The sequence below is a fragment of the Mesorhizobium dulcispinae genome (assembly GCF_033977345.1).
Classification (GTDB): domain Bacteria; phylum Pseudomonadota; class Alphaproteobacteria; order Rhizobiales; family Rhizobiaceae; genus Mesorhizobium; species Mesorhizobium dulcispinae.
Genome location: NZ_JAVIIY010000001.1, coordinates 683,332 through 737,209, shown reverse-complemented (window position 1 = coordinate 737,209; position 53,878 = coordinate 683,332). Strand labels below are relative to the sequence as shown.

The following is a 53,878-nucleotide window of genomic DNA, read 5'->3' as shown; positions in this document are numbered from 1 at the left end:
CCGGCCCGACCATCGTGCAGGTGCTGGAGGGCGACAACGCCATCGCCAAGAACCGCGAAGTGATGGGCGCCACCAACCCGGCCAATGCCGACGAGGGCACCATCCGCAAGGTGCATGCGCTGTCGATCGGCGAGAATTCGGTGCACGGCTCGGACGCGCCGGAAACCGCCGCGCAGGAGATCCACTACTGGTTCTCCGACACCGAGATCGTCGGCTGAACCGACGGTTGCGACCAAGCAATGAAGGCGGCCTCGGCCGCCTTTTTTGTCGCAGTGAGGTGGGCGGGCCGGCCAAACGCCCTAGATCGACGTCATCGGCGACAAGTGACAAGGGCGTCGCCGGCTGTGAGCGACCATCGCGCTTCCGCCCGAAATCAGGGAGGGAAGCATGATTAACCCCCATGTTTCCACAAGCGGCGTTGCCTATCCGGACGATCTCGTCCTGTTGAAACGCATCTACGACCAAGTCTGCGAGGAACGGGGCATTGCCCGCGGCAGCCCCGAGGCCTCCGAGCTGGCGATCGAAGCCATGAAGCTGTTTTCCGCCGGCATTTTCGACGAAGACTCAGTAAGCCGTCGTCTTCGCCATCGCTGAGCGATCCAGGTTCAATCCCTGTCGCCGTAGCGTATCACCTCGACCTTCTCCCTGGTGATTAGGCAACTGTTGGTCAGCGCCTTGATCTGAGGGATCAGCGCGTCGATCTTCTCCGGTGCGTCGACGATCTCGACGACGATTGGCAGGTCCTGCGACAGCCGCAGGATCTTGGCGGTGTGGAGCACGCTCGAGCGGCCGAAGCCGAGCGGCCCCCTGAGCACGGTTGCGCCCGCCATGCCTGCCTCACGAGCCTTGATGACGATCGCCTCATGCAGCGGCTTGCCGTCGGCCGCCCTGTCGTCCTCGCCGAAGAAGATCCTGAGCAGCGCGCATTGGCTGGGAAGTTCCATGTTCTCCTCCCTGGTCATTTGGTAGTCGGCAAGCGGTTGAACCTGGCCGCCATGAGATAGCCAAGCCAGGCCGAAGCAAGCGACAGCACCACGACACTGGCAAGATAGGTCGCGGCGAGGCCGAGGTCGCCCTCGAAAAGCAGGATAAAGGTGTCGAGGCTCATGGCCGAGAAGGTGGTGAGGCCGCCGCAGAAGCCGCCGGTGACGAACTGGCGGCCGGTCGGACCGATCATGATACGCCCATCCGGCCGGGTCAGCGTGGCGAAGAACATGATGACCCAGGAGCCGACGATGTTGACGAAAGCCGTTGCAAGAAGGGCGCTCCAGCCCAGCAGCGAGACGATGACGTAGCCGGACAGGAAGCGCGCCAGCGAGCCGATGGCCGCGCCGCAGCCGACCGCCAGATAAAGCCGCAAGGCCGTCTGTCTGTCGTTTCCGACCATGGTGCCTACCCCGCCATCCGCACGACCGCCCAAAAGCCGAGTGCAACCGCGAGCATGCAGAGCGCCGCCGAGGCGGCTACGTTGAAGACGGCGAGCCGCCGCTCGCCGTCGAGCGCCAAGTTCAGCGTCTGCAGGCAGAAGGACGAGACCGTGGTGTAGCCGCCGAACAGGCCGACCACGATCAGGTCACGCACCAGTTCGGCGGAAAAGACGCCGCCGACGGCGCGCGCCGCGCCGGCGAAGGCGCCGATGGCGAGCGCGCCGGAGACGTTGACCACCAGCGTGCCCCAGGGAAAGGTCTCGCCGACGCTGCGGCCGACAAGGCCCGACAGGAAGAAGCGGGAAATACCGCCGAGGAAGCCGCCGGTCAGGACCAGGGCGCAGGCCGCAAGGGTCATCGCTTCATGCCTTCTCCAAGGCGACCCCAAACGGGAATCGCCTACCCAAAAGAGGCATGATGCGAGCAGAAAAACAAATCCCGCCGCGCGAGAGCACGCCTGGCAGGAGTCATCAGCCCGATACTCGGAAGAGCTGGGCGGTTTCGGGGGAACCCCATCCCCATTTTTCGAGGGAAACTAGGTGGTCGCGGCGGCGCGGTCAATCGGTGTCGCTAGGTGAAAGACGGTTACGTCGCATTCCTTCGCGCCCCCCTCTGGCCTGCCGGCCATCTCCCCCACTTGGGGGGAGATTGGCAGCTTCGTCGGCAGCGCAAATCCTGCCACGTTAGCGATTGGCGGAAGCGGCGGCGACTTCCGATCTCCCACCTTGTGGGGGAGATGGCCGGCAGGCCAGAGGGGGGCGCTGTCCCGCCGGCGTCAGAAGTTACTTCGGCTGGCGCTCTTTCACATTCGCATGATTGTTCGCCGCTTCGGTGTCGGTGGCCGGCGTCTTGGTCTCCTCGCCGGTGAACGGACTGCCCTGCCCAGGCGCAAGATCGCCGCTGTGGCCGGCCTTGTTGGTCTGGTAGGGCTGGCTGTCAAGACTGAGGCCATGCAGTGTGGCATTGAACAGGTGATCGTCCGCCTTCGCAATGCCGGCGAAGGCAAGGAGCGACGCACCTGCGGCAGTGAGAATGAGCGCGTGCTTTTTCATATCTGGTCTCCTTTGAGTGGCCAGATCGATCCGCGCATTCGGTCCGGCGGCTTCGGTGCAGGGACATGTCCCTTTTGCCTGCCCGCCATATGACCACGTTAACGTCTCAGCCGTCCGGATTCTTCCCGGCTGGCCGAAAGGTTGCGATCCTTCGCGCCTCGCTGTCCTGCAGACGTATCTTGGTCTGTCGCGGCCTCAACTCGCGGCGCTGAAGCGGAGGATCTCGTGGTTGTCCTTGTCGGCGCGGGTGAGCTTGCCGGCATCGATCCGGTAGGAGGCCGCCTTGGTCAGCGCGTCGAACAGTGCCTTCTCTTCAGCCATCACATCCGGCGCGCAAGCCATGCGGGTCGAGCCGATGTCGCCGATGGCAATCCTGTTTCCTTCCACCGTGGCGGTGGCGAAGTAGGTGTTGCACGGGCCCTTGCCGCCCGCCTTGCCGGCTTCGCTGATGCGGAACGTCGCCTGCGGTTCGGCGATCGGGCCGATGCCGTCGATATATTCGACGAGCCAGCTCTGGCCGTACAAGGCCGCGGCGTCCGGCTCGGTGGCGGGCGCAGCCATTTTCAGCACGAGCGTCTGCGGCTTTCCGTCCAGCGGATCGACCTGGTGGCGGGTGTCGGTGATGAACAGCAGCTGGTCGTCGACGGTGATGCGGGCCTGCAGGGCATAGGTCCTGCCGGGCAGAACCGCCTTGGAATCGAAGGCGATCTCGAATTTGATCGGCACCTGGCCGGCCGGCACGATCTTGCGCTGACCGATGATCGTTGCCGGCGCATCGGCCAGCGAAACGTCGGCGAGCTCGACCGAAAGCACCGCATTGGGCGGCAGCGCGATGCGCTCGCGGTAGGTCACCTCGCCGGCAATCGTCTTTTCGGTGGCGCTGGTCAGCTCCGGCACGACAAGCACGCCGACCACCAGCGGCACCAGGCCGAAGATGAAGAATTCCGCAATCCTGTCCAGCATGAGATTGCTCCGCCAAGCAAATCAAACCGGTTTGCAAGGTCGGGAAGGATTGCGGTCGTTCAATGGCCCAGACCGGATTTATCCACCCGACTTCTTCCAGCGGTGCGCCGCCTCGTCGTCGGCTTCCTTGGCCTCGACCCAGCCGCCTTCGGATCCGTCGGCACGGTGCTCCTTCTTCCAGAAAGGGGCGCGCGACTTCAGGTAATCCATCAGGAAATTCGCCGCTTCGAAGGCCGCTTGGCGGTGCGCCGAAGCTGCCACGACCAGCACGATGTTCTCGCCCGGCGCGATTTTCCCGTGGCGGTGGATGACGCTGAGTCCCTGCAGCGGCCAGCGCTCAACCGCCTCGGCGGCGATGCGGCCGATCTCGGCCTCGGCCATGCCCGGATAATGCTCGAGCTCGAGGGCCGCTAGCGCGCCCTCTTCGTCGCGGCAGAGACCGGAAAAGGTGACCACGGCGCCGATGTCGGCGCGGCCCTTCGTCAGGGCGGCGATCTCGGCGGCAATGTCGAAATCCTCGCGCTGAACGCGGATGGCCGGCACTATCGTGCTTGCCATTCTCAGCCCCCGGTCATCGGCGGAAACAGCGCGATCTCGCGCGCGCCCGCGATTTTCTCGCGGTGGCCGACATGTTCCTGGTTGATGGCGACGCGGATGACGTCTGGATATTGCAGCGCGTTTTCGTATTCCGCGCCGCGCGACTTCAGCCAGCGCAACAGGTCAGCAACGGTCTCGATGCCGGCCGGCAGCTCGACATCCTCTTCCGGCTTGCCGATCCGCTCGCGTACCCAGGCGAAATAGATGAGTTTCGTCGACATCTCACTCGTCCATTATGTGCTTCAGGCCAGCACGGAAATAATCGTAGCCGGTGTAGAGGGTGACGAGCGCCGCGATCCACAGCAGCACCAGGCCGATCTGGGTGGTCAGCGGGAAGATCTTGTCGCCGGCCGGGCCGACGAGCAGGAAGGCGATGGCAACCATCTGGATAGTCGTCTTCCATTTCGCGAGCTGCGTCACCGGCACCGACACTTTCAGCGCCGCCAGATATTCGCGCAGGCCCGAAACCAGGATCTCGCGGCACAGGATGATGATCGCCGCCCAGAGCGACCAGCCGGCGATGCCGGCATGCCGGTCGGTGTCGGCGGCGAGCAATAGCAGGCAGGTGGCGACCAGGAGCTTGTCGGCGATCGGGTCCAGCATCTTGCCGATGTTGGAGGTCTGCTGCCAGGCGCGCGCAAAATAGCCGTCGAAATAGTCGGTGATGGAGGCGAGCAGGAAGATGACCAGCGCCGACCAGCGGGCGAAGTCGGAGGACTTCAGATGGCCTTCGAGAAAAAAGCACAGCACCACCAGCGGCACCGCGATGATGCGGGCGTAGGTGAGGATGTTCGGCAGGTTGAAAGCGCGCTGGGCCATATCTGATCGGGATCTCTCTCCTCCTGCCTACTCAAATCAGAAGCCGATGTAGGGGGTCAACAGGCGAGATTCGATTGGTCAGCCCAAAATAGGCGCAAGAATGGTCAGCTGTCATGAAAATGGTTGTAAACCAGCTTCGCCACGTGCTCGGAAATGCCGTCGACCTTGACAAGGTCCTCGACCGCGGCGCGGCTGACAGCCTTGGCGGTGCCGAAAGCAAGCAGCAGCGCCCGCTTGCGGCCGGGGCCGATGCCGGCGATCTCGTCGAGCGGGCTTTTCACCATCTCCTTCTTGCGGCGGGCGCGGTGCGAGCCGATGGCGAAGCGGTGCACCTCGTCGCGCAGGCGCTGCACGAAATAGAGCACCGGATCGCGCACCGGCAGCATGAAAGAGTCCCTGCCCTTGACGAAGAAGCGCTCGCGTCCGGCGTCGCGGTCCGGCCCCTTGGCGATACCGATGGCCACGACGCGGTCCTCGATCCTGAGATCGGACAGGATCTTGCGCACCGCCGTCATCTGGCTCTGGCCGCCGTCGATCAGGATGACGTCGGGCCAGGCCGGGAAGCTGCCGTTCCCGCCGACAAGATCCTCGGCCGCGTCATCCTCAGCTTCGGCGCCCGCTCCGCCGGAAGGCTGGACGTCGCCATGCTCCCTGAGCAGTCGCGAGAAACGCCGCTCCATCACCTCGCGCATCATGCCGAAATCGTCACCGGGGGTGATCTCGGTCGAGCGGATGTTGAATTTCCGGTACTGGTTCTTCACGAAACCTTCCGGCCCGGCGACGACCATGGCTCCGACCGCGTTTGTGCCCATGATGTGCGAGTTGTCGTAGACTTCGATGCGCACCGGCGGCTTTTGCAGGCCGAAGGTCTCGGCAAAGCCGGTGAGCAGCCGCGCCTGCGTCGAGGTTTCGGCCAGCCTGCGGCCGAGCGCCTCGCGCGCGTTCTGCAGCGCATGGTCGATCAGATCCTTCTTCTCACCGCGCTGCGGCACCGAGATCGCTACCCTGCGCCCGGCGCGGGTGGAGAGCGCTTCGGCGAGCAGTTCCTGCTCCTGCACCGGCTGCGAGAGAAGCAGCGTGCGCGCCGGCAGCTTGTCGTCGTAGAACTGCGCCAGGAACGAGCCCAGCACCTCGGCCGGCTCCAGCGCCGGATCGGCCTTGGGGAAATAGGCGCGGTTGCCCCAGTTCTGGCCAGTGCGGAAGAAGAACACCTGGATGCAGGTCTGGCCGCCTTCCTGGTGGATGGCGAAGACGTCCGCCTCCTCGACCGTCTGCGGGTTGATGCCCTGATGCGCCTGCACATGCGAGAGCGCCGCAAGGCGGTCGCGATAAATCGCGGCGCGCTCGAAATCGAGCTCTTGCGAGGCCTGCTGCATGGCGGCCGAGATCTCGGTCTTCACCTTCTGGCTGCGGCCGGAGAGAAAGTCCTTCGCCTCGGCAACCAGCTCGGCATAGCCCTGGTGCGAGATCTCGCCGGTGCAGGGGCCGGCGCAGCGCTTGATCTGGTAGAGCAGGCAGGGCCGTGTGCGGTTCTCGTAGAAGGAATCCGTGCAGCTTCGAAGCAGGAAGGCGCGTTGCAGCGAATTGATGGTGCGCCCGACGGCGCCGGCCGACGCGAACGGCCCGAAATAGTCGCCCTTGCGCGAGCGCGCGCCGCGATGCTTGTAGATGCCGGGCGAGACGTGGTCGCCAGTGAGCAGGATGTAGGGGAACGACTTGTCGTCCCGCATCAGCACGTTGAAGCGTGGTCTCAGCCGCTTGATGAGGTTGGCCTCGAGCAGCAGCGCCTCGATCTCGGTGCGGGTGACGACGAACTCCATCGTCGCCGTCTCGCGCACCATGCGGCCGATGCGGGCGGTATGGAAACGCCCCTGCGCATAGTTGGTGACGCGCTTCTTCAGGCTGCGCGCCTTGCCGACATAGAGCACGTCGCCGGCGGCGTTCATCATGCGGTAGACGCCGGGCTGATTGGGCAGCCGCTTGACGAAGGTCTGGATCACCTCGGCGCCGACCATGCCGTCTGCGTCGCCGGCATGCGGCGTCCAGTCGATCGCGGTGAAGGCGACATCGGGTCCGGCGGAAACCGCCTCCGGCTCGACGATCTCCTCCGCCGCCTCATCCTCAATGTCGACATCGAGATCGACATCGGGCGGCAGATCGTCGGCGGCGCCGTTTCGCTTATGTTTTTGGGCGGGACTCATTCCACCATGCCTGTCACATCGGGCGTCTGCCATGCAAGATGCTGGCCGCCGTCGAGCGCGATCATCTGGCCGGTGACGGAGCGCGCTTCCCAGAGATAGCGGATGGTGGCGCCGAATTCCGGCAATTGCGGGCCGCGCTTCAGGATCAGCCCTTCGACCTGCTTGCCGAAATCATCGTCGTCCTGGCGCTTGTTCTTCAAGGTCGGGCCGGGACCGATGGCGTTGACGCGAATGCGCGGCCCGAGCGCCTGCGCCAGCATCTGCGTTTGCGTCCACAGCGCCGATTTCGACAGCGCATAGGAGAAATAGCGTGGCGTCGGCCGCCAGACACGCTGATCGATGATGTTGACGATCAGCCCCTCCGCGCCGCCCGGCAAGGCGCGGGCGAAGTTCTGCGCCAAGAGCGCCGGCGTCTTCACATGGATGGCAAAGTGGCGGTCCCAGGCCTGCCAGTCGAAATCCTCGACGCGGTCGTCGACGAACAAAGAGGCGTTGTTGACGAGCAGCGTGACCGGGCCAAGGGCGGCCTCGGAACGGCCGACGAGATCGCCGACGGCGTCCATGTCGGTGAGGTCGGCGACCAGCACGGCGGCACGGCCGCCCTGGTCCCTGATGCGGCGGGCCAGCGCCTCGGCCTCGGCTCCGGAACGATTGGCATGGATGGCGACGGCAAAACCATGCGCGGCAAGGTCCTCGACGATCGCCTTGCCGATCCTTTTCGCTCCCCCCGTCACCAGCGCCACGCCAGCGGCTTCTTTCATGGTGTCAATCCTCAATCGGCTTCACGATTCCGGGAAGCCGGCACAATATGACGGGCCAAGCGTTAAATGCCATTTCCACCTGGGGCAGGAATGTGGCGAAGCGGCCCGTACGCACGCTTGCCGGCCCGAATTCGGGGCTTCTCATAGCGCAATATATGTCGCTGGACCCCTTGAACCAAGCGGTGTGCGGCGCAACATGATTAGCCTGCTGACATTCGCTGTTGCGAAGATGCAACGTCACCTTTCGGCCTCATTCGCGCCGGGGAATGACCCAAGTTCAGGTTCGCTTCAGCCGTATTTCAGCACGACATTTGGAACCGTTGAACGCCAGGCCCGTTTATCCCCCCGGACGGGCCGGGGTATTCATGAACATAAAAAGCCTCGTGTCTTGTGGCTTAAGGAGTAAACAACAATGCAAGCCAATCTCAAGTTTGCGCGGCCGCTGGCGGTTGCGCTCGGGCTCTTCGCCCTCGGCGGTACCGCCTATGCCGCAGACGTGGTTCAGGAAGAGCCGCCGGCCCCCGCCCCGGTCGCCGAACTCCCCGTCGCTTCCTGGGCCGGCCCCTATGCCGGTATCAGCCTCGGCTACGGCTTCAGCGGCCATGCAGATGCCCGCGACGCCGGCGTCAACGTGAAGACCAAGGGCTTCATCGGCGGCGTCTTCGGCGGCTATCAGTGGCAGCAGGACAACTTCGTCTACGGCGCTGAAGCCGACCTCGGCTACAACGGCGTCAAGGGCGACAGCGCCGGCATCAATGCCAAGGGCGGCCTCGAAGGCTCGCTGCGCGCTCGCCTCGGCTATGCCGTGACTCCCGAAATCCTGCTCTATGGCACCGGCGGTCTCGCCGCCAAGAACCAGAAGATCACGGATAGCGTCACCTCGACCGACGAGAGCAAGGCGATGCTCGGCTGGACGGCCGGTGTCGGCACCGACATCAAGATCACGGACAACGTGTTCGGCCGCGTCGAGTACCGCTACACCGACTACGGCGACAAGGATTTTGGCGCTCTTGGCAACGTCAAGTCCAAGGACAACCGCGTCACCTTCGGCGTCGGTATGAAGTTCTAAGTCGTTCAAGCCACGACACGGAAAAAGCCGGGCCTTGCGCCCGGCTTTTTTTGTTGGACTGAGCAACCCTTCCTTTTCTTCGCTCGGCCATCTTCTCCTACGGGGAGAAGGAACGATCAGGGGCCACCCTCTCCACCCGCCCTCAAAATGGCCGCTGCTGCTCTACCGCCACCTCAGGCTGCCCCAGGCACCGTCGCCCCCAACCTCACCGTGTTTTGGCGGGCGAATTGCCTGACGGTTGTTCCTGGAAGCCCTCATGGGCAGGAAGCGACGGCAACTGGTCGAGCCATTTCGCGCGCGAGGGCATGAAGACCTGCGCGTCCGGCAGGTAATCCTCCGGATTCGCCATGGTGGCGGCGTGAACGTGAATCTCGTGAGGCCATCTATCGGAACGGAAATAGAGCCTCGTGCCACAGGACGGGCAGAACCCGCGAAAAGTGTCCGGGCTGCTTTCATAGTGCCTGATGTCACCGGTCCAGCTCAGTTGCTCCGGCCTCATGCCAAGGAAGGCCGTCAACGGAGCGGACGTGGCGCGCCGGCAATCGGCGCAGTAACAGACCAGGTTACGCGTGATATTCCCGGAATATGTCCAGGTGACCGCCCCGCACATGCAATGCCCCGCCAGAAATGCCATCGCTCCCTCCCATTTGCCGAGCCGGTCCGACATCGGCCGATGCGGCACAGGGTAGGCTGCGCGATCTCCTCACGCGCGTTTCTTTGCGACCTTGGCCGGCTTGACCTTCGGCGGCAGTGTTTCGACAAAGGCGAGCGCACGGTCGAGCCAGCCGGCGAGATCGGCTTCGCTCGCAGTGCCCTCCGGCGCGACATGGACATAGCCTTCCATCGCGCGACCGCCCATTTCCATCGGCCGCGCGTGGGGCTGTGCGGCTGCGGCCGCGTGCCCTTCCTTGCCGACACGCACCAGCAAGCCGCGCTTCGAGGTGCCGATCAGCATGTTGCCGTTGATCATGAAGCAGGTGCCGCCGAACATCTTCTGTTCGGTGAAGGCACGCTGGCCTAGCGCGGCGCGCAGGCGCTCGACCATGGGATCGCCGGTGCTGGTTTTGATGACTGACTTGGCCATGCACAGCCCTCCGCGATTTGCCCCTCCCTTCTCCCCTTGTGGGAGAAGGTGGCCGAGCGAAGCTCGGTCGGATGAGGGGTGTTGGACGGATCTCTACCTTGACGACGTAGCGATCAAAACCTTTCCACTTTTAACACGCCTCATTCCCTCCAGCACCCCTCATCCGTCTCGGCGCTATCGCGCCGATCCACCTTCTCCCACAAGGGGAGAAGGAGAGGCGCCTTCACCCCGGCACGCATCCCTTCAGCTCCGGAAACTTCTCGTCGAAGCGCGCAGCCCAGCGGGTAAGCCGGCCGCGGCCCTTCTCCCACTGGCCGCCGAAGCGCAATGCGAGATAGCCGAGGGTGGCGCGCAGCGCCATCTGGCCGGCGGTGATCTTCTTGGGCAGCTTCGGCGGGTTGGCGTTGAGGAAATCGAGCGCTGCGGTGATCTTCGCCCACTGCCGGTCGAGCCAGGGTTGATAGACCATGGCATCCGGGCGCGTGCGCCGCTCATAGACCATCGACAGCGCGCAGTCGCAGATGCCGTCGGCCAGCGCCTCCAGCACTTCGGCCTCGAGCCGCTTGTCGGGATTGCGCGGGAACAGCGCGTTCTTCGACAGCCTGTTGAGATATTGGGTGATCGCCCGGCTGTCATGGACCGTGCGGCCGTCCTCCAGCACCAGCACCGGGATCTTGCCCAGCGGATTCGCCGATATCAGCTCCGCCGGCTTGTCCTCCGTCTTGACCGGCACGAGGTCGATGGCGATGCCGGCATAGGCGGCGGCCATGCGGACCTTCGAGCTGTAAGGAGACGTGGAGGCGTAGAGCAGCTTCGGCATGATCGTTTTCCCAGTTATTTGCGCCCACTGTTGACCGAATGCGCTTGCCAGAGCAACGGCCAGCGCCGTGAAACCGAATAGCCAATGTTGCGACAACAAAGGCGGCGGAAGCCGGACAACAAAAAAGCTCCCGGAAGTTTGCCGGGCGGCAAATTTCCAGGAGCTTTCAGGAAAGGCGTTTGCCGATCCACTTTGTCCGCTGTGACGCCGAACTGGCGAGAGGGACGCCGACGGCGCCCGCCCTCACCCTTTCCCCGTCGCCAGCAAAGCGACGCGATTACTTCTTGGCCGGCGCCTTCTTTGCAGGCGCAGCCTTCTTCACCGCTGCCGTCGACTTGGCGGCTGCTGCTTTCATTGGCGCCTTGGCGGCGGGCTTGGCCGCTGCCTTCGCTGCCGGCTTCTTGGCGGCGGCGGGCTTCGCTGCTGCCTTGGCGGCGGGCTTGGCTGCTGCCTTCGGTGCCGGCTTCTTGGCGGCGGCGGGCTTCGCCGCTGCCTTGGCGGCGGGCTTGGCTGCTGCCTTCGGTGCTGCCTTCTTCACTGCTGCAGGTTTCGCGGCAGCTTTCGGTGCCGCTTTCTTTGCCGGCGCTTTCGCCGCCGGCGCCTTGGTTGTCGTCTTTGCCATGCGATGCCCCTTGCGTTTTGCCGAAGGTCGTGAGTGACCCGGCGTGCTCATGCATATCTGACTCGCGGCTATCTAGCCAGCGAAGCAACACAATGAATTTCAGTTATTGAATTTTGGTTACGCGAGACGCGCTGACAAGGGTATCGACGCAAAAATCGACAGCGAATCTTTGCCAGTCGAAGTGAAATTGCGCCACCGAGAATTCCCGATGCCCTCTATCGCCGGATCATCCGGACATATTGGCGCCGCGTAGAGCGCAGAATGTGAGCGGATTGCTCATAATGGACAACGTAGTCCAAATCGCGCGTTACATCTTGTCCAGAAGAAAGTTCTACAGGTCGAAGCGAAGCAAAGCCAACCCAGCGCGACGGCAAACCTTGCGCGCTAAAAAGTGAGCTTATCGCTCGTATTTAACAGCCGCCGCTCGGAGCGTCGAGCAGCTCAGGCTCCCGCTGCAGACGGCGCAAAGGCTCCGTCTGGCGCGCTTTCTTTGCTCGTCGCAATTCTGAACGGAAAGGCGCTGCGCACTTTTCCTGGAATTGCGCTTCCTTTGCTCATCGCAATTCCGGACGGAAACCACCATGCACTTTTCCTGGAATTGCTCTCGGACAAAATGCGAGTATCTTGTTTATATTTCTGGGAGGTCGGCCAGGATGGCTACTCGCATTGCAAAGCCAGGCCCGCGCATGCGCAAGGAGCCGCGCCAGGCGCGCTCGCTCGCCACCGTCGAGGCGATAATTGAAGCAGGAGCTCGCGTTCTGAGCGAGATCGGCTGGGCGGGCTTCAGCACCAACAAGGTGGCCGAGGCGGCAGGCGTGAGCATCGGCTCGCTCTATCAATATTTTCCCGACAAGCTCGCTTTGGTCGACGCAATCCGCCGCCGCCACTTCGATCATGTGCTGTCGGTCATCCGCGAAGCCGTGGCCGAGGAGAAGCCGCTCAGGCAATTCGCGCGCGAGCTGGTGCGCGGCATGATCGCCGCGCACAGCATCCACCCGACGCTGCATCAGGTGCTGCTCGATGAGGCGCCGGGCGACCGCGGCTCGCGCGCCGCGCATGCCTCGTTCCAGGCCCGCTACCTCGAGCACTATGCGGCGGCCGTCGCGCAATACCGCCGACGCCTGAAGGACACCGAGACCGTGGCGCGCGTGCTCTCCTCCGCCGTTGAGGGCGTGATCCACAATGCGGCGCGCCGCAACATGCTCGATGCGCCGGAACTGCAGAAGCAGCTCGGCGAGTTGATCTGCGCCTATCTGTCCGGCCAGGGCACGCGGGCGTGACGGCGGCGAGATCCGGCGATCGGCGCAATCAACCCTGATAGCCAAGGCAGATTGCGCCGAGCGCAACGACAGCGCAGGCGCCGACACGGCCCGTTCGGCGGATTTAATTTTCGCGCCGCCGTCGATTCCGCCGATCCTCGTTCGTCATAGGATGGAACCAACACAACCGAGAGGAAGATACCTATGCGCTTCATGATGCTTATGATCCCCGGCGGCTACGCAACCGCGACTCCCGACGCAATGCCCAGCGCCAAGGCGGTGGAGGAGATGATGAAATACAATGAGGAGCTGAAGCGGGCCGGCGTGCTGCTCGCGCTCGACGGGCTGCATCCGCCGTCGACGGGCGCGCGGGTGTCCTTCAAGGGCGGCAAGCCGGCGGTCATCGACGGCCCCTTCGCGGAGGTGAAGGAAGTGCTCGGCGGCTACTGGATGATCGACGTGCGCTCGCGCGAGGAGGCCATCGAATGGGCGCGACGCTGCCCGGCCGGGGAAAATGACGTGATCGAGGTCCGCCGCGTCCAGGAGCTGAGCGATTTCCCCGAGGACGTGCAGAAGGCAGCCGAAGGCTTCAGCGGGCTGAAGGGTTGACTGCAACCGCAACCATCGAAGCGGTCTGGCGGATCGAGCAACCAAAACTCGCCGCCAGGCTCACCCGCGACCTGCGCGATGTCGGGCTGGCCGAGGAGGTCGTGCAGGATGCCTTCCTGGAGGCGCTGGAGCGTTGGCCCGCGGATGGCTTCCCGCGCAAGCCGGCCGCCTGGCTGGCGCGGGTCGCCACCAACCGGGCGCTCGACCGGCTGCGCCGCACCGTGATGCTCGACGGCAAGCATCGCGAGCTGGCGATCGACCTCGCCGAGCTCGAGCGCGCGATGCCCGACATCGAGGCGGCGCTCGACGAGGATATCGATGACGACCTTTTGCGGCTGATCTTCACCGCCTGCCACCCGGTGCTGCCGGCCGAGCAGCGCGCGGCTCTTGCCCTGCGGATGCTGGGCGGGCTCACGACACCCGAGATCGCCCGTGCCTTCCTGGTGCCCGAAACCACGATCGCCCAGCGCATCGTGCGCGCCAAGCGGGCGCTGCGCGATGCCGGCATTGCGTTCGAGACGCCGCGTGGGCAAGAGCGGCGCGAACGCCTCGGTGCCGTGCTGGAGGTGGTCTACCTCATCTTCAACGAAGGCTATGTAGCGTCGGCAGGGCCGCAATGGCTGCGCGCCGATCTCAGCGGCGAGGCGTTGCGCCTCGGTCGCCTGCTGGCAACGCTGGTGCCGGAAGAGCCCGAGGCGCTCGGGCTGGTCGCCCTGATGGAGTTCAACGCTTCGCGCTTTGCCGCCCGGACCGACAAAGCGGGCAATCCGATCCTTCTGCTCGACCAGGACCGCAGCCGCTGGGACTGGTCGCTGATCCGGCGCGGCCTCGACGGCCTCAATCGCGCGATGGCGCTCACGCCGACGCCCGGCCCTTACCTGCTGCAGGCGATGATCGCCGCCTGCCACGCTCGCGCGGTGAGCTCCGCCGACACCGACTGGATCGCCATCGCCGCCTATTACCAGGCGCTGGCGCTCGCGGCGCCCTCACCCATCGTCGAAGTCAACCGCGCGGTTGCGGTCGGCATGGCGTTCGGACCGGCGCAGGGGCTCGCCGTCGCCGACGCGCTGCGGGACGAGCCGCGGCTAAAGGATTTGCATCTGTTGCCTACGGTGCGCGGCGACCTGCTGGAGAAACTTGGGCGGACCGCCGAAGCCCGCGCCGAATTTCGCCGCGCCGCCGAACTGACCAGCAATGAGAGGGAGCGGGCTCTGATGCTCGCCCGCGCCGATGGTTGCGGCGTTCGGGAGAACATCGAGGTTCGATAAGAATGATAGGCTGGCGGGACAGCCCCCCTCTGCCCTGTCAGGCATCTCCCTCACTTGGGGGAAGGTCGGAAGTCGCGCTGGCTTTCGCCAATCTCGAACGTACAGGGGGGAGCAGGCCGGCGAAGCTGCCAATCTCCCCCCAAGTGGGGGAGATGGCCGGCAGGCCAGAGGAGGGCGTCGTAGAGCGACTACCTCACTGTCTACCGGTCATCATCAATTATCTGAGCACGCGGCAGCGGCCGTTATAGACCATCCAGCGGTCGAAGCCGGAGACGCAGAACTCGACATTGTCGCCGATCGAGGCAAAGCCCTGGCCTTCCTCGATCAGGTACCAGATGGTGCGGGCGCGGCCGTCCGACAGGCTGACGGTGGCGCCGCAATAACGGCGGCCGATCGGCCATTCGTCGCTCGCCGGCAGGTAGCGGTGCTGGTGGATGCGGTGGAAGTCGGTGATCGCGACATCGGGCAGATGCGGCACGTGCTTGACCTGATAGGCGAAGCGGTCGGTGATCTTGTTCAGCACCCAGCTTTCGCCGCAGACACCGCCGTCATCCTCGGTGTAGACGGCCAAATCGGCGGCGTGCGCAGCCTGGGTGAAGCCAAGCGAAGTGCCAAGCGGCGTCAAAAACGAAATCAGCGCGGCAAGGGCGGAATGAGCGAAGCGAGTCATGACAGCCTCTCAAGGTAGGTTGTACGCACTGTGCGGATTCGCTTGGCGGCGGTCAAGCGGTTGTGAAAACAATGGTTTCCCAAATGATCGTTGCGGATGCCGCCTGATTGTCAGACCGTTCCCGACACCAGCAATCCACCGACGACGGCCAGGTTGATCAGGAAGGCATTGCGCAGCACCTGCCGCTCCGGCTCCTCGCAGGCCCAGAAACGCAGCAGCATGACGTTCGTCGCCACCGTGAACACAACCAGCGCGCCGGCGGCGAAAGGCACGGCAAGGCCGAGCGCCAGCATCAGCCCTGCAACGATCTCCAGCGCCGAGCCGGCGGCCAGCATCAGGGCGGGAGTCGGGAATTCCCGGCTCGCCAGATAGTCGCGCATCGCCTTGAATTTCAGGAAGTGCTCGATGCCGGCGAAGACGAACACGCCGCCGATGAGAAGCGCGCCGATCGCCTGGACGGTTTCAATGGGCATGTCGGCCTCCCTGCGGGTTTCCCACGGCCTAGGGACCGTTTCGAAATTCGCTCTGGTGAGCCATATGGTGGTGGTTTCGAGAACCGGAGCGCAGCGGACTTTCTGGTCCGTGAGCACCGGAAGCGCAGAAAACGCCAGCAGATGGCCACCGGAGTAGAATTTCCAAACGGTCTCTCAGTCCTTGGGGATGAAAGCGGGGTTATAGACGACCTCCCAAAGATGATCGTCCGGGTCCTGGAAATAGCCGGCATAGCCGCCCCAGAAAGTCTTTTGCGCCGGCTTGACCACGCGCGCGCCGGCATTGATTGCCTCAGCCATCACCGCGTCGACCTCGGCCTCGCTCGCCACATTGTGGCCGATGGTGAGTTCGGTCGGGCTGCGGCCACTCTGCGGCACCGTGGCGTCGTGGGCGATGCTCGAGCGCTCGAAGATCGCGAACTTCAGGCCGCCCGCCAGCTCGAAGAAGGCGACGGCGCCGTGCTCGAACTCGCGGCCGATGATGCCTTCGGTCGGCAGGCCGAGCCCATCGCGGTAGAATTTGAGCGATGCTTCGAGATCATCGACGCCAAGCGTGAGGACGGTGATGCGAGCTTTCATTTCTCTCACTCCTTTCTATATTCGGCATCACATTCGGAAACGGATGCGGTCTGATGTAAGCGCTCGAAGCGCTATAAAGCTGCATTCGTTTTGCCACGGACGACGCGGCCCGCATTGAAGATTTCGGCCAAAATGACCGCCGCGTCGATCCGCTGGGAAATGCCGGGGCAGATCGGAGACGACATGGAAGCGGTACTGGCCCAGTCCACCGGCTTCTTTCGGGAAAGGCCCGTAAGCCGAGGCCTGGCCGGCGCCTTTTCCGCGGTCTGGGTGCATCGCCTGGACGACCTGGCTGCTCCTCCGATCGTCATCACGCCGGACGCGACCATCGATCTGCAGTGGATCGACGGCCGGTTCCGCATTGCCGGGCCGGACAAGGAGCCGCAGATCGAGCGGCCGCCGGCCGGCTCTGTGATCGTCGGCTTCCGCTTCCGGCCGGGAGTTGCCGCCGGCTGGCTTGGCGTGCCGGCCAGCGAGATCGTCGGCGCGCGGCTCGATCTCGCCCAGCTTTGGGGCACGCGCGCACGAGAGCTGTCGGACCGCGTCGAAGCCGTGCCCGACCTCGCTGCCATAGTGCGGCAACTGGAAAATATTATCGGCGCGCATACAGAGAGGCGCGATGTGCTCGACCCGCTGATGGGCAGAGCCTTCGACGTCATCGGCGAAGGGCTGCCGCCGCAAACGCCGCTGGTTCCTTTTCTGCAGCGCCACCTGCATATGAGCGAGCGGACGCTGCGGCGCCGCTTCGAGGATGCCTTCGGCTACGGCCCGAAGACACTCGACCGCATCCTGCGCTTTCACCGCTTCCGACGCCTGCGCGACAAAGCTGGAAGCGCTTCGACCGCCGTGCTGGCGATCGAGGCCGGCTATGCCGACCAGGCGCATCTGATCCGCGAGAGCCGGCGGCTGACCGGCGTCACGCCGTCGGCGTTAGCGGGCGGTGTCGCGCCGACGTAGCTTCGCGCTTACGACCTGGCAGGGCGCTTTGAATGGCCGTCCAAAGTATTGGGGCAAACTGGTTATTGAATTAGTTTACGATACGCTAGACCCTGATGCTGCGAGATATCTTCGGGAGAACCGTCCTCTAGCAAATGTTAGGCGGCATCAGAATCTAAAAAAACCTCGGCGTGAGACAGCTAGCCTCAATATGCTATTAGATAGTTTGGCTTTCAAGATCATTCAGAACTATTGGATAGCTTGGTAGGAAAGTTTTTCATCACTAATTGGAACAAGAAATACTTTTTAACTTCGACGATTGACACCAGCGGACCGAGTCTAACCCTTGATTCCCGCGTTTGGCGGCGGCAAGGCTTTGAACGCGGCATAGGTCAGGTACAGTCCAAGGACCAACGTAATCGCGGCATAGACGTAGAAAAGGCTTTCGAAATGAAACATCTCGAAATACGTCGCCAGCGCTTCCGGTGAAAGGAAGAGCAGGAGCAAGCCACGGATCAGGATTGTCCATCCGATGAGGGTGACGACGACAGGCAGGATTCCGCCCGCCCAGACGTTGTGCCCGAGCACCATGCCGAGACCCGCAACCGTGGCAATCATGCCGATAAACAGGACCAGCGGTGGGTCCTGAATGAGCCTGGGCACGGTTGCGACAAACGACTGCTTGTGCATGAGCATGAACAGCGCGCTGAGAATAAAGAACAGGCCAATTAGTCTGCCGAGAAAAATCGTACGAGGTAGCATGGTTGCCTCCTCAACTCACCCAGAGCCGAGCGGCCGCTATCTTACACCTCGGCTGGGGCCCAGTGTCTGATTTTCACCACTACGGCTAACCTCTACTCGCCGGCCAGCCATTCGATCGTCCAGCGCGAGGGCTGCTCGACGGCGAGTGCCTTGTGCAAGGCCGGCAGCATCAGCCGCAATTCGCTCTCGAGCGTGTAGGACGGGTTGACCACCACAAGGCCGCTGCCGTCGAGGCTGGGCTCGCTCGAAGCCGGCCGGACCTCGAAGCCGATGTCGAGCAGTTTTGGAATGCCCGTCTCCTTCAACGCCGTGCGGAAAGCGGCCACGGCCTTGCGGTCCTTGATCGGGTACCAGAGCGCGTAGATGCCGCCCGGCCAGCGCCGATGCCCCTTCCGCAGGCCTTCGACGAGGCGGGAGAACTCACCCTCCTCCTCGAAAGGCGGATCGATGAGCACAAGGCCGCGCTTTTCCTTCGGCGGCAGTTGCGCGCCGAGCGCCAGCCAGCCGTCGAGCTCGATCACCCTCGTCTGGAAATCGCCGGCGAAAACCGATTTCAGCCGCGTGGCGTCCTCGGGGTGCAACTCGATCGCCGTCAGCCGGTCCTGGCTGCGCAGGAGGTGCCTGACAACCAACGGCGAGCCGGGATAGCGACGCAGGTCGCCATCGGGATTTTCGGCGCGCACCGCTTCCAGATAGGGCTGAAGAAGCGCTACCGCCCGAGGATCGAGCGTGGCCTCGAACAGCCGGCCGATGCCGCCCCGCCACTCACCCGTCTTGCCGGCCTCCAGCGAGGCGAGATCGTAGCGGCCGATGCCGGCATGGGTGTCGATGACGCGGAAGGCCTTGTCCTTCTGCTTGAGATATTCGACGAGGCGAGCGAGCACGGCGTGCTTGACGACATCGGCGAAATTGCCGGCGTGATAGGCGTGGCGGTAGTTCATGCGCGCTTACCTTTGCGAACCGCCGCGGCCCCAGTGCGGCGGTGGCGGCTGCGAGTTAGGGTTCTGCGGCGGCCTGTTGCCACGGCCAAAAACAAGCGACAGCACCAGCCCCGCCAGACCGACGCCCATCAGCGCGTAGCCTGCCGGCCGCGCCCTCTCGTCGATCGAGCCGGTACCGGCACGCAAGATCAGGTCGACGGCGCGCATGTCGATGCCGTCGGCATCGCCCGGACCGATGGTGAAGACATAAGCACCCGGCGTGACCGTCTCGATCACGCCGGCCTCGTCGCGAAAAATCTTGTCGGGCAGTTGCGGGCTCACCTGGCGCGGATTGTCGGTGTGGTTGAAGGAGAGCGTCGAGGCCAGCGCCGTGCGGCCGCCGCTTGCCGCGGTCAGCGTCAGCACAGTGCGCTGCTGCGAAGCGACGCGCTCGGCCCGCGCGATGAGGTCGACCAGCACGCGGACAGGCGCATCGCTTGCCGCGAACTGAACGGTGACCGGCCGGAAACGGCCGCCCTCGTAGACGCGGTATGTGCCGATCGCGTGGCCGGAGAAATTGCTCATCGCCCAGGGGTAAAAGACGCCGACGGCGGCACCGGCGATGAGAACAAGAACCGAGAGGAAGCGCATCGAAAGTCCTGGCTATTTCTTCGTATGAGCGCGATCGCCGCCGTCTTGCGCGGTTTCGCTTCGGGCAGCTTCGCGGACCCGCTCCATCTCGTCCAGAAACATCTCCAGGCCAAGCTCGAAAGTCTTGTCGAAGCCGGCGGCGCCGAAATAGGCGCCGGCGGCCACGATGCTGGGATAGTCGCGCGCCAGATCCTCATCGCTGACGGTGGTGACCGCCGAGGGCCCCTTGGCGTAGCCGGCGGTCTCGTCGAGGATCGCGCCCATCAGATAGTAGCCGGCGGCGCGGAACAGGCGTGCGCTGAGTTCGGGTCCGAAGCCGCCGTCCTCGAAGAGGCCGATGATGGCGTTCAGCTTGGCGAGGCAGGGCGGCGAGTTCATGCGGTACACGACGATGAAGGGCGCGAAGGCCGGATGCTCGGTCGCGACACGACGGAATTCCTGCATGCCGATGCGGGCCCGCTCACGCCAGGGCAGGCTGTCGTCGGGGATCACGAGCCCGCTCATCTGGCGGTCGACCAGCGCCTCGTAGAGATGCGCCTGCGAGGGGAAGTGATGGTAGATGCTCATCGCCTCGCAGCCGAGCCTGGCGGCGAGCTTGCGCATCGAAAAGCCTGAAAGCCCTTCGCGTTCGATCACCTCGAAGGCGGCGTCCTCGATCATCTCGCGGGACAGTTTTCCGCGGGTTCGGATTTTTTTGCTCGGTGAGTCCATGGCGTCGCTTGACAACTTACACTGTAAGGTTCATCTTCCGCACTACCTTACATCGTAAGGCTAACAAAGACCAGAGGAGAACACCGTGTCCGTCATTCGCATTGTCTCGACCGTGCATTCCCACCTTCGTTCCGCCTCGCTGCTGGCCGCCGCGGGCGTGTTTGCCACCATGCTGAGCGCGGCGCCGGCCAGCGCCGACGACTATGACGCCGCCATCAAGGACATCCAGTCGACCATGGGCGGCGTGCCCGGCTTCGTAAAACAGTTCCCGAAAGCCGGTCTGCCCGGCGCCTGGGCCGAGGTCAAGGCCATCGAGCTCAGCGACAAGACGGCATTGTCGCCGAAGGTGAAGTCGTTGATCTCGCTGGCGGTCGCGGCGCAAATCCCCTGCAATTACTGCGTCTGGTCGGACACCGAGAACGCCAAGCGCGCCGGCGCCACCGACGAGGAGATCCAGGAGGCCGTCGCCATGGCCGCCTTGACCCGCCGCTGGAGCACCGTCTTCAACGGCATGCAGGTCGACTTCGCTCAGTTCAAGAAGGACATGGGCGGAGAATAGGATCGAGGCGGGAACGAGCGCCGAAGCCAACGGCATGGCTCGCGGGTTGCGGGCCATGCCGTTGCTCGTGAGCACCTGGCCCGCGCCCCGACCGGCAACCAGCGGGTGTGGCAGCCCCCGCCTCCCTCTGGCGCGCCTTGCCGGGCAGCAAAAACTTCCAACCGATCGATCAGCTATCGCTAAAATTAACCAAGTTTGCCATAGTGTTTGCGGAGCGGGATTCCGGCTAGTGATTCGAAAATAGGGCGTCTCACACGCCCAAGAGGATTTTTGATGCTCATGGCTCACGAGAAGCAACCCAGGCCCTCCTCCAACAACAAAATTCTCCAATCCAGCAAATTTCTTTATACTTTGTTTGCCCTCGGCACGGTACTGGCAGTCTCCGGCTGCCAATACTTCAACTTTGGACAACCTTGGGCATTCAGCGCCTCCCAGAGCGGCAGCGCTGCCTTGATCAACTTGAAGCCAAATCGGGTTATCCAGACAAGAACCGCGCCCGTCGCAGTCACCAGCGTGAGTGCCAACCCCTATTTTGGCAATGCCGCGCATATCTGCAGCCCGAGCGGCTTCGGACAGCAATCGCATTGCTTCCTGAGAGGTTCCGGGCCGCTTTCAGTCCAGAACATCTAGCGTTCGGCTGCCCATCGAAACAAAACGGGAAAGCTTAGCGTCTCCCGCGAGATCTTTTGTTGGCGCGTTTCTCTCTTATGACACGAGATCGGCCGCGCATTTCATCTTCCGGCTCTGGCTGCTCCCCTTGTGAGAGGGCCGGCCCATAGGCTACGCGCTGTCGCCACCACAGCGTTACTTCGGACGACCGAAACCTGGCGTTCGCTGCGTTCTTGGTTAACCAATCACAAACAAGTGGGGTTAACAAAACGCTAATTTAGTTGACTGCGCTGTCCACAGGTATATCTTTGTATGCGTTGGGTGTGCAATTTGGGCGAGCAGTCCGCGGTGGTGGCAGCCATATTCGTGGATCGCGACTTAGGGGCGAAGGGACGCTAAGCGGCGAAAACAAGCCGTATAGCAAAAGCTCCGCGAACTCAGAAAAAAACACATCAGTGATGGCGATTCCGTGCGAGCGGAAATCGTCATTGGTGTTTTCCTGACGTGGCCAGGCGACCTGCCTTGCCGCGATGGGATGGTGTTAGCGGCGCGTAGGGGAAGCCATGAGTAGGATCGTCAAGGTTCTGAAGCTCGACACGGGGGGACGTCGCAGGGGGAACAATTTTGATCGGGGCCGCGCCCTGGTTGCCGGAGGAGCCGGATTTCTAGGTTCGCATCTTTGCGAAAGGCTTCTTTCCGACGGATATGAGGTCATCGCGCTGGACAATTTCCACACCGGCAAGGACTACAACCTGGCCGGAATCGCGCGGAACGGGTCCTTCACCTGCATCAGACATGACATCGTCGATGCACTGCCCACGGATTTTGCCGTCGACGAGATCTACAATCTCGCCTGCCCTGCTTCTCCGCCGCACTATCAGGCTGATCCGATCCACACCTTCAAGACCAGCGTGCTCGGCTCGATCAACCTTCTGGAACTCGCCAGGCGCCACAACGCCAAGATCTTCCAGGCCTCGACTTCGGAGGTCTATGGCGATCCGCTGGTGCATCCGCAGCCGGAAGGTTACTTCGGCAACGTCAACACGCACGGCCCGCGCTCCTGCTACGACGAGGGCAAGCGCTCGGCCGAGACGCTGTTTTTCGATTACTCGCGGACATACGGCATCGACGTCCGCGTCGCGCGCATCTTCAACACCTATGGCCCGCGCATGCGGCCCGACGACGGCCGAGTGGTGTCGAACTTCATCGTCCAGGCGCTGCGCGGTGACGACATCACCGTCTATGGCAGCGGCTCGCAGACGCGCTCCTTCTGCTTCGTCGACGACCTGATCGAAGGCTTCGTACGGCTGATGAACGCTGGAGTGGCCCCCCAGCACCCGGTCAATCTCGGCAACCCGGTCGAGTTCACCATCATGGAATTGGCCGAACTGGTCATCGACTATACGAATTCACGCTCGCGCATCGTGCACCGGCCGCTGCCGGTGGACGACCCCAGGCAGCGCAAGCCCGATATCTCCTTTGCCAAACAGCATCTCGGCTGGGAGCCGAAGGTTGCGCTGAGCGAGGGGCTTGCCCACACCACGTCTTATTTCGACGCACTCCTGGGCGGCCGCCGGTTTGCCGTCCCGCGCGGCGCCCAGGCGCCTTCCGCCAGGGAGGCAACGGCATGACGACCCGCCACCCCGTTCTGGTGACGGGTGGTGCCGGGTTCATCGGCAGCCATACCTGCAAGCTGCTCTCGGCGGCGGGCTACCTGCCGGTGGTTTACGACAATCTGGGCCGCGGCAACGAGAAGGCCGTCGCCTGGGGTCCGCTGATCGTCGGCGACATCCGCGACCCCGAGGTGCTGCAGCGGGCGATCGACGCGCACCAGCCGCGGGCGATCGTCCACTTCGCCGCTCTTGCCTATGTCGGCGAGTCGGTCAGCGAGCCGGCTGACTATTACTCGACCAATGTCGGCGGCACCATCGCGGTGCTGGACGCCGCGCGGGCAAACGGCATCGACAAAATCATCTTTTCCTCGAGCTGCGCGACCTACGGCGTGCCCGAGACGCTGCCGGTCAGCGAAGCTTCTTCGCAGAAGCCGATCAGCCCCTACGGCCGCAGCAAGCTGATGGGCGAAGAGATCATCAAGGACTATGCCGCGGCCTATGGCACGAAATACGCGATCCTTCGCTACTTCAACGCCTGCGGCGCCGATCCCGAAGGCGAGCTTGGCGAATGGCATACGCCCGAAACCCACCTCATTCCGAGGGTGCTGATGGCGGCGTCCGGCATGATCGAGGCGATCGAGGTGTTCGGGACCGACTACGAGACGGCGGACGGCACCTGCGTGCGCGACTACATCCATGTCGGCGACCTCGCCCGCGCGCATCTCATGGCATTGATGCATCTCGAGGCCGGCGGCGCCAGCCTGTCCGTCAATCTCGGCACCGGCCGGGGCATCTCGATCAAGGAGATCCTCGAGGCCGTCGGCCGCATCACGGCCCGGCCGGTCCCGGTCGCCTATAAACCGCGCCGGCCGGGCGACCCGGCCGGACTGTTCGCCGATCCCCGCCTCGCACGCGAGCAGCTGGGCTTCGTGGCGGAACTTTCCGATATCGACACCATCGTCAGGACAGCCGCGCCCTTCTTCGGGCTGCAGCCGGCCCTGAAGCCGAAGGCTTTCAACGCGTCCGCCGCCGTCTCGCGCGCAAAGCGCGCGCCGCGCGGCACGAATGCCGCTGAAAAACGCCAGCCCGCAAGGCTGGCTGTCGTCCCTGTGAGTAATGTGTCGGGGCGCGGGCTCGCTGAGCTGGGTTGAGGGCTTGTCTCAGCGAGCCTCTTCTATTCGGGCGCAAACCGGAATGCCGATCCGCTCCAGGTGTCGGCTTCTACCCCTTGCTGTCGACCAGCTTGCGGGTTTCGTCGAACTGTTCGCCCTTGGTGTTGCCGGCCTGGAATTTTTGATGCTCGTCGGCGGGATCGTCCTTGGCGTGTTTGAAATCGTACCACTCGCCATCCGGATCCTTGCGCTGCTCGATATTGCCGCTCTCTATGCGGTGGCTGTAGCAGGTGCGCTGCGGCTTGGTGGCGTAGGTCTTGGATCGCCAGGCAAGCTCCATGCACATCTTGCCGGTGTCGGTCACCAGCCAGCGGCCTTCGGCGACGGCGGCCTTGTCCTGGCCTGCCGTCCAGGCCTGCAGGCGCCGGTCGAGACCGAAATAGGCCGCACCGTTCTTCCAGTTCCAGGTGCGGTCGGCATAGAGAAGCTGCAATTCGAAGGCCGTCGGCGCGGCATCGGGCTTGGCGGCGGCCTCGACGGGCGGCGCGCCGTTCGCCGCGCCGGCGGCGCCAGAAAAAGCAAGCTGACCGCAAACGATCACGAGAGGCACGAACCAGCCGCGCTTGGCGGCCCGGCGCACTCCCCTGCCCGGCTCCGATGGAAATGTGGTTTTCACTGTCGTTTCGATACGCGATCGCATGTCAATAGCCCCCACTCGAACCCAAGCCGGCCGGGTCGAGTAACCATGATGTGGAAGATGTTTCTTCGGGCTTTCCGCGGTCCGTCACGATGCCCGGGCTGTCTGCCCGATGGCGGCGCGGTGAGCGCCCTTGAAGCCATTAACAGCCCGGCGAGGCGCGATGTCAACAGAGTCCAGAACCCAAGTGATCGATGCACGCCGTTATTTAACCATGGATATTACAATCTTGTGATATTTTCACAATTACTGGCGATCACGTGCGACAGTAGCTGCGGTGGGAGGGGGCGGCTAAGATGACCGGCAACACGGAAATGGCTGATGTCCAAGGCGTGGCGCTGCCTCGCCGGCGGGGCATGGCCGGCGTGCGCATCGAGGTCCATACGCTGATTTTGCTGGCCATCCTGGTGGTGGCTGCAATCGCCCGTTTCCACAACATCACCCAGCCGCTCGTCGACGCTTTCAGCTGGCGCGAGACGAGCACCGCGATGATGGCCGACAACTTCCAGCGAAACAGCTGGAACATCTTCTTTCCCGAAGTGAGCTGGACCGGCCCCGGGCCGAGCTATCAGGGGCGGGAATTCCAGATCGTCAGCTATCTCACCGCCCTGCTCTACCAGCTCTTCGGCTGGCACGACTGGTTCGGCCGGATGATCGCGGCGACGTTCGGCATGGTGACGGTGTTCTCGCTGCACAGGCTGACCGCGCTCTGCTGGGGCGAGGCACACGCGCACGCGGCCGCCCTTGCCTATGCGCTGATGCCCGGTCCGGCGATGATCGACAGCTCGTTCCTGCCCGATCCCTCGATGCTGGCGCTGGTCACGCTCGGCGTATGGCTGTTCGCGAAATACTGGGCCGGCGGCAAGGCATGGCTGCTGCCGCTTGCCACCGCGAGCTTCACGCTGGGCGCGCTCGCAAAGCCGCCCGGGTTGGCCGCGGGTGCTGTCATCTTCTACCTGATGGTGTGCTGGATCCTCGAACGGCGATACAAGAAGGCGGCCAGGGTGCTTGTCAGCGGGCTGATCAGCCTCGCCGTCATCGCCGCCTATTTCAGCTGGGCGATCTATCTCGGACGCTCCTACCCGCCATACCATGTGGCCGGCAGCGGCTATATCTGGGATTCCGGCTTCTGGACGTTCTTCAGGAACAGCTTCTACTTCAAATCGGTGTGGAACACGTCCGTCTGGTGGTTCTACGGCTACCCGTTCATGGCGCTGATCGCCGTCGGCTTCTGGATGCCGCCGAGGCCTGCTCAATCCAGCGAGCGTGTTCTCGCGGCCGTGCCCTATGTCTGGCTTGCCGCGGCGGCAATCGTCTACCTCGCGGCGGCGCGCGAGATCACCAGCAATCCATGGAACTATCACATCTTCCATGTGCCGTTCGCTATGTTCTGCGGCCGCGGCGCGCTGGTGCTGGCCACGCTCGGCACCGGCACCGTGCTCACCCCGGCGGTCGTGCTGCGCTCGATCTGCATCGCGGCGCTGGCGCTCGTGCTTTCGACCTTCCCGCTGCTCAAGACGATGAAGGCGCCGGTCGCCATGAACGGCAAGCTGCTTGGCGAGGAGCTGGCGCGCCTGGTCCGGCCGGGCGAGCTTGTCGTCGCCGTCGCGCCCGAGGTCGGCGATCCCGTGGCGGTCTATTACAGCCGCGCGCGCGGCTGGGTGTTCCCGCCCGGCGGTGGCGATGTCGAATGGTCGAAATTCGTCGAGGACGACGCTGTCGCGATCGCCCAGCTCGAAGAGCTGCGCGCCCAGGGCGCGGATTATTTCGGCACCGCCAAGGAGGCCGCCGACAATCAGGACCGGCTGTTCGTCGAACATCATGACGGAGTGATCGACTACCTCGACAAGACCGCAACCAAGCTTGTGGATTCGGACAAGCTGCTGGTCTATAGGATCACCCGCCCGTGAGAGAGCCTTTGCGGCCGGATCATGGACTGGACGCGGTTGGCCTGTCGGCGGCAACCGGCGGGCCAGGCGGCCGGCGAATGGCCGCGTGGCGATGAACGTTGCGGCGTAGCCGCTGACGCGGCGACGAAAGCCGGCGGAGAACTGGTTGAAAAGAGCATTCTCGATAATCGTCACCCTGGCGCTGCTGGCATGGCTTGCCGGCGACTCGCGCTGGAAGATGGTGGGCGACGCCTTCGCCAGCATCACGCCCGGCGCCTTCGCGGCGGTGACGCTTTCCCTGTTCGTCACCTACGTGCTGCGCGCGCTGCGCGTCTGCGACGAATTCCGCGACGAGGTGAACGGCCGCTTCGGCGCCTGCCTGCGCGTCATCCTGATCCACAACGCCATGATCAACGTGGTGCCGTTCCGCGGCGGCGAAACCGCCTTCCCGATCCTGCTGCGCCAGGTGTTCGGCATTTCGATCGTGCGCGCCAGCGCCTCGCTTTTGTGGTTCAGGCTGCAGGATGCCTTCGTCGTCGGCGTGCTCGCCTGCCTGGTGTGGCCAAGCCTACATCCGGCGCTCAGGGTCTCGGGCATCGCGGCGCTGGTTGCCGTCGCCTGGTATCTGCCACGCTGGGCGCGCGCGCCGCATGATTGGGCCGGCCGCGGCAGGATCGTGTCGAAGCTCGGCAAGCTGCGCGACATCTTCACCGAGGCCACGGGGCGCTCGCGCTACGGCTGGTGGTGGACGGTGGCCAACTGGGCGTTGAAGCTCGCCGTGCAGGGATGGCTGCTCGCCATGCTGCTCGGCACCTCCTTCCAGACCGCCTTTCCCGGTGCTGTCGGAGCCGAGGCCGCCGCCATCCTGCCGGTGCAGGGCGTCGCCGGTTTCGGCACCTACGAGGCGGGCGCCGCGGCGGCGCTGCTCTATTCCGGCATCGCCATGAAGGACGGCCTGCAGGCAGCTCTCGCGCTGCATCTCTTCATCCTCTGCTCGGCGGTCGCCACCGGCGCGATCGCCTGGCTGTTTCCCTCGAAATCGACGCTGCCGGACAGTCCGGCCACGGGGCCCGCAAGGAAATGACCGCCATGAACGTGCTTCCCATTCCTCTCTCGGGACTGCCCGAGGGCGCCGTCATGCCCGAGCACAGGCTGTCCATCGTCATTCCGATGTACAACGAAGCCGACAATGTCGAGCCGCTGCTCGCGCGCATTCACCAGGCGATGGAGAATTACAGCCAGCCCTGGGAAGTCGTGCTGGTGGACGACGGCAGCACCGACGCCACGCCGAACGAAATCCGCCGGCTCGTGGTCGAGTACGGCCCGCATGTGCATGGCGTGGAGCTGGTGCGCAACTACAAGCAGACAGCCGCCATGCAGGCCGGCCTCGACGCCGCCCGCGGCGATGTCATCGCGACGCTCGACGGCGACCTGCAGAACGACCCGTTCGACATACCGCGCATGGTCTATCGCCTGCTGACCGAGGATCTCGACCTCGTCGCCGGCTGGCGCAAGGACCGCCAGGAGGGTTTCTGGATGCGCCGGCTGCCGTCACGCATCGCCAATTCGCTGATCGCGCGCGTCACCGGCGTGAAGCTGAAGGACTATGGCTGCAGCCTGAAGGTCTTCCGCGGCAACGTCATCCGCAGTGTGCGCCTCTATGGCGAAATGCACCGCTTCATCCCGGCCTGGCTGGCGACGGTGACGACGCCGCGCCGCATCGCCCAGGAAGTGGTGACGCATCATGCCCGCATCCACGGCCAGTCGAAATACGGCATCTCGCGCACCTTCCGCGTGGTGCTCGACCTCGTCTTCATGTTCTTCTTCATGCGCTACCGCACCAGGCCCGGCCATTTCTTCGGCGGCATCGGCATCGTGCTCGGCGTGCTGGGCTCCCTGGTCCTGACCTACCTGTTTGGCCTGAAGGTGTTTTTCGGACAGGACATCGGAACGCGCCCGATGCTGTTCACCGGCTTCTTCCTGGTTATCGCCGGGCTGCAGATGGTGACGTCGGGCGTGCTCGCCGAGATGCTGTCGCGCGTCTATCTCGAGGCGAACGTCTCGCTCGCCTATGTGGCGCGCCCGCAGCCCGCGCATGGCGAAGGCGATGGCTGGCGCTGGCCGGCCCCGCCGGCGGGCGCCAAGAAAAGCTCACGCCGGAAATGATCCCGCCGCACCCTCATCCGAGGTCCGGGCATAACCATCCTCGTGACCGGAGCCGCCGGCTTCATAGAAGGCGGCCACGCTCGCCGGGCGTTCCGGCCGGAACGGATTTTCATTCCGTCAGGCCGACATAGGCGGCCGGGCGCGCTGGCGACGAAGCTAGAGCAATTCCAGGAAAAGTGTGCAACGGTTTTCCGTCCGGAATTGCGTAAAAACAAATAGTTAGAGCAGTTCAGCGTTTCCGTGAAACGATGAACTGCTCTAAAGGGAACGCCTGTGTCGGTTCAGCGCGCGCGGCAGGCAGAGCGCTGGCCAAAGCCGCTTGGACCGCAGATCCATGGCGAATGGCCGAGCAGCGGCCCAACGCTGCCAAGGCTGTAGGACACCTTGATCGGCGCCGGTGTGCGGATGCGCTGCGGCCGCACGAAGGCCGCATAAGCCTCTTCCCTGACGCGCGTCACGCTGGTCATCTGCGTCAACGGCTTGCGATGGACCCGGTAGAGCCGCTTCTTGTTAACGTAATGGACATTCTTGCCGAGCGCGTTCGCCACCGGCTTGTTGCCGTTGATCGAGCCGGTCTTGCCCACATCCATGGTCTGGCAGCCACACACCATCGAGACCAATGCAATAGCGACAAATACGCGGGCATGTTTTTTGGCGAGCACCGCCGCGCCATCCATGAATTTCTTCATTGCCGTCCCCTGCGATGAAATAGTTCGCCGGAGCGCGGAGATATATTTTCTCTGCTTCTTCCCGCGCCCTGCAAGCGGCCTATCGCCACTTACTTCATGCGAGCAATATTAGAGGGGACTTATTAAAATTCATGCAAACGACACGATGAGCGCCGTCTTTCCGGGCTCGATCGACTATTATTAAAATTTGACGTTTGATGGAGGACGACAATCCAAAGGGAACCGCTCAGCCGGGTAATCCCTACACGGGCAGCTAAGGCGTCAGCGTGACGAATCCCAACCGGGGTCGAAGAAGAAATTCTGAGCCCCGGAACCGCCTTGCCCCGCGCCAGAAACGGAAGAGGCGATCTTGACGATATGCAAACCGCCGGCTCCCTGCTGAAGCCCGTATATGGCTTCCAATCCTCGATGATAGAAGCCAGCAATCGGAAAAGACAACGCGACGCCGGCAAGGCATGCTTGCATAGTCATTTTGGCGAGATTGGTTCGAAGCGGTACTTTGTTCTCGAAAAGGTGTTTAACAATAATAATAACGACGAGCAGCCCATAGATAGCCGCACTAAGCGAAGCGAACCAATAGAAGCCCGTGGCGCTTAGCGGCTGATCGACAAACAGAACCGGCATTGAAGCGACGGCAGACAACAGCACGTATGGAACAATGACGCGACCTGGCAGAGGTGTTTTTGGGCTGCTTCCCTTTGGCGTCACGCGAAAATCGACGAACGATTTGGTCATATAGTCGCGAACTGCAGCCAGAGTTCCAGCCAGTATCCATGGCCAGCGTGCGAAAAGATGGAAGAGCGTTCCTTCCCAGCTGATCGCCTTAGCCCCCATCGGGCGTGACAGGCCAAATTTCTTCAGCAAAATCACGAGAGCGACTGGGGTAATCGCACTTGGCGTATAAAAAAGAAGGAACTCTGGATAGGTAACGTTGGCAAAATTTCTTGCGGTCAGAAGAGCATATATCGGCATCAAGTAAACAGTTAGAGCATATATGGCAAACAGGGGATACCAGAGCTGGCAAAAAATAAACTGAACCCTCAATCTTGGGCTGAGCTTGGACAGATACGCCGGCGAATATTGCAGCAAGATAGTCATCAAGCTTCGCGACCACTGAAATTCTTGGGTGATCAGATCGGCAAAGGTCTGGGGACCATCTCCACTCGCTATGGCGTCGATGGCGTGAACGCCACGCCAGCCAGCCGCGTTGATCATCATCGAGGTGGAATGATCCTCGGCGAGTTCCGGCCCGAGCCCGCCGGCCTGACGCAGCGCTTTCGTCCTTACGGCATAGTGCGATCCTATGCAGAGGGGCGCACCGTTCCTCGTGTAGCCGCATTGCAGCGGTCCGTGAAGCATTCCTTCGACAAACAGGCGGCCGCGTGCCGCCCAGCTGTCGTCGGCGTTGTTGTCGCAGATACTGGGCGCCGAAACGTAGCCGACGCAAGGATCGGCGAAAGGATAGAGGATTTCCCTGAGATAGCTCGGCGACGGCACGTGATCGGCATCCATCTGCGCGACGAAATCGTAGCGTTCGTAACCGTAGTGATCGTAGAAGAAGGCGAGGTTGCCTTCCTTGCAGCGGGTCCGGCGCGGCCAGGTCTTCCGGTGATAGTCCTCGCGGCCGCGCCGCGTCGAAATCAGCACACCATGCGCATCGCACCAGCGAATTGTCTCCTCGGCTGGATCCTCGTCGGCCAGCCAGGTGTCGTGCGGATAATCCTGCGCCAGCATTGCCTCCAGCGTGCGCTGGACGACAGCGAACGGCTCGGATGGTGCCTTGGTGACCACCATGGCAACGCGCGAGCGCCTGGGGATGGTATGCAGCTTCGAGGATTTCCGCGAGGCGTGAACGTTGAGCAGGAAATACATCGGCATCAGCGTCAGCCAGGCCAGCACGAGGGTGGCAAAGGCATAGGGTCCGATGTGTTCGATGTGTTGCGGCCGCAGCCACCAGGACCAGAAGAAGAAAAGCGTGACAATCCAGAATGCGAGGCCGAGCCGAAGGATCGATTGCTGCCTGGACGACAGAACAGGCACCAGATAAGGCCCTTTCGGGCCAACGCCGGCGTTGGCCCTGCCCGACCGACCCGCACGCCGCTTATTGCCGCCGACAACGCCGGCACCCACCGAAACGCCCATACTACCCGCCGCCGCTTCCGCTCCCGTCCTTGCGGCCGAAAGCGTTCACATCCCCACGGCAGAATCGGCGTCTCCTAATTGAGAGTCAACAGAATTAGGCTTCCGTTAACCAAGCTTCTTGAGAACTGGTTAACCTCAGTCCTACCCGCAGCGGTCCCTTGGGGGTTGGTGTGCCGGTCCAAGGTTTCCCGACGAGCGCGACGTCTGGCCAAAGGCCGCCATATCACAACCATGGCGTTAACCATGCCGGCGCCGATATGGTTAAGTAACGGTTAATTGCACTTGACTCTGGCCAAGCATAGGCTCTTATATCAGGAAGGGTTAATATCGTAATGTTGACGCGAATTTGTGAGTATCGCGGCGACAGTCTCGCGGGGGACTCCAACGTACAAGCACCCGGGGGATTACTCTGAAGGACAGCCTCGCGCCATAAGTGTGCCTGTCCCAGTCGCTCAGAAAACCCGCAGTTCACGTCGGCAGACCGATTGTCTGGGTTTGCGTGCCGATCCTTGTCGGCACGCTGTGGCGAGCTTCAACATTCCTTCGTTGAGGCTATGGAGGTTGGGCATGAAATACTCCACAGCAACGGCACTTGTGTCGGTAGTTATCGTCGGCGGCAGCCTTGCCTTGCCGGCTTCGGCGGGATCGCCCTTGGGAACGGACCCGGTGCAGACGAGCTCGGCGGCGTCGGCATTCGGCTCCTATGATCCCTATGGCGACTTCAGCAACGACAAATCGGCCACCATCGAAGAGCTCTTCCTGCCTTGGGAAGACGTCGATCTCTCGACGCTGCCGCTGGCCGACGCCTACGCCCAGCAGCGCGGCCGTTCCTTGCTGATCACCATCGAGCCGTGGACCTGGTCGAAAGACTGGCGCATCACGCCGCCCGAACTGCGTAACGGCATCCTGGGCGGTCGATACGATGCCAACATGCAGGCGATCTGCAACCTGGTCGGACAGATGAAAAGCCCGGTGACGATCCGCTGGGCGCAGGAAATGGAAGACACCAACGGCCGCTTCACCTGGGCCAACTGGGCGCCGAAGGACTGGATCGCCGCCTACAAGCGCGAGGTCGATGTCTGCCGCAAGGCGGCGCCGGCGGCCAAATACATGTGGTCGCCCAAGGGGATGGAAGGCCTGGAGAAATACTATCCCGGCGATGACTATGTCGACGTCATCGGCCTGTCGGTGTTCGGCCTGCAGAAGAAGGACAATGATGAAGCCGGTCGCGACCGGACTTTTGCCGAGACGCTGAAGCCCGGCTATGACCGTGTCGCGAAATTCAACAAGCCGGTGATCGTGGCTGAGCTCGGCTATGTCGGAACGCAGGATTATGTGACGAAGTGGGCGGACGAGTCCCGTAAGTCCTATGCAGAGTTCCCGGCCCTGACTTCGGTGGTCTACTTCAACCAGAAGGAAACGTGGCCGTGGCTGAACGGCTATGGGCTGCCCGACTGGCGGGTGACCCAGCACGTCCTGCCGTAAGCCGCAGAGACCATGCCCGTTCCGGTACCGCCGGGACGGGCTCCAGCTTCAAGTTCAAGGGTGACAAGCTCCAAAGCCCGGCTTTGGAGACGGGTGTGGGCGTGGCGTAGATCAGTTGGCGGAGTAAAGGCGTGAAACGGGTATTGCATAAATTTGCCGGAGCGGTGCTTGCCTGCTCCGTTTTTGTTGTCGGCTCGCAGGCCCCTGCGATGGCCAAGGCCGTGAACAAGGTGGACGACCAGGCATCAAAGGCCGCCGTCGTCTCCGACGAGGGAATCTACCAATTATACCAAAACCACTCGTGGCTATGGGGCAAGAACGGCGCAGCCTTCTTCGCGGTGAAGCAGCGGCAGCTCGACGCCTGGACCTCCGACAAAGGCAAGCCGGGCTACGGCGACGGCATGTGGTTCATCCCCGGCGACGGCAAGCTCTGCTACCGCGTGACCTGGCACGGTGGCTGGGGGTCAAAGAAGTCCATGACCTGCTTCGAGCATCGCCAGGCCGGCAAGGTCGTCTACCAACGCAAGTTGCCGGACGGCGAGTGGTACGCATTCAAGGATCCGCACGGCAAGTCGAAGCTGCGTTATGGCGATTATGCCAGCGGCAAGATGAAACGCATCAAGGCAAAGCTCTAGGCAGCCACAGCCATAGACAAAGGCGGACTTAGGCCGCGGCGCGCCAGGCGCCGGGCGAAAGCCCTTTGATCGTCTTGAACACCCTGGTGAGATGGCTCTGGTCGGCGAAGCCGGTCGCAGCCGCGATCTCGGCCAGCGGCATGTCGGTGTTTATCAGCGCCGAGGCGGCGCGGATGCGGCGGTCGCGCAGATATTGCCCCGGTGTCATGCCGGCGGCGCGGTGGAAATCGCGGATGACCTGGAAGCGGGTGACGCCGGCCGCAGCGGCCAATCGAGCGAGGTCGAAACCGGCCGCAAGATCGTCGGCGATCAGTTGACCATAGAGGCGGAAGCGCCGCGCCGTTTCCGCGCCGTCCGACACGCGGTCACGGTGCCTGCCGTCGCCGAAGCGGCTCACCAGTTCGCGCAGCACCGCCAGCATCGCCACTTCCTGCTCCAGCGGCTGTCCTGCCAGGCGATGCGCCCGCCCGAAGGCCCCTGCCAGATCAGGCGCTTCCACGATCCCGCCGTTGAACATCGGCAGCCCCGACAGTTCCAGATCGTCGGCGATCTCGCCCATGAGGGCGGCATCGGGATAGCAGGTGCGATAGGCCCAACCGGCGGGCGCGCCCTTCTCGCCGTCATGCGGCTCTTCCGGATTGACGATGATGATTGAGCCGGCCGGTGCCAGATGCCGGCGACGGCCGATGCGCAGTTTCTCGACGCCGGCCACCACGACGCCGAACACCCAGGTCGGGTGGGTGTGAAGCGCATAGGCGTGGTCGCGATAGCGGGCGGCCAGCATTTCGAGGCCGCCGAGGCGCTCGTGCCGCGTCAGCTGTGCTGCTTCACGTTCCCTTTGCTCGCTGGCATCGCTCATGGCGGAAGCCTTCTCGAAACCGCCCTGCCCGTCAATCCCGTTCAAGACGGGAGCCGCGGATGCCGGCTAGATCGGCACACACGAATGCGGAGATGGACGATGCGGAAGAATGACAAAGTGACGGAGATCGTCCCGGAGGTGATCGGCTGGCGGCAGGCGATCCACGCTAATCCGGAACTCGGTTTTGCCGAGCATGAGACGGCCGCTTTCGTCGCTTCGAAGCTGAAAGAATTCGGCCTGACCGTCCACACCGATGTCAGCGCCACCGCGGTGGTGGCGACGCTGGCGAAAGGCGCGAGCGGCAAAGCGATCGCGCTGCGCGCCGAGCTCGACGCGCTGCCGATCAAGGAAGCAACGGGCCTGGCCTATGCCTCGCGCAAGGACGGCGTCATGCATGCCTGCGGCCATGACGGCCATACCGCGATGATGCTCGGCGCGGCCAAGCTGCTCGCCGAAAGCGACAGCTTCGACGGCACGGTGGTGTTCGTCTTCCAGCCGGCCGAGGAGGTGCTGGGTGGCGGCAAGAAGATGATCGAGGACGGACTGCTGAAGCGCTTTCCGGTCGACCAGGTGTTTGCCGTCCACAACTGGCCGGGTTTTGCGGAAGGCCATATCGGCGTGCGCGCTGGGCCACAGATGGCGGCGGTCGACGATTTCGAGATCGTCTTTCGCGGCAGCGGCTGTCATGCGGCGATGCCGCATCTGGGTGACGACCCAGTGCTGGCCGCGGCCAGCTTCGTCACTGCGATCCAGCGGCTGGTTTCCCGCAGTATCGATCCGCTGTCGGCGGCCGTCTTGTCGGTGACGCAGATCCATGGCGGCCGCTTCAACAATTTCGTGCCGGGCGAGGTGAACGTCGAAGGCACCTGCCGCTTCTACGACCGGAAGCTTTCCGACCATTGCGCGAGCGAGATCGAGCGCGTGGCGCAGGCCACGGCCGCCATGCACGGCGCCGGCGCCGAACTGACCTACAAGCGCGGCTACCCGCCGGTGATGAACCCGGCGAACGGCGCGGCGCTCGCGGCCTTGGCGGGCGCGGACACTGTCGGTGCGGAACGCGTCGCGACGGAGTTCCAGCCCAGCATGGGCTGCGAGGATTTCACCTTCCTGCTGCAGGGCGTCGGCGACGGCGCCTACGTTTGGATCGGCGCCGGCGATGCCGGTCCGGGCGCCGGGCTGCATGGCGACCGCTTCGTCTTCAACGACGCCATCATTCCGATCGGCGTCCGCTTCTTCCTCAATGTCGTCCAGCGCGCCTTGCCGGTCGGCGGAAAGTAGCGCGATTGCCAGGGGGAGCGCGACTTCGGTTTCCAAAGGCATAGGCGTTGTTTGACTTCGCGAAGCAATCGCAAGATGGTCAATCGCCAACGTCCGCTAGCCGCCCCGAAGTGATTGCCCGTGAGCTTCTTACCATGACGAAAATTTCCGGTGCGGCTTCGAGCTTGATCGCATTGCTTTTTGCGGTGTGCTGCAGTTCAGCATCCCTGGCCGATAGCGACTTCCTCAGAGTTTCAATCAAGTGCCCAGATCAACCCGGCAACGGGGTCCTGGAAGCGATCAACGAGAATCCCAAAGGCAATCAATCGAGAATTTCGCTATTCTACAACAACGGTCGGATGGAAAGGGTCGTAGTCGCGCATTCGGAAGACGGCACGGTTTTCAAGGAACTATTCGCGCTCGATCGAGCTACAAGCGAGGCAACGAAGGAAGCTCCGGCATTTCACGGCTTCGAAACCGGTGGCAATGAGCTGTTTCGTTTCTACTGCGACGCGGAGCCCGAAGCGAAGGCGCGCTATCTGGACCTCCTACGGGCCAATCGAGACATACTTCGACAGCTGAAGGGCGGCTGATAGGGGTGGCACCGCCTGGCCAGACCGTGCTCATCACCGGAGCGCGCGCGCCGGTGGCGCTGCATCTGGCGCGCCTGCTCGATGGCGCGGGCCGTCGAGTGATCCTGGCCGACACACCGGCATGGCCGATCGCGGCGGCGAGCAAGGCCTGCGCGCGCTACCATCGGCTGCCGCCACCGCGCTTCGAGCCTCAGGCTTATGCCGAGGCGGTGGAGGCGCTGATCCGGTCGGAAGGCATCGAACTGGTCATCCCGACTTGCGAGGAAGTCTTTCATCTCGCCATGGCCTGGCGTGGCCGGGCGATGCTGGCACGGTTGTTCGCCCCCGGCATCGAGCTTCTGGCGGAAGTCCACAACAAGCATGCCTTCATCCGGCTGGCCGAACGGCTTGGGCTCGCCGTGCCGGAAACAGTGCTGCTGCAATCGACCGCCGATGCGCAGGCCGTGCGCGGCCGGTCACGCGAGCTGGTGTTCAAGCCGGTCTGGTCGCGCTTCGCCAGCCATGTGCTGCTGCGTCCGACACCGGACTTCCTCGATGCCATCGCCCCCTCGCCCGCCACGCCCTGGGTGGCGCAGCGTTTCGTCGATGGCGAGGAGATCAGCGCCTATGCGGTGGCGCGCGCGGGCCGGCTCAAGGCGCTGGCGCTCTACCGGTCGCTCTATCGCGCCGGCAGGGGCGCCGGCATCTTCTTCGAGCGGGTCGAAGATCAGGCAGCGCGCGAGCTGGTCGAGCGCATCGTGGCCGCCACCGCATGGACCGGGCAGATTTCCTTCGACCTGATGCACCAGCCGGACGGCCGGGTGCTGCCGCTGGAGTGCAATCCACGCGCCGTGAGCGGCCTGCATTTTTTTCGCGACGCGGCACGGTTTGCCGACGCGGTGCTGGAAGATGGGCCGGAAGTCGCGCCGGATGTCACCACACCGCAAACGGTGTGGCTCGCGATGTGGATCTACGGACTGCCGGCGGCGTTGCGTTCTGGTGCCCTCGGTCGCTTTCGGAAGGCCATGCGCGACGGCCAGGAACTGCTCGACTGGCCGGGCGACCCGGCGCCTGTGAAGGCGCAGTGGGCGGCGCTGGCGGAAATAGCCGCCGTCGCTTGGCGCCAAGGGATCAGCCTGCAGGCGGCGTCCACCCGGGATATCGAGTGGAACGGGCTGGACGATCTTCTTGAGGTGTGAACTTCGAGACCTCGGCGGGACAGCGCCCCCCTCTGTCCTGCCGGACATCTCCCCCACAAGGGGGGAGATCAGCGACTTCGGCGCCTCGCCCATTCTGCAACGCCGGCGATTGGCGAAAACGGCGATGGCAGCCAATCTCCCCACCTGTGGGGGAGATGTCCGGCAGGACAGAGGGGGGCGCGAAGGAACGCGGCATATCCTTGCTTTGTCAGCGGCCCATTCACAACTCGATCTGATGCACCCTTGGCTCACTCGCCGCCGCCGGCAGCTTGCCTTCCATGATCGCCGCGATGTCGCGCCGCAGGAAATCGAGCGGCCCGATCACCGGCAGTGCCTGGGGCGCGAAACGGGCGTTGTCGCTTGCGGACTTCAGCACGCGGCGATCCTGATGCAGCGCGATGGTGAAGAGCGGCTTGAAGGCGAGCGCCTTCAACTCACCGAGCAGGCCCTGGCGGCGGCCGATCAGCCAGCCGACGCCCTCGACGGTGCGGTCGTCGGCCTGCCGCAGATGAAAGGTGGTGGCGAGGACCAGCCCGTCCTTGCCCCAATATTCGAGCTCGGCGATGCCGGGATGGCGGAAGCGGCCGATGGTTTTGGTGCGCTCGCCTTCCAGCAACCGGCTGATCAGGCCTTGCTGGCGATCCTCGCCGGTGTAGCGGGCTTCGACCCAGCCTTCGCCGCCGGTCACCTCGACCCGAACCAGATGGCGTTTCGAGGTCAGGCCGCGCAGCAGGCCCTTGTGCGTGAAATGGGTGTGGGTGGCGTCGAGGATGTTCTCGGCGACATCGATAACGGTCGACTGCGTCGATGAGCGCACCCGCCGCACGATGATGTCCTTGCCCTGCATGCAATGGAGATAGGGTTCACCCCGTGGCGTGCCGGAAGAGACGAAGACGATGCCGTCGCGTTCGATCGCGGCGTAGCGGCGCACTCGGTAATGCGGCATGGCGCCGACATGGCCGGGAATGGCCGTGCAGCGGCCTTCGCCATCATAGCGCCAGCCGTGGTAGGGGCATTCGATCTCGCCGCCGACGACCTTGCCGGTCGACAGCTCGACCAGCCGATGCGGGCATCGGTCGAACAGCGCGGCAATGCCCTGCGCCGAGCGAAACAGCACCAGCGGTGAGCCATCGAGAAGGATGCGCTTCGGCCGCTTGGCTATATCGGCCGACAGTGCCACCGCCTGCCAGTGATCCTTCGCACGATCCCGGCGCTCGCTCACAATTCGAACCTCCTGAGCAGAGGGATGCCGACCAACGCCAGCACGCTCTCCATGATGCGGATCGCCAAGCGCCGGCGGCGTGGGAGATGGCCGGCAAAGACGGCGATGTATTCGATCGCGGCGACAGCGCCGCGCAGCCGCTTGAAGCCCGCCGCGCCGGCGCTCATGTTGAAGAACAGGCTGCGCGCCGTGGCATGGTCCTGACCCATCGCCATCACCATCCGGTAGAGTCCCTCGCTGAGGGGCAGGCTGGTGTCGTAGCCGACGATCGGTTGCGTGAGCGTGCCGCCATTCTCGAACAGGCCGGTGACCGCGACCAGTTCGCCGCCGGGGCGGCGCAGGCCGGCAAGGCTGATGATGCCGCGCCGGTGCATCTCGGCGATGTAACGGACCGTGTAGTGCGGATTGAGCGGCGTGTATTTCTCCAGATAGAGCATGTTGTAGAGCTGCTCGGCGCGCGCATAGTCGGCCTCGGTGAAATCGGCATCGCCGACGCGCTCGAACGGCGTGGCGGCGAGCCGCTTGCGATCGTACTTCATGTTTTTGGTCATGGCGGGCGCGGCGCTGCGGTCGGCAAAGATGTAGATCTGCCGCGCCGCCAGCATTCGAAAACCTTCTGCCTTCAGCGCGGCAATGGTTGCCGGATCGGCGATCTCGTTCAGCGAGCGGATGACGATAGCGCGATCGGGAAAGCGCGCGACCAGCGCCGAGTGAAGCACCGCGATCGTCTGCCGGTCGAGCAGCGGCACCGGATTGGTGGAATAGAGCCAGTTGTTGACCTGCACCTGATGGTCGAGGCCGCTTGCCCGGACCAGCGGCGCGCAGGCGCCGATGAGGACCTGAAGCGCCCGCCGCAACAGCGGGTGGCCCGCGAAATTGTGCGTCTCGTCTATCGCATAGTCGATATAAGCGCTGGACGGGCAGCAGATGTAGCAGTTCGGCGCTTCATTCGCAGAGTTGAGCGTCAGCGGAAACGTCCGGCCGGCGACTTCGAAAGTCTCGACCCTGGTCGTCAGATTGGCGATGAGGTCGCCAACCGGTATTTCGTTGAACAGCCGCACGAAAGCTTCGACCTTGGCCGGATTGTTTTCGACCCGGTCGGCCTGCTGCATCGGCCTTTCTATGACGCCTGCCCTGCTCATGGCGCCCGCTCCAGACGGCATTCGACACGCCGTAGCTTGCGGCCGGTTTCGAGCAGCAGTGGCGCGCGGATCAGCGTGACCGTGGTGCTCGCTCCTCGTCCCTCAAACAGCGAGCACACCGCCTGAAGCGCTGCCGTCGCTGCGTCGTCGGCAAGCGCCAGCGGAAGCCTGAGCTCGATCGCATCCGGCGCGATCTGGATGAGCCGAAAATCATCGATGCGGCGGTCGGCGTTGAGCACGGCGTTGCGCAGCACATCGGGCGTGACGAGGATCGGACCGCACGGCGAATCCAGCCGGAAGAAATCGTCCATGCGGCCGACGATCTCGTCGACGCAGCGCAGCGGCGAGCCGCAGCGGCAGGGCTGGTCCGAGAGGCGCAACAGGTCGTTCATGCGGTAGCGCGCCATGATTTGCGTGCGGCGGCGGAAGGTGGTGACCAAAGGCGTCACCAAACCATCGCCGGCCGGCTCGAACTCGAAGAAGACGGAGTCTTCGGCAAGATGCAGCCCGCCCTCTCGGCAGGTCACGGCGAACAGGCCTTCGGTCGCCATGTAGATCTGGTCGAGCGGCAGCTTGAAGAAAGATTCGATCACCGGACGGTCGACCGGGTCGAGCGTCTCGGCGGCCGAGAAGACGCGTTTCGGGTGGAGGCGGAAACCTTCGATGGCGAAATGCCTGAGCATCTTCGGCGGCGCGATGATCACTGTCGGGTCGAAGGCTTCAAGCGCCTCGCGCCAGCGTTCCGGCCCGAGCGTCAGGTCGAAGAAGGCGAGCTTGATCAGCCGCGACTTGCGGGCAATGTCGTAAAGCCCGGTGTTCTGCGGCAGGACGACGGCGACGCGCATGCCGCGCCACAACAGATCGGGTGCCGCCTTGGCGAGTATCGTGCCCAGCCAGCGGTATTTCTCCGCCTCCGAAATCACGAACAGACCGCGGTTGCCTGATGTTCCGGTGCTTGCGCCGACAGTGAGATTGCCGACTCGCCCATCGCCGGCTAGAGCCGCCCAGGCCTCAGGGACGGTCACGCCATGGATGTTGAAATCCTCGAAGCGCGCCATCAGCAGCGCCTTGTCGGTGACCGGCAGATCGGCGAGACGCGCCGGCGCGTGGCGGTAGAACGGCGCGCGCGGCAGGTCGCGGTCGAGGAAGCGGCGCAAGGCGGCGGCCTGCCAGCGCTCGAAATCGGCGCGGCTCTTGCGCGACACCCGGCGCGTCAGGGCAAAGGAGCCGACCGCTTCCGCCAGAGCGTTCATCCGGCCTCCGGATTGCTCAAAGCGAGATCGTAGGGCGTCAGCATCGGATCATGGCAAAGCATCACCTCGCTGCCGGTGCCCATGAAGCGCCGCAGCATTGCGCTGGTCGGCTCTATTGCCGCTGCCTCCTCGGCAATCAGCGTGGCCGGAAAGCCCGGCGTGCGGTTTTCGGTCAAGGCCGTAAGCAGCCATTGCACATCGACGGCATAGAGCAGCGGCCGTTCGAGGCCGGTGAACAGCAGGCCGAACTGGCCGTCGGCATGTCCCGGAAGATCGACCGCGACCACGCTGCCGTCGCCGAAGAGGTCCGCGCCCCCCGGCACGCCATCGCGCGCTTCGAGGCGCCGCTTGGAGGACAGACCGTCCAATCGCTTTTCGAAGTCGGCCGGAAACAGCTCGCTGAAGATGCCATGGCGCAGGTTCTGGCGCGGGGTGCGAGCCTTGACCCGCGCCCAGGCGGCGTCGCTGGCAACGAAGCGTGCGTTGGGAAACAGCGACAGGCCGGAGATGTGGTCGGCGTGGAAATGGGTGACGATGACGGTGCGGATGTCATCAGGCGACAAGCCGAAGTGCTTTAGCACCGGCAAGACCTGTTCGGCGGCATTGAGCTGAGGTTTCAGCAGCGCGCCATAGAGGCGCAGCATCCGGCCGCGTCGCTCCCCCGAAAGCGCTTCCCGCGTATAGCCGGTATCGACCAGCACAGGCCCGGCGACAGGGTGAAAGATCAGCCCATAGCGAACGCGCAGGCGCACGTTTTGCCACGACCCGTTGCGCAGGATCAGCCGCTCGGCTGCACTGACCCAGGCGCTGTTGGCAAAGGTGATTTTCATGGCGTCGCTCCGCCACCGAAGGTCCGGTCGAGCCCCTGCTCGAAGGAAATCTTTGGTTTCCAACGCAGCACGCATCTCGCCTTGGAGATGTCGAGGCTCTGGGCATAGGCGAAGAGGCCGAGCCCGTAGCGGGTGACCGGCGGCTCCGGGCGGCCGGGCAGCCTGATCGCCACCGCTTCCATCAGGCCGGCGGCCAACATGGCCGGCGTGAGCGGCATCGGCCGCCAGCGCGCCCCGATCCCGGCGCGGGCGCAAGCATCGTCGGCGATGCGGCGCACCGGCAGCATCTCGCCGCCGGAGATGTTGAAGATCTGGCCCTCGGCCTCTTTGGGTGCTGCGAGCGCCGCCATGACCGCATCGACGACGTCGTCGACATGGGTGAGATCGATCGCGGCCCGGCCGCCGCGAAACAGCGGCAGCGGCCGGCTCTTTGCCGCCTTGATCAGGCGCGGCAGCAGCGCGCGGTCGCCGGCGCCGTAAATGCCGCGCGGCCGCAGCACCACCGGATGGACACCTGACGTACCAAGCACGATCCGCTCTGCTTCGCGTTTGGTGCGGGCATAGTGGTTGACGGGATCGGGTAGCGGCATGTCCTCGGTGAGGCCGAGCTGGTCGCGAAAGGCGAAGCATACGGACGGACTGGAAATGTGGACAAAACGGCTGACGCTCCGTCGCGTCGCGAAGTCGAGTAGGTTCCGCGTCGCCGTGACATTGGCCGCCACGAAATCCTGCAGCCGGCCGAAGGGCGCAGAGAGCGCGGCGCAATGGATGATGCGCTCGACCCGGCCGAGCCTCGGATCGAGCGCGCCATCGAGCGGCTGCGCGATATCATGACGGATGATGCGATGGCCGGCTGCCTCGAGCGCGGCGCAGCGTGCCGCATCGCGGCCGAGCCCGAGTGCCAGCGTGCCCGAAGCCGCCAGCCGCTTAAGCACGTGAGAGCCGAGAAAACCGCTGGCGCCGGTGACGAGCACGACCATCGTCAGGCTTCCAGCGCCATGCCGCCGAATGACACGCCGGCGGACGTGCCGAGAAAGAGCAGCTTCATCCCAGGCGCCACGCGCCCCTCGCGGCGCGCGATATCGAGCGCGAAAGGAATGGAGGCGGCGATCTGATTGCCGAAGCGGGCCGCGATGTCGACAAGCTTTTGCGGCGCGAAGCCCGTCTGGCGCGCCATATGGGCGAGCGCGAACGGGCTTGCCTGGTGCGGCACGACGAGATCTACGTCCCCATGCCGCCAGCCCGCGCGCTCCAGCAGTGCCGAAACGAAACCGTTGAAATGACGCGAGGTCAGGCGGAACAGCTCCCTGCCGTCCATTTGGAACAGGCTGTGGCTGGCAAATTCTTCCGGGTCTTTGTGGAAGTCGAAACGGGTGCCGCCCGAACCAATGCCGCAAGCCGCCCAGCCGGACGGATAGGTGCGCATCAGGCTCGCCGCCACCCTGCCCTCGCCCCGCGCCGCCCTGCGCAGCACGGCCGCCGCCGCGCCGTCGCCGAAGAGCGCGGCGACCTCCGGCGCGTCGTGCCAAGGCAAAGCGCGCGAGGCGACTTCGGAGGAAAACACCAGCGCCGTCTCGCATTGCCCGGTTTCGATCATGCGGCCGGCCGTCTCGAAGGCGGTGAGGAAGCTAAGGCAGGTGCTGTTGACATCGAAAGCGGCGGCTGAACCATCGGCGAGACCAAGGCGCTGCATGACCAGCGGCGCGGTCGCCGGCAGCGGCTGGTAGGGCACGCCGCAGCCGCCGATGATCAGGTCGACGGTCTCGGCTTCTAGCCCCGCATCTTCAAGCGCAAGGCTTGCCGCGGCGCAGGCAAGGTCGATCTGCGATTCGGCCGCGCAGACATAGCGTTCGACGACACCGGTGGCTGCCTCAAGTGCGCCCTGGCCGAGGCCCAGCCCCTCCTCCAGCGCACTTGTAGCGACGCATTGGGCCGGCACCGCCCTGCCGGTTCCGACAATCCTGATCCGCATCCTCCCCCCGCCGCGTGAGCTTGCGACTATCTAAACCAAAAAGCGGCGATGTTCGCAAAGCTCACGCGGTCGAGCAGCCAAGTTCTAAGCCGGAGATCGCCGAAGGAAGCCCTGCACCGCCTCCATGAACTCCGCCGGGCGCTCGACATTGAGCAGATGAACGCCGGGAAGCAGCACAAGCTCCGCCCCAGAAATCGCCGCTGCAATCGCCTCGCTGTGGCTGGCGAGCGTGACCTTGTCGTCGACACCGCCGATGACCAGCGTCGGCGCGGTGATCAGCGAAATCGGCCGGCGCAGATCGGCGTCGCGCACGGCGGCGAAGCATCCGGCGAGCCCTTGCGGCGACATGGCGTGAATCGCGGCGTGAAATTCCTCGACCGTCTCGTTCCGGCCGGCAAGCATCGAAGGCGGGAACCAGTTGCGCATGAACATGTCCGCCGCTGCCGACAGGTCGCTTGACGCAAGCACGGTGCGGATCTGCTCGTCGAAGTAGGACGCAGGTCCCAGATGCGGCGAGGTGTTGGAGAGAATCAGCCGCTCGATGCGTTCCGGCGCGTGGATGCCCAGCCATTGGCCGACGAAGCCGCCGAGCGACAGGCCGAGGAAATGCACGCGGGCGATCCCGAGGAAATCGAGCAGTTCGAGCACGTCGCGGCCCAACCGGTCGAGCGAATAGGCGCCAGCCAGCGCATCGGAGCCGCCATGGCCGCGAAAATCGTAGAGTAGCACGCGGAAGGATTTGGCGAACTCGGGAACCTGGCCGTCCCACATGTGGAAGGTCGTGGCGATGGAATTCGACAGCACGAGCACCGGCCGGTCTTCCGGGCCATCCAGCCTATAGGCGATGCGGGCGCCGTCGCCCGCCGTGAAATGAAGCGTTTCGGTCATTTTGGTCCTCATCCTGATCTGGCGGGAGGGTTCCCGCCGTCTTTTCGACGAGGAGGCTAGGTCTGGAGATTATCGAAAGAAATTACTATGATTTGAAAATCTCTGTATGGAACATCGACAATGGATGGCCTGAAGCTCCACGATCTCAGATGTTTCGATGCCGTCGTCACCCAGGGCAGCTTCCAGGCGGCGGCCGCGGCCCTGAACCGGACGCATCCATCCGTCTTCGCGGCCGTCGCCCGGCTGGAAACGCAGCTCGGCCTCACCCTGCTCGACCGCGGCGGCTATCGGGTGAGCCTGACGGATGAAGGCCGCCATTTCCATGCGCGCGCCCGGCTGGCGCTGCGCGAGCTCGAACATCTCCAGACCTATGCGGGGCAGCTGGCGAGCGGCGAGGAAACCATCCTGCGCGTCGTGATGGGCGATGTCTGCCCAAGGCCGCGAATCCTCGGCCTGCTGAGCCGCTTTTTCGCCGATCGCATCCGCACACGCCTGCATCTGGAATATGAGGCGATCAGTGGGCCTGTCGAACGCCTGATGGATGCCGAGGCCGATCTCATCTTCCATCGCGCCAACCCGTCCGATCCGCGTCTCGAACGGATCGACCTCTGTGAGGTGGCCTTCGTGCCGGTGGTGGCGCCCGGGTTCCTGCCCTTCCAAGACACACGCGAGATCACGCCGGAGGCGATGCGGCCTTTCACCCAGTGCGTGATCCGGGACACGGCGCGGCGTCCGCCGGCCGAGAACTTCTTCGTCCTCGATGGCGCGCATTCCTGCTCGACGCCGGATCACATGATGAAGAAGGAGCTGATCCTACACGGGCTGGCCTGGGGCCATCTGCCCGAGTGGCTGATCGAGGATGAGCTTCGAGACGGACGGCTGATCTCCATCGCTGGCAGGCATATCCCCGGCCGCACCGAAACGGTGGCGGCGGTGCGCCGGCGCGACCGGCCGCACGGGCCGGTGGCCGAGGCGCTGTGGATTTATCTTGAGAAGCAGGAGCGGGCCGCGCCCTGAACGATAGACGCGACGAGCCTCACGCCTTGCGCTCCCAGCGCCGGTCTGGCGTCTGCTGCCAGTAGGTTACGGCGTGGCCGGCTTCCTTCATCGTCTTCCAGTGGCCGCGCGCGCCTTCGAGCTGCGCGGCATCATGGCCGTCGAACAGGAAGACGGCGCGCTCATAGCCGGAAAGCTCGGGCGGTACGGCGCCGTCGACGAGGAAGCGTATCTGCGCGGCGTTGGGGTTGCCCTCCCCCGTGGTGAGCAGAATCGGCTGCTCGGCCGGATAGGCTTCCCGGTCGGTGGCATGAGCGAGGAAGGAATCGTCGCGAAAGGTCCACAGATGCTGGTCGAGCGCGTCGCGCCGCTCTTCGGTGCCGGTCTGCACGACGGCGCGCCAGCCGCGCTCGACGCTGCGCTCGAGCAGGCCCGGCAGCGCCTCCTCGAGCGTCGATTCCGTCAGGTGGTAGAACAGGATGTCGGCCATCGCTACACCGCTCGCCAGGTAGGGCTTCGAGAAATTTCGTTCCGCCGAGTCGTATGGCGTGGTTTCCGAGAACCGGAGCGGAGCGGACTTTCGGGTCCGTGAGCACCGGAAGCGCAGAAAACCGCGCCAGACGGCCGGCGGAGCGAATTTATCAAGCTCTACCCCTCGTAGTGGTCGCGCACCAGCCTATCGAGCAGGCGCACGCCGAAGCCGGAGCCCCAGGACTGGTTGATCTCGCTCGCCGGCGCGCCCATCGCCGTGCCGGCGATATCGAGATGGGCCCAGGGCGTGTCCTTGACGAAACGCTGCAGGAACTGCGCGGCGATGATGGCGCCGCCATAGCGGCCGCCGATGTTCTTCATGTCGGCGTTCTTGGAATCGATCAGCTTGTCGTATTCGGCTCCCAGCGGCATGCGCCACAGCCGCTCCTGCGTCGCCTGGCCGGCGCCGGTCAGCCTGCCCGCCAGCTCGTCATTGTTGGAGAACAGGCCGGCATAGTGCTGGCCGAGCGCCACCATGATGGCGCCGGTGAGCGTCGCCAGGTTGACCAAGAATTTCGGCTTGAAGCGGTCGTTGGCGTACCAGAGCGCATCGGCGAGCACCAGGCGGCCTTCCGCGTCGGTGTTGAGCACCTCGATGGTCTGGCCCGACATCGAGGTGACGATGTCGCCGGGCCGCTGGGCGTGGCCGTCGACGGCGTTCTCGACCAGGCCGATGACGCCGACGACGTTGGCCTTGGCCTTGCGCGCGGCCAGCGCATGGATCAGCCCGGTGACGGCGGCGGCGCCGCCCATGTCGCCCTTCATGTCCTCCATGCCCGAGGCCGGCTTCATCGAATTGCCGCCGGTGTCGAAGGTGACGCCCTTGCCGATGAAGGCGATCGGCACGTCCTTGGCCTTGCCGCCCTTCCATTGCATGACGGCCAAGCGGGCACCGCGCGGCGAGCCTTGCGCGACGCCAAGCAGCGAACCCATGCCGAGCTTCTTCATCTCCTTCTCGGTGAGGACCTCGACCTCGACGCCAAGGGCTTCGAGTTCCTTCGCGCGCGCGGCGAACTCGATCGGCCCAAGCGCGTTGGCCGGCTCGTTGACGAGATCGCGCGCAAGCAGCACGCCGTCGATAACGGCCTCTTCACCGGCGAAGGCCTTCTTGGCGGCGGACGGATCGGCGCAGTGGATGGTTATCTTGACCGGCTTCGCCGCTTCGGCCTTTTTGGCCTCCGACCCCTTGGCGTCGGATTGGCCATCTTCCTTGTCCTTCCTGGTCTTGTATTTGTCGAAGCCGTAGCTGCGCAGGAGGATGCCGGCGGCAAGGTTCGCCGCCTGGCTACCGTCCGGCTGGAACTCCGGCAGGTCGAGGACCATCGCGACGTCCGCAGCCTTGCGGAGCGCGGCGGCAACCGCGCCGCCGAGCTTCAGCCAGGCGTAATCGTCGAGGCTTGCGACCTTGCCGGCGCCGATCGCCACCAGCCGGTCGACAGACGTTCCTTCCGGCGCCAGCACTTCCACCGTGCCGGCGAACTTGCCGGAGAAATCGGCGACCGGAAACGCGCGCGCCAGTGCGCCGGCCGGGTCGCAGGCCTTCGCGGCATCGCCAAGAGCGCCGCCGTCGGCCGCAAGCACGAAGACGCTGCCTTTTTTGGGCGCGGCGAATTTGGCGAAGGCAATCGAAGGTCTCGAAGTCATCAGATCCTGCTTTCGGGATGGGGCGCCGCGAACCGGCTTTCAAGCGTGCGCGACATTTGGTCGTTTTCGGCCATTTGGCAAGACTTTGGCCGAAATCGCTGTCTATATCGGCGCAGCAACCACCGAAGGATTCGTCGCGGCAAGACATAAGGCTCATGCCGCAACCTGTTGTTAACCATCAATGTTTTGCATTTCTTATCCATTGACGCGGACACTCCGCCGCGCCGGGGCGCGTGGCGTGGAGCGACAAACCAGATGAGCCGCCTATGGACCCGGTTGTACGAGCGTCGGCGGATGACTACCTTGTCGGCGGGCATGATGCCGTTCGGCACAATCGAGAAAAGCCTTCATGAAGGTCGTTGAACGCTACATCATGCGTCGCACCACCGCTATGTTCCTGGCGGCGCTGGTGTGGACACTGGCGATCGTGTGGACGACGCAGGTGCTGGCCAAGATCGACCTCGTCACCGACAGCGGCCAGTCGGCGCTGACCTTCTTCGAGGTCGCAGCGCTGATCATCCCCTCAATCATTCCGATCGTGGTGCCGTTCGCGCTGGTGGTCGCGGTGGCGCAGACGCTGAGCGCCATGAATACTGATTCGGAGCTGGCAGTGATCAACGCCGCCGGCGCCTCGCGCTGGACGATCGCGCGGCCGATCCTTTTGCTGGCGCTGGCGGCCAGCGTCTTTTCCTTCGCCGTCGACAACGGCGTCGATCCCTATGCCAGACAGAAGAACCGGCAGCTGGTGGCAGCCTCGCGCGCCGACCTTCTGTCGCTGATCATCCAGGAAGGCACGTTCCGTAGGATCGACGACGGCCTGTTCCTGCAGATCGGCGAGCGGCTTCCCGACAACAAGCTCGGCGGCATCTTCGTCGCCGATTCGCGCGAGGAAGGCGCCAATCTCACCTACTACGCCAAGACCGGCAGCATCGTCGAAAAGGGTGATGAGAAGGTGCTGATGATGAATGACGGCGTCATCAACCGCAAATCGGTGACCGGCGACCTTTCCGTCATCCGCTTCACCTCCTACGCCTTCGACCTGTCGGCCTTCATGTCGGCGGCGAACGAGATCACGCTGCTGCCCAAGGATCGGACGACGCCATACCTGCTCAATCCGGATGCCAACGACAGGATGTACCAGCGCAATCCGGGCAGCTACACCGCAGAGGTCAACCAGCGCTTCTCCGAATGGTCCTATTCGCTGGTGTTCGCGCTGATCGCGCTTGCCGTCGCAGGCGACGCGCGCTCGCACCGCGAGGCGCGCATCCATCCGCTGATCACGGCAATCGCAATCGCCCTCTTTGTGCGCTGGCTTGGCTTCTTCGCCGCCGGCAAGGCCGACAAGGTCTGGTATTACGCCTATATGGTCTACGCGGTGCCAATCGTGGCCTCGGCGGTCTCCGTCTGGTTCATCGTCTCCTCGCGCAGCATGGAACTGCCCACCGCCTGGGCCGACTGGATGACGAATCTCGCCGGCCGCGTCAGCGAGGGCTGGACCGCGCTCAAGCTGTGGCTCGCCCGGCGCGGCACCTCCGGCCAGGGGGCCTGACGATGGGCTGGACGCTGGGCCGCTATTTCTTCTTTCGCTATGTGACGATCACCGTCTGGTTCTTTCTCGGCCTGCTGGCGCTGGTGTTCCTGATCGATTTCACCGAGCTTTCGGGCCGCACGACCGGGCTGCCGGGCTTCACCTACGGCACAGCCTTCGCCATTTCGGCGCTGAGGATGCCGATGATCATGCTGCAGACGGTGCCGTTCGTCGGGCTGTTCTCGGCGATGGCGACGCTGGTATCGCTCAACCGCCGCTACGAGCTGGTCATCGCGCGCTCGGCCGGCGTTTCGGCCTGGCAGTTTCTCTTCCCGTGCTGCGTCGGCGCGCTGATGTTCGGCCTGCTGTCGGTCGGCGTGCTCAACCCGATCGCCGCGCATGGCTTTTCCTGGTCCGAGCAGATGGAAAATCAGCTCAGAGCCGGCAAGTCGAACGCCGTCGCCGCCGACGCGACGCCGTGGCTGAGGCAAAAGACCAGTTCCGGCGACACCATCATCGGCGCCCGCGCCATCCTCAACCAGGGGCTGGAGATGGCGGACGCGGTGTTCTTCGTCCTCGACCAGCAGGGCAACATCGTCGAACGCAAGGACGCCGCGCGCGCCTACCTGCGCGACGGCTACTGGGAATTGCAGGACGTCAAGGTGTTCAAGGACGGCAACATCCGTCCCGAGGCTTCCGACCGGGTGCCCACCAACCTCAAGCCGGAATTCGTGCAGGAACGCCTGGCGCGCCCGGAAACCATCCCGTTCTACGACCTGCCGGCAAAGATCGAGGTTGCCCGCTCCTTCGGCCTGAAGGCAAATGCCTTCGCCATGCAGTTTGATTCGCTGGTGGCGCTGCCGTTCCTCCTCGTCGCCATGACGCTGATTGCGGCAACAGTTTCAATGCGATTTGCGCGGATGGGGCAGTCGGCAACGATGATTCTGGGTGGCGTCGTGGCCGGCTTTCTGCTTTATGTCGTTTCGGTACTGGTCAAGGCATTCGGGGTCGCCGGATTCGTGCCTACAATGGTGGCTGCATGGGTTCCGGTTGTCGTGGCTATGTTCTTCGGGGTGACTTTTCTGCTATACAAGGAAGACGGCTAGTGAGGGAGGCTGGTTTGCGCAGCCATAGGCAGGCCGGTTTGGCACGCCTTTATGGGGCGACCGCTTTGGCATGTCTGTTTGCCTGCGTGGTACCGGCGGTACCGGCGCTGGCGCAGACTATCACGGCGAAGCCCGTCCCCTCCGGCACGCAGATGCTGCTGGCCGCCGATACGCTCATCTATGACAACGACAAGCACACGGTGACCGCCGTCGGCGGCGTGCAGATCGACTACGGCGGCAACAAGCTCGTCGCCCAGCGCGTGGTGTACAACCGCGACACCAAGCGCCTCGTGGCCAGCGGCGCCGTCGAGCTCATCAACAGCGACGGCACAAAGATCAATTCCGACCATATCGACATCACCGACGACTTCGCCGACGGCTTCGTCAACGCGCTGCGCGTCGAGACGATCGAGAAGGCCTATTTCGCCGCCGAAAGCGCCGAGCGCATGGGCGGCGTGCTGACGACGTTCCACAACGGCATCTACACCGCTTGCGAGCCCTGCGAGGACAAACCCGACTCGGCGCCGACATGGCGCGTCAAGGCGAGAAAGATCATCTGGAACGGCGAGAAGAAGACGGTTCGCTTCGAGAACGCGAATTTCGAGTTCTTCGGCTTCCCGCTCGCCTATCTGCCGGCCTTCGAGATCGCCGACCCGACGGTCAAGCGCAAGAGTGGCTTCCTGATCCCGGGCATCGTCTACAACAATCACCTCGGCGTCGGCCTCAAAGTCCCCTATTATTTCGCGCTCTCGCCGACCTATGACCTGACCGTCACCGGCAGCGGCTACACCAAGCAGGGCTTCCTCGGCGAGGCCGAATGGCGCCAGCGTTTCAACAATGGCGAATACAGCCTGAAGATCGCCGGCATCAATCAACAGGATCCCGACGCCTTCATCGGCACGGGCAACCGCTACACCGTCGATTCAGGGGAGCCCAACGACCCGAACAAGTTCCGCGGCATGATGGGCACCAAGGGCCAGTTCGCCATCAACGAGCGCTGGAACTTCGGCTGGGACGTGCTGCTGCAGACCGACAAGAATTTCTCGCGCACCTACAACATCGAAGGCTACAGCGACCTCGTCCACCAGTCCTCGATCTATCTGACGGGCCTGAGCGACCGTAATTATTTCGACGTCAGGGCAATGCGTTTCGAGGTGCAGGAAGACACGCTGTCCAGCGACCCGACGGCGCGATCCGCCAAGCAGCCCTGGGTGCTGCCGTCGTTCGATTACGCCTATATCCCCGACATGTCGGTGGCCGGCGGCCAGCTGTCGCTCAACGTCAACGCGCGCGTCATCAGCCGCGACCGGCTGGACGCGGTGCTGGCCGACAAACTCGATCCGACTTCCATCAACAACGTGCGCGGCCTCGAGGGCCAGTCCAGCCGGCTGTCGGCGGAAGCCGAATGGAAGCGCACCTTCACAACCGACGGCGGCCTGCAAGTGACGCCGCTTTTGGCATTCCGCGGCGACGCCGGCTATGTGAACGCCAATTCCGCCTCGCTAGACGCCGTCAACCAGATGGCGGCAAATCTCGGCGAGGACGTCGATATGCGCTCCTCGCTCGCACGCTACATGGCCACGCTCGGTCTGGAGATGCGCTGGCCACTGTTGTTCTCGATGTCGAACTCCAGCCACATATTGGAGCCGACGGCGCAGATCTTCGTGCGCCCGAACGAGCAATATGTGGGCGGACTGGCCATTCCGAACGAGGACGCGCAGAGCTTCGTCTTCGACGCCACGACGCTGTTCGAGCGCGACAAGTTCTCCGGCTACGATCGCATCGAAGGCGGCACGCGCGCCAATGTCGGCTTCCGCTATTCGGGCGCCTATGAAAATGGCTGGGGTACCAACGCCATCTTCGGCCAGTCATATCAGTTGGGCGGCGAGAACTCCTTCGACGCTCCGGACCTCGTCAATGTCGGCGCCTATTCGGGCCTGCAGACCGCGAAATCCGACTATGTCGGCCTTATCGGCTTCAACAGCCCGAGCGGTTTCTCCGGCTCGCTCAGCGGCCGTTTCGACGAGCAGAGCTTCGAGGTCAGGCGCGCGGAGATCAAGGCCGCCTATTCCGGCCTGCCGGTTTCGCTCAGCGCCAAATATGCCTTCATCCAGGCGCAGCCGCTCTACGGCTTCGCCACGGACCGCCACGAGGTCACGCTTGGCGCCTCGACGCATCTGGCCGAGAGCTGGCGGGTCTTCGGCACCGGCACCTACGACCTAGAGACAAGCGTCCTGGTCAAGGACGGCGTCGGCTTCGCCTACAACGATTCCTGCTTCACCTATGTGATGACGTTCTCGCAGACGCGCGATACGGTCACCAAGGAAGTGTCGCAGAATATCGGCTTCAACCTGTCGTTCCGCACGCTCGGCGATTTCGGCTCGTCGACCGCCGCCGTCGACACGATCCAGTAAGCGGCGGCAGGCGCGGGCCACGGCGTTGCGCATCGCTTCGCGAGGCCGATACCGTGGGCCTTGATTTGGCGCGCGATCCTTCGAAAATGGGGCCGATTCTCGGGGGGATGCGCCGGCGACATTGTTTCGCCGCATAGGACGGGCATGGGGTCGACCACATAGCGCATGCGTTCGGAGGACGTGCGGCGCCGTCGTGGCGGATAGGAATTGGGAAGGTGAGATGAGGAAATACCTGTTTTCGGCAGGATTCGCGCTGCTGGTGGCGGCGACCTCGGTTTCGATGATGGCAATGACGCCGCCGGCGTTCGCCAGCCAGATCAAATATGTCGTCAACAACGTACCGATCACCACCGGTGACATCGCGCACCGTGCCGCATTCTTCAAACTGCAGCGCAAGAAAGGCGATGCAGCGCAGGAAATGATCGACCAGACCCTGCGCCTGGCCGAGGCCAGGCGGCTCGGCATCCTCATCACCGACCAGCAGGTCGATGCCGCCTATCAGCGCTTTGCCTCCAACAACAAGATGCCGCTGGCCAAGCTCGACGCCATCATGACGCAGTCGGGCGTCACCAAGGAGCATTTCAAGGAGTTCATCCGC

The 53,878-nt window shown here is 64.0% G+C and carries 59 protein-coding genes and 1 riboswitch (2 of these 60 running past the window's edge); of the genes, 25 read left to right on the top strand and 34 right to left on the bottom strand.

What is annotated here, in order from left to right; all coding sequences use genetic code 11:
• On the top strand, positions 1–218 hold the 3' portion of the coding sequence (gene ndk, locus RFN30_RS03425) for a nucleoside-diphosphate kinase (RefSeq protein WP_320260711.1). Its footprint begins 205 nt before the window's first position; only the last 218 of its 423 coding nucleotides appear in the window; its start codon lies beyond the left edge, outside the window; the stop codon is at positions 216–218.
• Between the two features lie 169 nt (positions 219–387).
• Positions 388–594 carry a hypothetical protein gene (locus tag RFN30_RS03420; protein ID WP_320260710.1) on the top strand — a complete coding sequence of 69 codons (207 nt, stop codon included), beginning with the start codon at positions 388–390 and terminating at the stop codon, positions 592–594.
• 11 nt (positions 595–605) lie between these two features.
• On the opposite strand, the gene RFN30_RS03415 is transcribed toward RFN30_RS03420, so the two are convergent.
• The 10 genes from RFN30_RS03415 to RFN30_RS03370 all read right to left on the bottom strand — a co-directional run bounded on the left by RFN30_RS03415 (position 606) and on the right by RFN30_RS03370 (position 7,820).
• Positions 606–944, bottom strand: a complete 339-nt coding sequence (locus RFN30_RS03415; protein ID WP_320260709.1) for a DUF190 domain-containing protein — start codon at positions 942–944, stop codon at positions 606–608.
• Positions 945–958: 14 nt separating this feature from the next.
• Entirely contained in the window at positions 959–1,387 is a 429-nt protein-coding gene (gene crcB, locus RFN30_RS03410) for a fluoride efflux transporter CrcB (RefSeq protein ID WP_320260708.1), read from the bottom strand.
• 5 nt (positions 1,388–1,392) lie between these two features.
• A complete protein-coding gene (gene crcB / locus RFN30_RS03405; protein WP_320260707.1) occupies positions 1,393–1,785 on the bottom strand; it encodes a fluoride efflux transporter CrcB in 393 nt (130 codons plus the stop codon).
• Positions 1,786–1,881: 96 nt separating this feature from the next.
• Positions 1,882–1,956: riboswitch (Fluoride riboswitch) on the bottom strand.
• A gap of 253 nt (positions 1,957–2,209) precedes the next feature.
• Positions 2,210–2,479 carry a hypothetical protein gene (locus RFN30_RS03400; RefSeq protein WP_320260706.1) on the bottom strand — a complete coding sequence of 90 codons (270 nt, stop codon included), beginning with the start codon at positions 2,477–2,479 and terminating at the stop codon, positions 2,210–2,212.
• 195 nt (positions 2,480–2,674) lie between these two features.
• Positions 2,675–3,442, bottom strand: coding sequence for a YbaY family lipoprotein (locus tag RFN30_RS03395; RefSeq protein ID WP_320260705.1), 768 nt, complete (start codon positions 3,440–3,442; stop codon positions 2,675–2,677).
• A 78-nt stretch (positions 3,443–3,520) separates the two neighbouring features.
• Positions 3,521–4,000 carry a molybdenum cofactor biosynthesis protein MoaE gene (locus RFN30_RS03390; RefSeq protein ID WP_320260704.1) on the bottom strand — a complete coding sequence of 160 codons (480 nt, stop codon included), beginning with the start codon at positions 3,998–4,000 and terminating at the stop codon, positions 3,521–3,523.
• Between the two features lie 2 nt (positions 4,001–4,002).
• The gene (moaD, locus tag RFN30_RS03385; RefSeq protein ID WP_126101087.1) at positions 4,003–4,260 is read right to left on the bottom strand and encodes a molybdopterin converting factor subunit 1; all 258 of its coding nucleotides are present in this window, start codon (positions 4,258–4,260) and stop codon (positions 4,003–4,005) included.
• Position 4,261: 1 nt separating this feature from the next.
• Entirely contained in the window at positions 4,262–4,858 is a 597-nt protein-coding gene (gene pgsA / locus RFN30_RS03380; RefSeq protein ID WP_059186210.1) for a CDP-diacylglycerol--glycerol-3-phosphate 3-phosphatidyltransferase, read from the bottom strand.
• A 104-nt stretch (positions 4,859–4,962) separates the two neighbouring features.
• Positions 4,963–7,059, bottom strand: a complete 2,097-nt coding sequence (gene uvrC, locus RFN30_RS03375; protein ID WP_320260703.1) for an excinuclease ABC subunit UvrC — start codon at positions 7,057–7,059, stop codon at positions 4,963–4,965.
• Positions 7,056–7,820, bottom strand: a complete 765-nt coding sequence (locus RFN30_RS03370; RefSeq protein ID WP_320260702.1) for an SDR family oxidoreductase — start codon at positions 7,818–7,820, stop codon at positions 7,056–7,058. The genes uvrC and RFN30_RS03370 overlap by 4 nt, the downstream gene beginning before the upstream one ends.
• 412 nt (positions 7,821–8,232) lie before the next feature.
• Between RFN30_RS03370 and RFN30_RS03365 the strand changes: the two genes are divergently transcribed.
• Positions 8,233–8,889: an outer membrane protein gene (locus tag RFN30_RS03365; RefSeq protein ID WP_320260701.1), complete on the top strand. Its 657-nt coding sequence runs from the start codon at positions 8,233–8,235 to the stop codon at positions 8,887–8,889.
• Between the two features lie 205 nt (positions 8,890–9,094).
• Here RFN30_RS03365 and RFN30_RS03360 read toward each other — a convergent pair whose 3' ends face one another.
• The 4 genes from RFN30_RS03360 to RFN30_RS03345 all read right to left on the bottom strand — a co-directional run bounded on the left by RFN30_RS03360 (position 9,095) and on the right by RFN30_RS03345 (position 11,415).
• Positions 9,095–9,523 (bottom strand): GFA family protein, encoded by a 429-nt coding sequence (locus tag RFN30_RS03360; RefSeq protein ID WP_320260700.1) that lies wholly within the window; start codon positions 9,521–9,523, stop codon positions 9,095–9,097.
• 69 nt (positions 9,524–9,592) lie between these two features.
• On the bottom strand, positions 9,593–9,973 hold the full coding sequence (locus RFN30_RS03355; RefSeq protein WP_320260699.1) for a TfoX/Sxy family protein: 381 nt from the start codon (positions 9,971–9,973) through the stop codon (positions 9,593–9,595).
• Between the two features lie 223 nt (positions 9,974–10,196).
• Positions 10,197–10,793, bottom strand: a complete 597-nt coding sequence (locus RFN30_RS03350) for a glutathione S-transferase (protein ID WP_320260698.1) — start codon at positions 10,791–10,793, stop codon at positions 10,197–10,199.
• 277 nt (positions 10,794–11,070) lie between these two features.
• Positions 11,071–11,415: a hypothetical protein gene (locus RFN30_RS03345; RefSeq protein ID WP_320260697.1), complete on the bottom strand. Its 345-nt coding sequence runs from the start codon at positions 11,413–11,415 to the stop codon at positions 11,071–11,073.
• 686 nt (positions 11,416–12,101) lie between these two features.
• Between RFN30_RS03345 and RFN30_RS03340 the strand changes: the two genes are divergently transcribed.
• The 3 genes from RFN30_RS03340 to RFN30_RS03330 all read left to right on the top strand — a co-directional run bounded on the left by RFN30_RS03340 (position 12,102) and on the right by RFN30_RS03330 (position 14,551).
• Positions 12,102–12,695: a TetR/AcrR family transcriptional regulator gene (locus RFN30_RS03340; protein WP_320260966.1), complete on the top strand. Its 594-nt coding sequence runs from the start codon at positions 12,102–12,104 to the stop codon at positions 12,693–12,695.
• A 183-nt stretch (positions 12,696–12,878) separates the two neighbouring features.
• The gene (locus RFN30_RS03335; RefSeq protein WP_320260696.1) at positions 12,879–13,283 is read left to right on the top strand and encodes a YciI family protein; all 405 of its coding nucleotides are present in this window, start codon (positions 12,879–12,881) and stop codon (positions 13,281–13,283) included.
• Positions 13,280–14,551 carry an RNA polymerase sigma factor gene (locus tag RFN30_RS03330; RefSeq protein ID WP_320260695.1) on the top strand — a complete coding sequence of 424 codons (1,272 nt, stop codon included), beginning with the start codon at positions 13,280–13,282 and terminating at the stop codon, positions 14,549–14,551. Before RFN30_RS03335 ends, RFN30_RS03330 begins: the two co-directional genes overlap by 4 nt.
• A gap of 217 nt (positions 14,552–14,768) precedes the next feature.
• On the opposite strand, the gene RFN30_RS03325 is transcribed toward RFN30_RS03330, so the two are convergent.
• The 3 genes from RFN30_RS03325 to RFN30_RS03315 form a co-directional block, all read right to left on the bottom strand.
• Positions 14,769–15,221 carry a hypothetical protein gene (locus RFN30_RS03325; RefSeq protein ID WP_320260694.1) on the bottom strand — a complete coding sequence of 151 codons (453 nt, stop codon included), beginning with the start codon at positions 15,219–15,221 and terminating at the stop codon, positions 14,769–14,771.
• Positions 15,222–15,331: 110 nt separating this feature from the next.
• Positions 15,332–15,694, bottom strand: a complete 363-nt coding sequence (locus RFN30_RS03320; RefSeq protein ID WP_320260693.1) for a DoxX family protein — start codon at positions 15,692–15,694, stop codon at positions 15,332–15,334.
• Positions 15,695–15,868: 174 nt separating this feature from the next.
• Positions 15,869–16,291 carry a VOC family protein gene (locus tag RFN30_RS03315; protein ID WP_320260692.1) on the bottom strand — a complete coding sequence of 141 codons (423 nt, stop codon included), beginning with the start codon at positions 16,289–16,291 and terminating at the stop codon, positions 15,869–15,871.
• A gap of 132 nt (positions 16,292–16,423) precedes the next feature.
• Here RFN30_RS03315 and RFN30_RS03310 point away from each other — a divergent pair, with 132 nt between their 5' ends.
• Positions 16,424–17,248: an AraC family transcriptional regulator gene (locus RFN30_RS03310; RefSeq protein WP_320260691.1), complete on the top strand. Its 825-nt coding sequence runs from the start codon at positions 16,424–16,426 to the stop codon at positions 17,246–17,248.
• Complete coding sequence (locus RFN30_RS32360) at positions 17,232–17,495, top strand: P63C domain-containing protein (RefSeq protein WP_430698559.1); 264 nt, start codon at positions 17,232–17,234, stop codon at positions 17,493–17,495. Before RFN30_RS03310 ends, RFN30_RS32360 begins: the two co-directional genes overlap by 17 nt.
• Positions 17,496–17,566: 71 nt before the next feature.
• Here the strand turns inward: RFN30_RS32360 and RFN30_RS03305 are convergent, their stop codons facing one another.
• The 4 genes from RFN30_RS03305 to RFN30_RS03290 form a co-directional block, all read right to left on the bottom strand.
• Positions 17,567–17,989 (bottom strand): hypothetical protein, encoded by a 423-nt coding sequence (locus RFN30_RS03305; RefSeq protein WP_320260690.1) that lies wholly within the window; start codon positions 17,987–17,989, stop codon positions 17,567–17,569.
• 92 nt (positions 17,990–18,081) lie between these two features.
• Positions 18,082–18,930 (bottom strand): 23S rRNA (adenine(2030)-N(6))-methyltransferase RlmJ, encoded by an 849-nt coding sequence (locus RFN30_RS03300; protein ID WP_320260689.1) that lies wholly within the window; start codon positions 18,928–18,930, stop codon positions 18,082–18,084.
• A gap of 6 nt (positions 18,931–18,936) precedes the next feature.
• Complete coding sequence (locus tag RFN30_RS03295; RefSeq protein WP_320260688.1) at positions 18,937–19,560, bottom strand: hypothetical protein; 624 nt, start codon at positions 19,558–19,560, stop codon at positions 18,937–18,939.
• 12 nt (positions 19,561–19,572) lie between these two features.
• The gene (locus RFN30_RS03290; protein WP_320260687.1) at positions 19,573–20,220 is read right to left on the bottom strand and encodes a TetR/AcrR family transcriptional regulator; all 648 of its coding nucleotides are present in this window, start codon (positions 20,218–20,220) and stop codon (positions 19,573–19,575) included.
• Positions 20,221–20,356: 136 nt separating this feature from the next.
• Between RFN30_RS03290 and RFN30_RS03285 the strand changes: the two genes are divergently transcribed.
• The 4 genes from RFN30_RS03285 (at position 20,357) to galE (ending at position 24,203) form a co-directional block, all read left to right on the top strand.
• A complete protein-coding gene (locus tag RFN30_RS03285) occupies positions 20,357–20,830 on the top strand; it encodes a carboxymuconolactone decarboxylase family protein (RefSeq protein WP_320260686.1) in 474 nt (157 codons plus the stop codon).
• A gap of 279 nt (positions 20,831–21,109) precedes the next feature.
• A complete protein-coding gene (locus tag RFN30_RS03280; RefSeq protein ID WP_320260685.1) occupies positions 21,110–21,460 on the top strand; it encodes a hypothetical protein in 351 nt (116 codons plus the stop codon).
• Positions 21,461–22,002: 542 nt separating this feature from the next.
• Entirely contained in the window at positions 22,003–23,070 is a 1,068-nt protein-coding gene (locus RFN30_RS03275; protein ID WP_320260684.1) for a UDP-glucuronic acid decarboxylase family protein, read from the top strand.
• A complete protein-coding gene (galE, locus tag RFN30_RS03270) occupies positions 23,067–24,203 on the top strand; it encodes a UDP-glucose 4-epimerase GalE (RefSeq protein WP_320260683.1) in 1,137 nt (378 codons plus the stop codon). Before RFN30_RS03275 ends, galE begins: the two co-directional genes overlap by 4 nt.
• Positions 24,204–24,273: 70 nt before the next feature.
• Here the strand turns inward: galE and RFN30_RS03265 are convergent, their stop codons facing one another.
• A complete protein-coding gene (locus RFN30_RS03265) occupies positions 24,274–24,864 on the bottom strand; it encodes a DUF995 domain-containing protein (RefSeq protein WP_320260682.1) in 591 nt (196 codons plus the stop codon).
• Between the two features lie 353 nt (positions 24,865–25,217).
• Here RFN30_RS03265 and RFN30_RS03260 point away from each other — a divergent pair, with 353 nt between their 5' ends.
• The 3 genes from RFN30_RS03260 (at position 25,218) to RFN30_RS03250 (ending at position 28,916) form a co-directional block, all read left to right on the top strand.
• Entirely contained in the window at positions 25,218–26,771 is a 1,554-nt protein-coding gene (locus RFN30_RS03260) for an ArnT family glycosyltransferase (protein ID WP_320260965.1), read from the top strand.
• Between the two features lie 145 nt (positions 26,772–26,916).
• Positions 26,917–27,834, top strand: a complete 918-nt coding sequence (locus RFN30_RS03255) for a lysylphosphatidylglycerol synthase domain-containing protein (protein ID WP_320260681.1) — start codon at positions 26,917–26,919, stop codon at positions 27,832–27,834.
• Positions 27,835–27,839: 5 nt separating this feature from the next.
• Positions 27,840–28,916 carry a glycosyltransferase family 2 protein gene (locus RFN30_RS03250; protein ID WP_320260680.1) on the top strand — a complete coding sequence of 359 codons (1,077 nt, stop codon included), beginning with the start codon at positions 27,840–27,842 and terminating at the stop codon, positions 28,914–28,916.
• A gap of 281 nt (positions 28,917–29,197) precedes the next feature.
• Here the strand turns inward: RFN30_RS03250 and RFN30_RS03245 are convergent, their stop codons facing one another.
• Both RFN30_RS03245 and RFN30_RS03240 read right to left on the bottom strand, forming a co-directional pair.
• Positions 29,198–29,605 (bottom strand): hypothetical protein, encoded by a 408-nt coding sequence (locus RFN30_RS03245; protein ID WP_320260679.1) that lies wholly within the window; start codon positions 29,603–29,605, stop codon positions 29,198–29,200.
• A gap of 261 nt (positions 29,606–29,866) precedes the next feature.
• The gene (locus RFN30_RS03240) at positions 29,867–31,747 is read right to left on the bottom strand and encodes a glycosyltransferase family 2 protein (RefSeq protein WP_320260678.1); all 1,881 of its coding nucleotides are present in this window, start codon (positions 31,745–31,747) and stop codon (positions 29,867–29,869) included.
• 567 nt (positions 31,748–32,314) lie between these two features.
• Here RFN30_RS03240 and RFN30_RS03235 point away from each other — a divergent pair.
• Positions 32,315–33,232, top strand: a complete 918-nt coding sequence (locus tag RFN30_RS03235) for a glycoside hydrolase family 26 protein (protein ID WP_320260677.1) — start codon at positions 32,315–32,317, stop codon at positions 33,230–33,232.
• A gap of 131 nt (positions 33,233–33,363) precedes the next feature.
• A complete protein-coding gene (locus RFN30_RS03230) occupies positions 33,364–33,867 on the top strand; it encodes a DUF995 domain-containing protein (RefSeq protein ID WP_320260676.1) in 504 nt (167 codons plus the stop codon).
• Positions 33,868–33,895: 28 nt separating this feature from the next.
• Here RFN30_RS03230 and RFN30_RS03225 read toward each other — a convergent pair whose 3' ends face one another.
• On the bottom strand, positions 33,896–34,726 hold the full coding sequence (locus RFN30_RS03225; protein ID WP_320260675.1) for an AraC family transcriptional regulator: 831 nt from the start codon (positions 34,724–34,726) through the stop codon (positions 33,896–33,898).
• Between the two features lie 99 nt (positions 34,727–34,825).
• Between RFN30_RS03225 and RFN30_RS03220 the strand changes: the two genes are divergently transcribed.
• Genes RFN30_RS03220 through RFN30_RS03210 form a run of 3 tightly spaced genes read left to right on the top strand, consistent with a single transcriptional unit; the run spans position 34,826 to position 37,754 of the window.
• Positions 34,826–36,004: an amidohydrolase gene (locus RFN30_RS03220; RefSeq protein ID WP_320260674.1), complete on the top strand. Its 1,179-nt coding sequence runs from the start codon at positions 34,826–34,828 to the stop codon at positions 36,002–36,004.
• Positions 36,005–36,051: 47 nt separating this feature from the next.
• Positions 36,052–36,576 (top strand): hypothetical protein, encoded by a 525-nt coding sequence (locus tag RFN30_RS03215; protein WP_320260673.1) that lies wholly within the window; start codon positions 36,052–36,054, stop codon positions 36,574–36,576.
• A gap of 5 nt (positions 36,577–36,581) precedes the next feature.
• Positions 36,582–37,754, top strand: a complete 1,173-nt coding sequence (locus RFN30_RS03210) for an ATP-grasp domain-containing protein (RefSeq protein ID WP_320260672.1) — start codon at positions 36,582–36,584, stop codon at positions 37,752–37,754.
• Positions 37,755–37,974: 220 nt separating this feature from the next.
• On the opposite strand, the gene RFN30_RS03205 is transcribed toward RFN30_RS03210, so the two are convergent.
• The 7 genes from RFN30_RS03205 to RFN30_RS03175 all read right to left on the bottom strand — a co-directional run bounded on the left by RFN30_RS03205 (position 37,975) and on the right by RFN30_RS03175 (position 45,061).
• On the bottom strand, positions 37,975–38,976 hold the full coding sequence (locus RFN30_RS03205) for a Rieske 2Fe-2S domain-containing protein (RefSeq protein WP_320260671.1): 1,002 nt from the start codon (positions 38,974–38,976) through the stop codon (positions 37,975–37,977).
• A complete protein-coding gene (locus RFN30_RS03200; RefSeq protein ID WP_320260670.1) occupies positions 38,973–40,118 on the bottom strand; it encodes a GNAT family N-acetyltransferase in 1,146 nt (381 codons plus the stop codon). The genes RFN30_RS03205 and RFN30_RS03200 overlap by 4 nt, the downstream gene beginning before the upstream one ends.
• A complete protein-coding gene (locus tag RFN30_RS03195) occupies positions 40,115–41,371 on the bottom strand; it encodes a F390 synthetase-related protein (protein WP_320260669.1) in 1,257 nt (418 codons plus the stop codon). Before RFN30_RS03195 ends, RFN30_RS03200 begins: the two co-directional genes overlap by 4 nt.
• Complete coding sequence (locus tag RFN30_RS03190; protein ID WP_320260668.1) at positions 41,368–42,201, bottom strand: MBL fold metallo-hydrolase; 834 nt, start codon at positions 42,199–42,201, stop codon at positions 41,368–41,370. The genes RFN30_RS03195 and RFN30_RS03190 overlap by 4 nt, the downstream gene beginning before the upstream one ends.
• Positions 42,198–43,181 carry an NAD-dependent epimerase/dehydratase family protein gene (locus RFN30_RS03185; RefSeq protein WP_320260667.1) on the bottom strand — a complete coding sequence of 328 codons (984 nt, stop codon included), beginning with the start codon at positions 43,179–43,181 and terminating at the stop codon, positions 42,198–42,200. The genes RFN30_RS03190 and RFN30_RS03185 overlap by 4 nt, the downstream gene beginning before the upstream one ends.
• Positions 43,182–43,183: 2 nt before the next feature.
• Positions 43,184–44,173, bottom strand: coding sequence for a 3-oxoacyl-[acyl-carrier-protein] synthase III C-terminal domain-containing protein (locus RFN30_RS03180; RefSeq protein WP_320260666.1), 990 nt, complete (start codon positions 44,171–44,173; stop codon positions 43,184–43,186).
• A gap of 84 nt (positions 44,174–44,257) precedes the next feature.
• Entirely contained in the window at positions 44,258–45,061 is an 804-nt protein-coding gene (locus RFN30_RS03175; protein WP_320260665.1) for an alpha/beta fold hydrolase, read from the bottom strand.
• A 120-nt stretch (positions 45,062–45,181) separates the two neighbouring features.
• On the opposite strand from RFN30_RS03175, the gene RFN30_RS03170 reads away from it, so the two are divergent.
• A complete protein-coding gene (locus RFN30_RS03170; protein ID WP_320260664.1) occupies positions 45,182–46,078 on the top strand; it encodes a LysR family transcriptional regulator in 897 nt (298 codons plus the stop codon).
• 19 nt (positions 46,079–46,097) lie between these two features.
• Here RFN30_RS03170 and RFN30_RS03165 read toward each other — a convergent pair whose 3' ends face one another.
• Positions 46,098–46,547 carry a DNA polymerase III subunit chi gene (locus RFN30_RS03165; protein WP_320260663.1) on the bottom strand — a complete coding sequence of 150 codons (450 nt, stop codon included), beginning with the start codon at positions 46,545–46,547 and terminating at the stop codon, positions 46,098–46,100.
• Positions 46,548–46,705: 158 nt separating this feature from the next.
• Positions 46,706–48,232 carry a leucyl aminopeptidase gene (locus RFN30_RS03160; RefSeq protein ID WP_320260662.1) on the bottom strand — a complete coding sequence of 509 codons (1,527 nt, stop codon included), beginning with the start codon at positions 48,230–48,232 and terminating at the stop codon, positions 46,706–46,708.
• Between the two features lie 349 nt (positions 48,233–48,581).
• On the opposite strand from RFN30_RS03160, the gene lptF reads away from it, so the two are divergent.
• From lptF to RFN30_RS03140, 4 genes are all read left to right on the top strand, one after another.
• A complete protein-coding gene (gene lptF / locus RFN30_RS03155; protein WP_320260661.1) occupies positions 48,582–49,781 on the top strand; it encodes an LPS export ABC transporter permease LptF in 1,200 nt (399 codons plus the stop codon).
• Between the two features lie 2 nt (positions 49,782–49,783).
• Positions 49,784–50,866, top strand: coding sequence for an LPS export ABC transporter permease LptG (lptG, locus tag RFN30_RS03150; RefSeq protein WP_320260660.1), 1,083 nt, complete (start codon positions 49,784–49,786; stop codon positions 50,864–50,866).
• Positions 50,866–53,280, top strand: coding sequence for an LPS-assembly protein LptD (locus RFN30_RS03145; RefSeq protein WP_320260659.1), 2,415 nt, complete (start codon positions 50,866–50,868; stop codon positions 53,278–53,280). The genes lptG and RFN30_RS03145 overlap by 1 nt, the downstream gene beginning before the upstream one ends.
• Before the next feature lie 220 nt (positions 53,281–53,500).
• Positions 53,501–53,878, top strand: the 5' end (the start) of a protein-coding gene (locus tag RFN30_RS03140; protein ID WP_320260658.1) for a peptidylprolyl isomerase. 546 nt of this gene lie beyond the right edge of the window; only the first 378 of its 924 coding nucleotides appear in the window; the start codon lies at positions 53,501–53,503; its stop codon lies beyond the right edge, outside the window.

Bases quoted from the DNA above. Each gene is read 5' to 3' on its own strand.
- RFN30_RS03420 (WP_320260710.1), top strand. From the start codon at position 388: ATGATTAACCCCCATGTTTCCACAAGCGGCGTTGCCTATCCGGACGAT.
- RFN30_RS03415 (WP_320260709.1), bottom strand. From the start codon at position 944: ATGGAACTTCCCAGCCAATGCGCGCTGCTCAGGATCTTCTTCGGCGAG.
- crcB (WP_320260708.1), bottom strand. From the start codon at position 1,387: ATGGTCGGAAACGACAGACAGACGGCCTTGCGGCTTTATCTGGCGGTC.
- crcB (WP_320260707.1), bottom strand. From the start codon at position 1,785: ATGACCCTTGCGGCCTGCGCCCTGGTCCTGACCGGCGGCTTCCTCGGC.
- RFN30_RS03400 (WP_320260706.1), bottom strand. From the start codon at position 2,479: ATGAAAAAGCACGCGCTCATTCTCACTGCCGCAGGTGCGTCGCTCCTT.
- RFN30_RS03395 (WP_320260705.1), bottom strand. From the start codon at position 3,442: ATGCTGGACAGGATTGCGGAATTCTTCATCTTCGGCCTGGTGCCGCTG.
- RFN30_RS03390 (WP_320260704.1), bottom strand. From the start codon at position 4,000: ATGGCAAGCACGATAGTGCCGGCCATCCGCGTTCAGCGCGAGGATTTC.
- moaD (WP_126101087.1), bottom strand. From the start codon at position 4,260: ATGTCGACGAAACTCATCTATTTCGCCTGGGTACGCGAGCGGATCGGC.
- pgsA (WP_059186210.1), bottom strand. From the start codon at position 4,858: ATGGCCCAGCGCGCTTTCAACCTGCCGAACATCCTCACCTACGCCCGC.
- uvrC (WP_320260703.1), bottom strand. From the start codon at position 7,059: ATGAGTCCCGCCCAAAAACATAAGCGAAACGGCGCCGCCGACGATCTG.
- RFN30_RS03370 (WP_320260702.1), bottom strand. From the start codon at position 7,820: ATGAAAGAAGCCGCTGGCGTGGCGCTGGTGACGGGGGGAGCGAAAAGG.
- RFN30_RS03365 (WP_320260701.1), top strand. From the start codon at position 8,233: ATGCAAGCCAATCTCAAGTTTGCGCGGCCGCTGGCGGTTGCGCTCGGG.
- RFN30_RS03360 (WP_320260700.1), bottom strand. From the start codon at position 9,523: ATGGCATTTCTGGCGGGGCATTGCATGTGCGGGGCGGTCACCTGGACA.
- RFN30_RS03355 (WP_320260699.1), bottom strand. From the start codon at position 9,973: ATGGCCAAGTCAGTCATCAAAACCAGCACCGGCGATCCCATGGTCGAG.
- RFN30_RS03350 (WP_320260698.1), bottom strand. From the start codon at position 10,793: ATGCCGAAGCTGCTCTACGCCTCCACGTCTCCTTACAGCTCGAAGGTC.
- RFN30_RS03345 (WP_320260697.1), bottom strand. From the start codon at position 11,415: ATGGCAAAGACGACAACCAAGGCGCCGGCGGCGAAAGCGCCGGCAAAG.
- RFN30_RS03340 (WP_320260966.1), top strand. From the start codon at position 12,102: ATGCGCAAGGAGCCGCGCCAGGCGCGCTCGCTCGCCACCGTCGAGGCG.
- RFN30_RS03335 (WP_320260696.1), top strand. From the start codon at position 12,879: ATGCGCTTCATGATGCTTATGATCCCCGGCGGCTACGCAACCGCGACT.
- RFN30_RS03325 (WP_320260694.1), bottom strand. From the start codon at position 15,221: ATGACTCGCTTCGCTCATTCCGCCCTTGCCGCGCTGATTTCGTTTTTG.
- RFN30_RS03320 (WP_320260693.1), bottom strand. From the start codon at position 15,694: ATGCCCATTGAAACCGTCCAGGCGATCGGCGCGCTTCTCATCGGCGGC.
- RFN30_RS03315 (WP_320260692.1), bottom strand. From the start codon at position 16,291: ATGAAAGCTCGCATCACCGTCCTCACGCTTGGCGTCGATGATCTCGAA.
- RFN30_RS03310 (WP_320260691.1), top strand. From the start codon at position 16,424: ATGACCGCCGCGTCGATCCGCTGGGAAATGCCGGGGCAGATCGGAGAC.
- RFN30_RS03305 (WP_320260690.1), bottom strand. From the start codon at position 17,989: ATGCTACCTCGTACGATTTTTCTCGGCAGACTAATTGGCCTGTTCTTT.
- RFN30_RS03300 (WP_320260689.1), bottom strand. From the start codon at position 18,930: ATGAACTACCGCCACGCCTATCACGCCGGCAATTTCGCCGATGTCGTC.
- RFN30_RS03295 (WP_320260688.1), bottom strand. From the start codon at position 19,560: ATGCGCTTCCTCTCGGTTCTTGTTCTCATCGCCGGTGCCGCCGTCGGC.
- RFN30_RS03290 (WP_320260687.1), bottom strand. From the start codon at position 20,220: ATGATCGAGGACGCCGCCTTCGAGGTGATCGAACGCGAAGGGCTTTCA.
- RFN30_RS03280 (WP_320260685.1), top strand. From the start codon at position 21,110: ATGGCTCACGAGAAGCAACCCAGGCCCTCCTCCAACAACAAAATTCTC.
- RFN30_RS03275 (WP_320260684.1), top strand. From the start codon at position 22,003: ATGAGTAGGATCGTCAAGGTTCTGAAGCTCGACACGGGGGGACGTCGC.
- galE (WP_320260683.1), top strand. From the start codon at position 23,067: ATGACGACCCGCCACCCCGTTCTGGTGACGGGTGGTGCCGGGTTCATC.
- RFN30_RS03265 (WP_320260682.1), bottom strand. From the start codon at position 24,864: ATGCGATCGCGTATCGAAACGACAGTGAAAACCACATTTCCATCGGAG.
- RFN30_RS03260 (WP_320260965.1), top strand. From the start codon at position 25,218: ATGGCCGGCGTGCGCATCGAGGTCCATACGCTGATTTTGCTGGCCATC.
- RFN30_RS03250 (WP_320260680.1), top strand. From the start codon at position 27,840: ATGAACGTGCTTCCCATTCCTCTCTCGGGACTGCCCGAGGGCGCCGTC.
- RFN30_RS03245 (WP_320260679.1), bottom strand. From the start codon at position 29,605: ATGAAGAAATTCATGGATGGCGCGGCGGTGCTCGCCAAAAAACATGCC.
- RFN30_RS03240 (WP_320260678.1), bottom strand. From the start codon at position 31,747: ATGGGCGTTTCGGTGGGTGCCGGCGTTGTCGGCGGCAATAAGCGGCGT.
- RFN30_RS03235 (WP_320260677.1), top strand. From the start codon at position 32,315: ATGAAATACTCCACAGCAACGGCACTTGTGTCGGTAGTTATCGTCGGC.
- RFN30_RS03225 (WP_320260675.1), bottom strand. From the start codon at position 34,726: ATGAGCGATGCCAGCGAGCAAAGGGAACGTGAAGCAGCACAGCTGACG.
- RFN30_RS03220 (WP_320260674.1), top strand. From the start codon at position 34,826: ATGCGGAAGAATGACAAAGTGACGGAGATCGTCCCGGAGGTGATCGGC.
- RFN30_RS03200 (WP_320260670.1), bottom strand. From the start codon at position 40,118: ATGAGCAGGGCAGGCGTCATAGAAAGGCCGATGCAGCAGGCCGACCGG.
- RFN30_RS03195 (WP_320260669.1), bottom strand. From the start codon at position 41,371: ATGAACGCTCTGGCGGAAGCGGTCGGCTCCTTTGCCCTGACGCGCCGG.
- RFN30_RS03190 (WP_320260668.1), bottom strand. From the start codon at position 42,201: ATGAAAATCACCTTTGCCAACAGCGCCTGGGTCAGTGCAGCCGAGCGG.
- RFN30_RS03185 (WP_320260667.1), bottom strand. From the start codon at position 43,181: ATGGTCGTGCTCGTCACCGGCGCCAGCGGTTTTCTCGGCTCTCACGTG.
- RFN30_RS03180 (WP_320260666.1), bottom strand. From the start codon at position 44,173: ATGCGGATCAGGATTGTCGGAACCGGCAGGGCGGTGCCGGCCCAATGC.
- RFN30_RS03175 (WP_320260665.1), bottom strand. From the start codon at position 45,061: ATGACCGAAACGCTTCATTTCACGGCGGGCGACGGCGCCCGCATCGCC.
- RFN30_RS03170 (WP_320260664.1), top strand. From the start codon at position 45,182: ATGGATGGCCTGAAGCTCCACGATCTCAGATGTTTCGATGCCGTCGTC.
- RFN30_RS03165 (WP_320260663.1), bottom strand. From the start codon at position 46,547: ATGGCCGACATCCTGTTCTACCACCTGACGGAATCGACGCTCGAGGAG.
- RFN30_RS03160 (WP_320260662.1), bottom strand. From the start codon at position 48,232: ATGACTTCGAGACCTTCGATTGCCTTCGCCAAATTCGCCGCGCCCAAA.
- lptF (WP_320260661.1), top strand. From the start codon at position 48,582: ATGAAGGTCGTTGAACGCTACATCATGCGTCGCACCACCGCTATGTTC.
- lptG (WP_320260660.1), top strand. From the start codon at position 49,784: ATGGGCTGGACGCTGGGCCGCTATTTCTTCTTTCGCTATGTGACGATC.